The following is a 57,671-nucleotide window of genomic DNA, read 5'->3' on the forward strand; positions in this document are numbered from 1 at the left end:
GGGTGGCGCTGGAGAGCTGGCCGGCCAGGCCCTTGGCCCAGGTGTACGGGGTGGCCGGGTCGCGGGTGGTGCCGACGACGACGATCGGGTCGGCGCCCTTGGCCGCGATGCGGTGGACCATACCGGAGGGCTTGACCGGCCAGTAGGCGCAGTTCAGGGCGGACCAGGCGAAGTTGTCACCGAAGACCGGGGACGCCTTGCGGAAGGCGGGCAGGGCGGCGCGGACCTGGTCGGGGCCGGCGAAGGCACCGGGGAGGTCGAGGCAGTTGACGGCCGGGTTGGCGTACATCTGGTTGGCGTAGTGGCCCGAGGCGTCGCGCTCGTAGTAGCTGTCGGACAGGGCGAGCAGTGCGCGGCCGTTGCCGTCCTCGGCCTGGGTGATGGCCGCGCGCAGCATGGGCCAGGCTCCCTGGTCGTACATCGCGGCGATCACGCCCGTGGTGGCGAGGGACTCGGTGAGCTTGCGCTCCTGGCCGGTGTCCAGCGGGTGCGCGTCCAGCTTCTTGAAGAGCGCGGAGAGCCGCCGGCCGGCGTCCTGGGCGTTCTCGGTGCCGAGCGGGCAGTCCTTCTGCTTCACGCAGTCCTCGGCGAACGCCGTGAAGGCGGTGTTGAAACCGGCGGTCTGGTTGATGTTGGTGGTGCGGGAGTCCAGCGACGGGTTCATCGCGCCGTCGAGGACCAGGCGGCCGGAGCGGGTCGGGAAGAGACCGGCGTAGGTCGCGCCGAGGAAGGTTCCGTAGGAGGCGCCCACGTACGTCAGCTTCTTGTCGCCCAGGACGGCGCGCAGGACGTCCATGTCGCGGGCCGACTCGATGGTGGAGACGTGCGGGAGCAGCTTGCCGGAGTGGGCCTCGCAGCCCTTGGCGAAGTTGCGGTAGGCGGCGACGAGGGCGTTGACCTCGGCGGGGGTGTCGGGGGTGGTGTCGGTCTGGGTGAAGCGGTCCATCTGGCGGTCGGTGAGGCATTCGATCGGTTCGCTGCGGGCCACGCCGCGCGGGTCCATGGCGACCATGTCGTACCGCGCCCGGACCGCGGCGGGCTGCGGCGCGTACTGCTGGAGGTAGTCGATCGCCGAGCCGCCGGGGCCGCCCGGATTGACCAGGAGGGAACCGAGCCGCTGCCCCGGGCCGGTGGACGTCCTGCGGGCCACCGCGAGCTTCAGGTCGGTGTCCGGGTTGGGCTTGGCGTAGTCCAGGGGCGCCTTCATCGTCGCGCACTGGAAGCCCGCCACGCCGCAGTCGTGCCAGCTCAGCTTCTGGTCGTAGTACGGACGGAGGTTGGCCGGGATGGCCGTCGGGAGCGGTGCGAGCGGGGTGACGGCGGACGCCGGAGGGTCGGCGCCGGCCTCCGCCGAACGGCTCTCGGAACCGGCGCCACCGGGGGACGACGGCCCTGACGAGCAGCCGGAGATCAGCAGGACGAGGGCCGCGGCAGCGGCGGCCGCGGCGGTGGTGGTGGAGCGGAACAGGCGGCTGGGCTGCATGGCGGTCCCTTGGTGTCGGTCCCCGGTGGGGTCGTTCCCGGTGGTGGCCTGCGTGGCGTTCCTGGTGGCGGCGACTCCCTCGGCGGTGCGGTGGGCTCCTCGGCGGCGGTGCGGCTCCTGGCTCCTGCCTTCCCGATTCCGGGCCGCCTACGGAGCGTATCCGTAGATGAACGATGTGTGCGCGATGATCGAGTGGACGGTGGCGGGCGGTGCTCGGTCAGCCCGCCCGGAGCGCGACGGTCATGGCCTCGACGGCGAGCAGGGGGGCGACATTGCGCTCCAGGGCCTCCCGGCAGGCGATCACCGCCTCTATGCGGCGCAGGGTGCGCTCGGGGGTGGATGCGGTGGCGATGCGGCGGACGCTGTCGCCGACCTCGTCGTTGGCGAGCGGGACGGAGGCACCCATCTGGACGGCGAGGACGTCGCGGTAGAAGCCGGTGAGGTCGACCAGGGCGAGGTCGAGGCTGTCGCGCTGGGTGCGGGTCGAGCGGCGCTTCTGCCTGTCCTGGAGCTCCTTCATGGCGCCGGCGGTGCCCCGGGGCAGCCGTCCGCCGGTGCCGGCCGCGGCCCCCAGGGCGGCGCGCAGTTCCTCGGTCTCCTTGACGTCGACCTCCTCGGCGACCTGCTTGGCGTCCTCCCCGGCGGCGTCGATCAGCTCCTGGGCGGCCTTGAGGCAGCCGCCGATGTCGTCGACGCGGAGGGGGAGCTTCAGCACGGCCGCCCGGCGGGCCCGGGCCCGTTCGTCGGTGGCGAGCCGGCGGGCCCGGTCGATGTGGCCCTGGGTGGCGCGGGCGGCGCGGTCGGCGGCCTCCGGGTCGATGCCGTCGCGCCGGACGAGGATCTCGGCGACCGCGCTGATCGGCGGCGTACGCAGCGAGAGGTGGCGGCAGCGCGAGCGGATCGTGGGGAGGACGTCCTCGATGGAGGGCGCGCACAGCAGCCAGACCGTGCGGGGAGCGGGCTCCTCGACGGCCTTGAGGAGGACGTTGCCGGCGCCCTCGGTGAGGCGGTCGGCGTCCTCCAGGACGATCACCTGCCAGCGGCCGCCGGCCGGCGAGAGCGACGCCCGGCGGACCAGTTCACGGGTCTCCTTGACGCCGATGGAGAGCAGGTCCGTCCGGACGATCTCGACGTCGGCGTGGGTGCCGACCAGGGTGGTGTGGCAGCCGTCGCAGAACCCGCAGCCGGGGGCGCCGCCCCCGTGGGTGGAGGAGGCGAGCGCGGCGCGGTCCGGGCTGACGCACTGGAGGGCGGCCGCGAACGCCCGGGCGGCGGTGGCCCGGCCGGCCCCGGGCGGGCCGGTGAACAGCCAGGCGTGCGTCATCTGGGAGGCGCCGCTCCGCTCCGGTGCGGCCCCGGCCCCCGCTCCACGCGCCGCGCTCTCGGCGGCCACGATGGCGTCCGCATCGCATGCGGCCGCGGCGAGCTGCTCCGTCACCCGGTCCTGGCCGACCACGTCGTCCCATACCGCCATCGCTGCTGCCGTCCTGTCCGTTCCGCATGTGGTGCGCGGAGGGCGCTTCTGTGGTGCGCCCCTCGCGCGTGTGCTGCTCGTGTCGCCGCGCGGGCGGTGCCACGGCGGGGCCGGGCGGCACCGCCGCCACAGGCCCGTCGCCGCGCCGTACGCCCCTGGGCGCCCGCCCGGACGACCCGTGCGGTCCGGCCGCCGTGCCCCGGTCGCCCGGACACGTCCGTCACGACCCGCGCCCTACCCATTGTGGTGCAACCCACTGACAACCGGTCCCGCGCCCGAACGGCTCCCGCGCCCGGAACGGAATACGGCCGTGGCCGCAGCGTGCGTGCTGCGGCCACGGCCGTTCGTGCCGGAGGCTCCCGCCCCCGGTCGGGTCAGCTGCGCCGGCCCCGGCGGCGGCCGTTGTCGCCCGTGCCGCGGTCGGTGTCCCCGTCCGCGTGCGGGCCGAGGAGCTCGTCGGCGAGGGTCGGCAGATCGTCCAGCGGGGTCTCCTCGGCCCATTCGGGGCGGGGGCGGCTGCGCCCGGAGGACTCCGCGGGGCGGCCGGTCTCCGGGTCGACCTGCGGGAGTTCGCGGGTCCGCTCGACGCCTCCGCCGGCGTCCCCGGCGGTGCCGTTCTCCTGGGCGAACATCCACGGCGGCACGCGGTCCGCCGGGTCGCCCTCCCGGACGGGCGGCAGCACGGCGGTCTCCTCGGAGTCAGCGCCGCCTCCCTGGCGGGCGCCCCGGGCGTCGTCCCGTACGGGCAGGACCGCCGTCTCGTCCGCCGGACCGTGCGCGTCGCGCGGCTCGGGCCGCGGCAGTGCCGCCGTCCGCTCGCTGTCCCGGTCGGGACCGGAAGCGGAAGACCGGGATCCGGCGCCCGTCCCGGCGTCGCCCTCCTCGGCCATCCGCTTCCGCAGCTGCGTCACATCCGTCTCCGCGGTCGGCGCCTCGGCCGCCTCCGCCGCCTCCGCCCTGACCTTCGCCTTGGCCCGCGCCTCGGCCGCGGCCGCCGCCTCGGCCGCCGCGATCCGGGCCTGCTCGGCGCGCAGCAGCGCCTCCTCGGCCTTGCGCTGCTTCTCCAGGCGGCGCTCCTCGGCCTCCTGGCGCAGCCGCGCCTCCTCCTCGTGCTGCTTGCGCAGCCGCTCCTGCTCGGCGAGGCGGGCCTGCTCCTCCGCCTCGCGGCGGCGACGCTCCTCCTCCGCCGCCTGGCGGGCCTCCTCGGCGCGCTTACGGGCCTCCTCGGCCTGCCGCGCGGCCTCCCGGGCCTTGGCCTCCTCGGCCTCCCGCCGCTTGCGCTCCTCTTCCTCGGCGCGCAGCTTGGCGAGCTGCTCCTGGCGTTCCCGCTCCAGGCGCTCCTCCTCGGCCTTGCGCGCGGCCTCCTCCTCTGCCTTGCGGCGGGCCTCCTCCTCGGCCTTGCGGCGGGCCTCTTCCCGGGCCTCGATCTCGGCCTCGGACAGCGGGAGCACCTGGTCGAGCCGGTGCCGGAGAACGGTGGTGACGGCCTCCGGCTCCTGGGCGGCGTCGACGACCAGATAGCGCGCGGGGTCGGCGGCGGCCAGGGTGAGGAAGCCGGTCCGGACGCGTGCGTGGAACTCGGCGGGCTCGGACTCCATGCGGTCCGGCGCCTCGGTGAAGCGCTCGCGGGCCGCGTCCGGTGCGATGTCCAGCAGGACGGTCAGGTGCGGGACCAGGCCGCCCGTGGCCCAGCGGTTGATCCGGGCGATCTCTGTGGGTGCGAGGTTGCGGCCCGCGCCCTGGTAGGCCACCGACGAGTCGATGTAGCGGTCGGTGATCACCACCGCGCCGCGCTCCAGGGCGGGCCGGACGACGCTGTCGACGTGGTCGGCGCGGTCGGCCGCGAACATCAGCGCCTCGGCCCGGTCGGACAGCCCGGACGTGGACACGTCCAGGATGATCGACCGCAGCCGCTTGCCGATGGCGGTGGCGCCCGGCTCCCGGGTCACCACGACCTCGTGGCCCTTGCCGCGGATCCAGTCCGCCAGCGCCTCGACCTGGGTGGACTTGCCGGCCCCGTCGCCGCCCTCCAGGGCGATGAAGAAGCCGGTGGCCGCGGTGGCCTGCTCCGGGTCGCCGCCGCGCACCGCCTCCCGCAGGTCGTGCCGGAGCGGGACGCCCTGCCGGTCGTCGGTCTTGCCCAGCACCCAGGCGGCGACCGGCAGCAGCAGCGCGCCGACCAGCATCAGGGCGTACGCGGCACCGCCGTGCGCCAGGACGAAGGCGCCGCTGCCGACCTGGTGCGGGCCGATCAGCCCGGCCAGCAGGGGCGCGACGACGGCGGCCAGCCCGATCGAGAACCGGACGACGGCCTGCAGGTGCTCGGTGGTCCGGGCGGTGCGGGACTCCTCGGTCTCCTGGTCCAGCAGGACGTGTCCGGTGTTGGCGGCGATACCGGCGCTGAGCCCGGCCAGCAGCGCGAGCAGCAGCACCGTCGTGGTGTCCGGGACCAGCCCCATGGCCAGCAGCAGCAGACCGGTGGCGGCGATCGCCAGGGCGAGCAGCCGGCGCCGGGAGAACCCGGGCAGCACCTTGCGGGCGCCGCGGATGCCCAGGGCGGTACCGCCGGTCAGCGCGAGCACCAGCAGCGCGTAGGTGGCCGGTCCGGCGCCCAGGTCCACGGCGTGCAGGACCGAGAGCGCGGTGGCCGCGGCGATCGCGGCGGCCACCGCGGCGCAGGCCGGCACCAGCAGCGGGATGGCGCCGGTGCGGCCCTTGTCGGCGGCGCTGCCGTTCTTGGCCGTGGCCGAGGTGGTCTTCGGGCGGCGCAGGCCCTCCAGGGGGGAGCGCGGCCGCGGCGTCTGCCCACCGGGCAGCTCGATGAAGTAGAGGATCGAGATGGACGCGGCGAACAGTCCGGCCGCGACGTACGAGCCGAGCGCCGCCTGGTGGAGGTGGAACCACTCCACGCCGGTCCCCAGCAGCTTCCCGACCAGCGCGCAGACCATCAGCGCGGCGGCCGCGATCGGCAGCGCGACGAAGCCGGTCCGCAGCGACAGTCGCCGCAGCGCGTCCATGTTGTCGGGCAGCGGCCGGACGGCGGCGCCCTCCGGGGGCGGGGCGGGCAGCAGGGCCGGCGCCGCGCTCTCCCGGGCGACGGTCCAGAAACGCTCGGCGACGCCGGTGACGAAGACCGTCACCAGCAGCCAGGCCAGTGCGTTGGTGGGCGTCCAGTTGATCCACAGGGGGGCGACGACCAGCAGCGCGAGCCGCAGCCCGTCCGCGGCAATCATCGTCCAGCGCCGGTCCAGCGGCCCGTCGGCCGCCGTCAGCGCGGACAGCGGCCCCAGCAGGACGGCCCCGAAGAGCAGGGTGGCCAGCATCCGCACGCCGAAGACGGCGGTGACGGCGAGGGCGGCGCCCCGATAGCCACCGCCGAACACCGCCTGGCCCCCCAGTGGTACGTACAGCGCCGCCTGAAGGGCGAGGAGTACCAGGACAAGCAAGGACAGGGCATCGCCGATACCCCCGACGAACTGGGCGCTCCACAGCCGCTTCAGTGGGGGGAAGCGGAGCAGGGCGCGCACGGCGCGCTCGCGGGAATCGGCTGCGAGGGCGTCTGCGGTGGGGGTCACGACCGTTGGCTGCTCGGCACGCGTCATCCCGCCAGCCTATCGGGACGGGACACTCCACCGGGCGCCCGCCCGAACAAACGGGCGGATGTGCGGGGGCGCGAAAGGGCGGGCCCGCGGAAGGAATCCGCCGACCCGCCCTCGTTCCGCGCCGGACCGCGCCGCCGGAACCGCTTCGGTCCCCGGCCCGGTCCCGGCTCAGTCCTCGCTTCAGTCCTCGGCCGACGCGGCGGTCTTCTTGGCCGCCGTCTTGGCCGCGGTCTTCTTGGCGGTGGTCTTCTTCACCGCCGTCTTCTTGGCTGCGGTCTTGGCCGCGGTCTTCTTGGCCGTCGTCTTCTTCGCCGCCGCCTTCTTGGCCGGCGCCTTCTTGGCGGTCTTCTTCGCCGGGCCCTTGGCGCGCTTCTCCGCCAGCAGCTCGTAGCCGCGCTCGGGCGTGATCGTCTCGACGTCGTCGTCCCGCCGCAGCGTCGCGTTGGTCTCGCCGTCGGTGACGTACGCGCCGAACCGGCCGTCCTTGACCACCACCGGCTTGCCGCTGACCGGGTCGGTGCCCAGCTCCTTCAGCGGCGGCTTGGCGGCGGCCCGGCCGCGCTGCTTGGGCTGCGCGTAGATCGCCAGCGCCTCGTCGAGGGTNGTGAAGAGCTGCTCCTCGTTCTCCAGGGAGCGCGAGTCGGTGCCCTTCTTGAGGTACGGGCCGTAGCGGCCGTTCTGCGCGGTGATCTCCACGCCCTCGGCGTCGGCGCCGACGACGCGCGGCAGCGACATCAGCTTCAGCGCGTCCGCCAGGGTCACGGTGTCCAGGGACATCGACTTGAAGAGCGAGGCGGTGCGCGGCTTGACCGCGTTCTTGCCGGTCTTCGGGGTGCCCTCGGGCAGCACCTCGGTGACGTAGGGGCCGTAGCGGCCGTCCTTCGCCACGATCTGGTGCCCGCTGACCGGGTCCATGCCCAGCTCGTAGTCGCCGCTCGGCTTGGCCAGCAGCTCCTCGGCGTAACTCACGGTCAGCTCGTCGGGCGCCAGGTCTTCGGGGACGTCGGCCCGCTGGTGGCCCTCCTCGTCCTTCTCGCCGCGCTCGACGTACGGGCCGTAGCGGCCGACCCGCAGCGTGATGCCGCTACCCACCGGGAACGACGAGATCTCCCGGGCGTCGATCGCGCCCAGGTCCGTGACCAGTTCCTTCAGGCCGCCGAGGTGGTCGCCGTCGCCGTTCCCGGCGTCCGCCGCGCCGCCCTCGCCGGAGCCTGAGCCCTCGCCGAAGTAGAAGCGCCGCAGCCACGGCACGGCCTGCGCCTCACCGCGGGCGATGCGGTCGAGGTCGTCCTCCATCTTGGCGGTGAAGTCGTAGTCGACGAGCCGGCCGAAGTGCTTCTCCAGGAGGTTGACCACGGCGAAGGAGAGGAACGACGGGACGAGCGCGGTGCCCTTCTTGAAGACGTAGCCGCGGTCCAGGATCGTGCCGATGATCGACGCGTACGTCGACGGGCGGCCGATCTCCCGCTCCTCCAGCTCCTTGACCAGGGTGGCCTCGGTGTAGCGGGCGGGCGGCTTGGTGGCGTGGCCGTCGGCGGTGATCTCCTCGGCCGCCAGCGCGTCGCCCTCGGCGACCTGCGGCAGCCGCCGCTCGCGGTCGTCCAGCTCGGCGTTCGGGTCGTCGGCACCCTCGACGTAGGCCTTGAGGAAGCCGTGGAAGGTGATGGTCTTGCCGGACGCGCTGAACTCGGCGTTCCGGCCGTCCGCGGCCTGCCCGCCGATCTTGACGGTGACGGAGTTGCCGGTCGCGTCCTTCATCTGGGAGGCGACGGTCCGCTTCCAGATCAGCTCGTAGAGCCGGAACTGGTCACCGGTCAGCCCGGTCTCGGCGGGCGTGCGGAAGCGGTCCCCGGAGGGGCGGATCGCCTCGTGCGCCTCCTGCGCGTTCTTGACCTTGCCGGCGTACGTCCGCGGCTTGTCGGGCAGGTACCCGGCGCCGTACAGCTGCGTCACCTGCGCCCGGGCCGCGGTGACCGCGGTGTCCGAGAGCGTGGTGGAGTCCGTACGCATATAGGTGATGAAGCCGTTCTCGTACAGCTTCTGCGCAACCTGCATGGTGGCCTTGGCGCCGAAGCCGAGCTTGCGGCTGGCCTCCTGCTGGAGGGTGGTCGTCCGGAACGGCGCGTACGGCGAGCGGCGGTACGGCTTGGACTCGACCGAGCGCACCGAGAACGCGGTGTCCGCCAGGGCGGCGGACAGCGCCCGGGCGTTCGCCTCGTCCAGATGGAGCACATCGGCGTTCTTCAGCTGCCCGTTGGAGCCGAAGTCGCGGCCCTGCGCGACCCGGCGGCCGTCGACGGTGGTCAGCCGCGCGGTCAGGGACGACGGGTCGCTCTTGTCACCGGCCCGGCCGGTGGAGAAGGTGCCGGTCAGGTCCCAGTACTCGGCGGAGCGGAACGCGATCCGCTCGCGCTCCCGCTCGACCACGAGCCGGGTCGCCACCGACTGCACCCGGCCGGCGGACAGCCGGGGCATGACCTTCTTCCACAGCACCGGGGAGACCTCGTAGCCGTAGAGGCGGTCGAGGATCCGGCGGGTCTCCTGGGCGTCGACCAGCTTCTTGTTGAGGTCGCGGGGGTTGGCGACGGCCTCGCGGATGGCGTCCTTGGTGATCTCGTGGAAGACCATCCGGTGGACCGGGACCTTCGGCTTGAGGATCTCCTGGAGGTGCCACGCGATGGCCTCGCCCTCGCGGTCCTCATCGGTGGCGAGGAAGAGTTCGTCGGACTCGGCCAGCAGCGCCTTGAGCTTCTTGACCTGGTCCTTCTTATCCGTGTTGACCACGTAGATCGGCTGGAAGTCCGCGTCGACGTTCACGCCGAGCCGGGCCCAGGACTCGCCCTTGTACTTCGCCGGGACCTCGGCCGCGCCGTTGGGGAGGTCGCGGATGTGCCCGACGCTGGCCTCGACCACGTAGCCAGGGCCGAGGTAGCCCTTGATCGTCTTCGCCTTGGCAGGCGACTCGACGATGACGAGTCGACGGCCGCCGCCCTCTGCGGTCTCGCTGGTCGGGGACAACTTCGCTCTTCTCTCCGGTCGACGCTGGGGATGCTCCTGGGCCGGACGCCCGGGGCGCACTGCGGTGACGCTTGACGCTGCGGAGTGTGACGGTACCTCCCGCCCCCGTGTCAAACGGAAAAACCCCGCAACGCCACTCGAACGGTAACCCGACTACATGCCTTCGTGCCGCCCCGACCGCTCCGGCCGCCCCCTCACGGCCCTCCGGCGACCGCCCGTGGATCACCGGCCGTCCGGCGGCGCCCGCGGCCCGTCAGCGGCCGCCCACCGCCTCCGGCCTGCTGTCGATCCCGGAGCGTGACCGTCCGGTACCCGCCGCCGGAATCCGCAGCTGCAAACGACTGTCACAAGGCGGCTCCGGTTGCCGTCATCACCTTGCTACGGCGGGTGAACGGGCTGGCAGGATGGACGCGGCACGGCCCATGGGCGGGCCGGCAGCCGCCGTCATCACGACTCTCGGGGGGAACCACACCCATGGCGCAGCAGTACCCCGGACCGCCGCCGGAACAGCCGCCCGGCCAGCCCGGCCAGAATCCGTACGCGACCCCGCAGGGCGGCCGGCCCGCCGAGGCCGGCTACGGCTACCCGCAGGGCGGCCGCCCCGGCGAGCCCGGTTACGGCTACCCGCAGGCCGCCCCGCCGCCCGCGCCCGGTTTCCCGCCGCCGCCCGGCGGCTTCCCGGGCCAGCAGCCGCAGGCCGGCGGCATGGCGCTGTCGCTCGGCGACATCGCGGTCAGCGGCGACACGATCATGACGCCGGCCGGTCCGATGCCGCTGCGGGGCGCGGTCTGGACGGCCACCGACATGTCGCGCACGGAGGAGAAGATCCCCACGCACGCGGTCGTCCTCGCCATCGTCTTTTTCTTCTTCTGCCTTCTCGGGCTGCTCTTCCTCCTGATGAAGGAGCGCACCACGACCGGCTTCGTCCAGGTCACGGTGAACAGCCAGGGCCGGCACCACTCCACGATGATCCCCGTGCAGTCGCGCGAGCAGGTCATGTTCGTCCTGAACCAGGTCAACTACGCCAGGTCGCTGAGCGTGTGAGCCCCGAGGAGCCCCTGGAGCCCACCGGCCCGACCCCTCCCGGCGGCCCCGTGCCGCCGGGCGGACCCGCGTCGCCCACCGGGCCCGGGGGCCCGACCGCGGAGCCCGCCACCGACCCCGCGGCCGTCCGCCGGAACACCCTGCGCCGGGCCTCCCTCGCGCTCGGCACCGCCGCGCTGGGCGCCGTCTACCTCTGGCACACCGACCCGCACCAGCCCGGCCAGCTGCTGCTGCCCTGCCCCTTCCGCCTGATGACCGGACTGCTCTGCCCGTTCTGCGGCGCGACGCGGATGGCGTACGACCTGATGCACGGGGGCGTCCCGGCGGCCTTCCACGACAATGCCGCCCTGCTCGTCCTCGGCGTTCCCGCCCTCGGCTACGTCCTGGCGCGCTGGCTGGCCGCCGGGCTGCGCGGGCGGCGCTACCCGCTGAAGCTGACGGCCCGCGGCAATGCCGTGGTCCTCGGCACCGCCGCGGTGTGGATGGTCGCCCGCAACCTCATCGGCTGACGACCGGGCCCTGCCGCGTCAGCGGACGGTGACCTTCACGACCGGGGAGAGCGTCTTCCCCGACTCGATCCGCAGCTCGTTGACGCCCTTGATGCCGAGCTTGACGCGGACCGCGTAGCTCCCGCTGGTGTTGACCGGCGCCTGGGCCGGCAGCGAGACCCACTTCTTGCCCTGCTTCTGCTGCACCGTCACCTTGGTGCCCGCCTTGATGCCCTTGGCGGTGCCGGTGATCCGGAACTCCTGCCAGGCCTTGACCGTCGTCACGCTGGCCTTGGCGGTCAGCGCCGCCGTCGCGGGAGCGGTGGCCACGACCGGGGCGGGCGTGTGGACGACCTCCTGCGCGGCGAAGGCGACGGCCGAACCGCCGGCGAGCAGGGCGACGGTGGTCACGGCGACACCGGCGTAGCGAAGTGCACGGTTCATGTCGTATTCCTCACTGATGGGCCAATGAGCTGGCTGTTGACCTTCTTTGAGGAATACGGGCCCCGGCGTACGGAGGTTCCCCTTCCGCTGCCCGACCTGCCGAATTCTCCGAAACTGGCCGGAACTGAACGTCCGCCCCCGTAAGGGAAGTTGTCCCCTCAGAACGCACCCAGCAGCCGGCACCCCAACGCCAGGAACACCACCCCGGCCAGCAGCGCCGTCACCGTCCCGGCCACCCGGCCGTACCCCACCGCCACCGGCTGCCCGCTCCGTACGCAGACACCCGCCCACAGCAGCAACCCGCTGCCGAACAGCGCGAACGCCGCGCCCGCGAATGCCTCCGGCCCACTGTCCATACGGGCAGCCTGCCAGCCCCGTACGGCAGCGGGAAGAACGCCGTGTGAACGGCGCCCGCCGCCACCGGTGGGACGGGGCCCCGCCGCCGCTCCGCCCGGCTCAGTCGAGCGGCTCCAGGAAGCCCTGCTCGATCAGCATCCGGATCGAGGCCGGCGTACGGTCCCGGAGCAGCACCGGGTCCTCGCCGACGAGCTGGGCGATGGCGTCCAGGATCCGCCCGGCGGGCAGCGTCCCGTCGCAGACGCCCGCGAACCCGGCGCCGACCGTGTCCACCTTCGTGGCCCGCCGCATACCGCGGTTCTGACGGAGCACCACATGCTCCGGGTCCTCCGCGCCGGGCAGCCCGACCTGCTCCTGCACCACCTCGTCGGCCAGCCGGAAGCGCCCGGCCAGCAGCGCCGCGTCGTCGGTGGCCCGCAGGTAGTCCTGCCGGTCGAAGTGGCTCAGCACCGCCTCGCCCAGGGGCTGTTCGACCGGATGCGGCCATTCCTCGACCGTGACGGACGGGTCCGCGGCACCGGACTTGCGCAGCGTGATCCAGCCGAAGCCGACCGCCTTGGTCTTGCGCGCCTCGAACTCGTCGAGCCAGGCGTCGTACCGTGCCGCGTACTCCTCCGGGCCGGCGCGGTGGTCACCGCCGTCGCGCAGCCACAGCTCGGCGTACTGGGTGATGTCCTGCACCTCGCGCTGCACGATCCAGGCGTCGCAGCCGCGCGGCACCCACGCGCGCACCCGGTCCTGCCACTCCTCGCCGGCCACGTGCTGCCAGTTGGCCAGCAGTTGGCAGTACCCGCCGTCGTTGAGGTGCGCGGCGGCCTGCTGGACGAGGGTGCGGCACAGGTCGTCACCGCCCATGCCGCCGTCCCGGTACGTGAGCCGCGCGCCCGGCGAGATCACGAACGGCGGGTTGGAGACGATCAGGTCGTACGTCTCCTCGCCCACCGGCTCGAAGAGCGACCCCTGCCGCAGGTCCGCCGGGCCGGCCCCGGAGAGCGCCAGCGTCAGCGCGGCGATCCGCAGCGCGCGGGGGTTGAGGTCGGTGGCGGTCACCTCGGTGGCGTGCTGCGCCGCGTGCAGCGCCTGGATGCCGGAGCCCGTACCGAGGTCGAGCGCCCTGCCGACCGGGCGGCGCGCGGTGATCCCGGCGAGCGTGGTGGACGCGCCGCCGACACCGAGCACCAGCTCGGCGCGGTCCACCCCCGCGGCGCCCCGGATGCCGCCCGCGCCGCCGACCGCGCAGCCCAGGTCGGAGACGACCCACCAGTCCTGCCCGTCGGGGCCGCCGTACGGCCGCACGTCCACCGTGGCGCGCAGGACGTCGCCGTCCCGCACCAGCCAGCCGTCGGTGAGGCAGTCCGCCACCGGCAGCACCGCGGCCGCCTGCGCCTCCGGCACCGCACATTGCAGCAGGAACAGCCGCACCAGGGTTTCCAACGGCCCGTCACCCCGGGTCGCGCGCAGCGCGGGGACGGTCTCGCTGCGGGCCAGCGCGGCGTACGCGGGCGCGCCGAGCAGGTCCAGCAGACCGTCGGCGGTGAAGGCGGCGGCCAGCAGCGCCTCGCGCAGCCGGCTGGTGCGGGCGCTGCTCTCGGGGTCCTGGGCATCTGCGGTGGGGAGGTGCGTTGTCACCCCTCCATTGTCGGTCCTGCCACCGACAATCGGCGACGGCCCGGCGCCACGCCCGCTCTCGGGCGCGTCGCCGGGCCGTCCCCGCGACCGTGACGGCGCCGCGGGATCCCGCGGCGCGGCTGCCCCGCCGGGGGCTGCCCGGTGGGGCTAGGCGCTCTTGGACGGCGCCGCGGACGGCCCGCCGGAGGCGTTCTGGTTCTGGCAGCCCTTCTGCCGCGCCATCGCCTTGCCCACGTCGCCGGCCTCCAGCTTCTTGAAGGCCTGCTCGCTCTTGGCGTTGAGCTTGTTGATCCCGTCGGAGAGGCTGCGCAGCCCGTCCGCGAACTTCAACTTGTCCCCGGTGTCCAGGCCGTCCACCTGCTTCTTGAGGTCCCGGTAGCCCGCGGAGAGGGAGTTGAGTTCCTTGACGGCGTTCTGCTGGGCCTGCTCGCCGCCCTCGCTCGGCGGCGCCCCCGCCTTGTCGAGGGACTTGGCCAGCTGGCCGTACGCGTCGGAGATCTTCTGGAAGGCCGCCGAATCGGTCTGCTGGACCTTCTTGGAGTCCGTGTTGCCGCTGTCGGCCGTCTGCATGGCCGCGTTGGCGTCCTGGATCTGCTTGAACGGAGCCTGCGCTGGGTCGCAGAACGACTTCGCCCAGGTGTCGAGCTTCTCAGTGTTGTCGCTGCTGCAACCGGTCAGCGCGAGCAGGAGCGCGGCACCGCCGGACAGGGCAGCCACAAGCTTCTTGTTCACCGGATTGGTCCCTTCCATGGCTCTCGGCCCCGGAACATACACGTCCAAACGGCCTGGTCCATGGGTCGGGCATCCGCCCCGGCCCGCATTGCAGCCATTTGCACCAAGGACCGCGACCCCGGCCGGGCACGCCGCGGGCGGGTGTCCGGCGCGGGCAAAAAGCGCCGTACACCCGCCCGTTGAGCGGTCCGCGGGCCGGTCGGGCGGCCCCTCCCGTCAGGACGCCACGGCGGTCTCGGCCGACTTGGCGACGCTTTCGGGATCCTCGGAGTTGTTGTCTTCGTCACCCACGGCGATCCCCCGCCGCTTGGAGACGTAGACCGCGCCGACGATGACGGCGAGCGCCAGCAACGCGACCACGACGCGTACGCCGAGGCTCTTGTCGTGGCCGTACGAGAACTTCACCACGGCCGGTGCGATCAGCAGCGCGACCAGGTTCATCACCTTCAGCAGCGGGTTGATCGCCGGGCCGGCGGTGTCCTTGAACGGGTCGCCGACGGTGTCGCCGATGACCGTCGCGGCATGCGCCTCGCTGCCCTTGCCGCCGTGGTGGCCGTCCTCGACCAGCTTCTTGGCGTTGTCCCACGCGCCACCGGAGTTGGCGAGGAAGACCGCCATCAGCGTGCCGGTGCCGATCGCGCCGGCCAGGAACGAGCCGAGCGCCCCGACACCGAGCGAGAAGCCGACCGCGATGGGCGTCAGCACCGCCAGCAGCCCCGGCGTGGCCAGTTCGCGCAGCGCGTCCTTGGTGCAGATGTCGACCACCCGCCCGTACTCGGGCTTCTCGGTGTAGTCCATGATCCCCGGCCGTTCGCGGAACTGCCGGCGCACCTCGAACACCACCGCTCCGGCCGACCGCGACACCGCGTTGATCGCCAGCCCGGAGAACAGGAAGACGACCGAGGCCCCGAGGATCAGCCCCACCAGGTTGTTGGGCTGCGAGATGTCCAGACTCAGGCTCATTCCGCCGGCCGCCCGGCCGATGTCCCGTACGGCGTTGGCGATCGCGTCCCGGTACGAGCCGAACAGCGCGGAGGCCGCGAGCACCGCGGTCGCGATGGCGATCCCCTTGGTGATGGCCTTGGTGGTGTTGCCCACCGCGTCCAGGTCGGTCAGCACCTTCGCGCCGTCCCCGGTGACGTCGCCGGACATCTCGGCGATGCCCTGCGCGTTGTCGGAGACCGGACCGAAGGTGTCCATCGCCACGATCACCCCGACGGTGGTCAGGAGGCCGGTCCCGGCCAGCGCGACCGCGAACAGCGCCAGCGTGATCGAGGCACCGCCCAGCAGGAACGCCCCGTAGACCGCCAGCCCGATCAGTACCGCCGAGTAGACCGCCGACTCCAGGCCGACCGAGATGCCGGAGAGCACGACGGTGGCCGGGCCGGTCAGCGAGGTCTTGCCGATGTCCCGGACGGGCCGCCGGCTGGTCTCGGTGAAGTAGCCGGTCAGCTGCTGGATCAGGGCGGCCAGCACGATGCCGACGGCGACCGCGATCAGCGCCAGCATCCGCGGGTCGCCGCGGTGGCCCAGGATCTCCGGGTCGCTGACGCCGCTCAGGTCCTTGTAGCTGGACGGCAGGTAGGTGAAGACCGCGGCCGCCACCAGGACCAGCGAGATGCCCGCGGAGATGAAGAAACCGCGGTTGATGGCGGTCATCCCGCTGCGGTCCCGACGCCGCGGCGCCACGACGAAGATGCCGACCATCGCGGTCAGCACGCCGATCGCCGGCACCAGCAGCGGGAAGGCCAGCCCGGCGTCGCCGAAGGCCGCGGTGCCCAGGATGAGCGCGGCGACCAGCGTCACCGCGTACGACTCGAAGAGGTCGGCTGCCATACCGGCGCAGTCGCCCACGTTGTCGCCGACGTTGTCCGCGATGGTGGCGGCGTTGCGCGGGTCGTCCTCCGGGATGCCCTGCTCGACCTTGCCGACGAGGTCGGCGCCGACGTCCGCGGCCTTGGTGAAGATGCCGCCGCCGACCCTCATGAACATCGCGATCAGCGCGGCGCCGAGTCCGAAGCCCTCCAGCACCTTGGGCGCGTCCACCGCGTACACGAGCACCACGCAGGACGCCCCGAGCAGGCCGAGCCCCACGGTGAACATGCCGACGACGCCACCGGTACGGAAAGCGATCTTCATCGCTTTGTGCGCGACCGCCGTAAGATCCTTTTGCTGTGCCGCGCCTTCTTCCGGAGTGGCTTCCCGGGCCGCCGCCGCCACTCGCACATTGCTGCGCACCGCGAGCCACATGCCGATATAGCCGGTGGCCGCCGAGAATGCCGCGCCGATCAAGAAGAAGGCGCTGCGCCCGGCCCGCTGCGTCCAATTGTCCGCGGGCAGCAACATGAGCAGGAAGAACACGACGACGGCGAATACGCCGAGGGTCCGCAACTGCCGTGCCAGGTAGGCGTTTGCGCCTTCCTGCACCGCCGCCGCGATCTTCTTCATACTGTCGGTCCCCTCACCGGCCGCGAGCACCTGGCGGACCAGCACCGCCGCGACCGCCAGGGCGGCGAGCGCGACGACGGCGATCCCCAGCACGATCCCGCGGTTGCCCGCGGTGAGCGAGGGTGCGGCCACAAAAGTGGGGGTGTCCATCAACTGAGGGGTGTAAGGCCCCGCCATTCGTCCTCCTTGACGTTATGGCACATGGGCGCGCGGAAGCACGCTCAGGCGTCCTGAGCAAGATGTGGACGGATTGTAGGGAGCCACGGTTGATCAAAACAGGGCGCCTCAAAGGGAATTCGCCTGATCCCGGCGAAGATCAAAAGGCCGAGGGTTCAACAAATTCGCCCGGACGGAGGAAACCCAGGAATTCACTGACTCCCGACCGATGATCTCTCTTTACTATTGATCCGCCCGCTGATCCCGCTGCTCAAAGACCTTGCACGGCAGCCCGATCCGCCTGCGAACGCTGTGAAACCGGAGGGAATTGAGCCGACCACCGGCCCCCCGAAGCCGCCACGCGACCCCCTCCGGCCCCTCCCGCGGCCCCTGGCAACCCCGTGACGCCCCATCAGATCCCGACCGGATCACATCGCCCGCAACGGGGCGGAAGGCCCTGGACGAGCCACCCGGCCACGCGACACCAGTACCACCTGGGCATCGGGGGCGCACGGCGGTGGGCGCCACGGCCCCACCACGGATCACGCGCAGCCGGGCCCGGCAACAGCAACGCGGGAGCGGCGGGGCGGGCCTACGGGGCCACCGCACCGCAGGGCGCGGGCCCACAGGACGCCAAGACGCAGAAAGGCATCAGAAGCCCGACACACGGCCGCGGAGCCACTCAGGAACTCAGCAACCCAAGGACTCAAGAACTCAGAAACTCGGTACGCGCGAACGCAGCGCCCCGGATGGACACCGGACCTCGGGCTGAAACCGACGCCCCCGGGCCCGCCCGCAGGCCGAGCCGCATGCGCAACTACGGGTGTCCCACCCGCTACGGACGAGGACCGGCCGGCCGTCGTCCCACCCTCCGCTCGACGGTCCCTACGGCAGGACCGGAGCCGGGTGTGCGGGCCAGCTCATCCGGATCCGCCCGCCGTCCTCACCCGAGCTCACCTCGACGTCGTCGACGAGCCCGCTGATGACCGCGAGGCCCATCTCGTCCTCGCCCTCGGCGTCGTTCTCCCCGACGCCCTCGGCCTCGGCACCGCCCGCGGCGGCCCCACCGGAGCCGGGGACCTCGTCGCCCACCTCGATCGAGAACTTCTTCTCGTCCTCGACCAGCACCACCCGCACCGGCGCCGTGATGCCATGGCTCTCGTGCAGCCCCACGGCTCGGCTGCACGCCTCGCCCACGGCGAGCCGCACCTCGTCCAGCACGGCCTCGTCCACCCCCGCACGCCGTGCCACGGCAGCCGCGACCAGACGCGCGGTCCGGACGTGCTCGGGAAGGGCGCTGAAGCGAAGTTCGACGGTGGCCATGCCATCCCCCTCGTGATGCGGGCGTTGCAACGTAGGGGGCCGGACGGGTGCGTCCGGTACCCCCCACTCCTTCCACCCCCCGCGCCCGGGGCGCGGGGGACCGGCGAACCGTCAGTCAGTGGCTGCGACGGCTTCGTCGACCGAGGTGTGGATCGGGAACACCTTGGTCAGTCCGGTGATTCGGAAGATCTTGAGAATGCGCTCCTGGTTGCAGACCAGGCGCAGCGAGCCCTCATGGGCACGCACCCGCTTGAGCCCACCAACCAGCACGCCGAGCCCTGTGGAGTCCAGGAAGTCGACACGTTCCATGTCCACCACGAGGTGGTAGCTTCCGTCGTTCACAAGCTCGACCAGCTGCTCGCGCAGCTTGGGCGCGGTGTATACATCAATCTCGCCACCGACCTCGACGACCGTACGGTCGCCAACGGTCCGGGTCGACAGGGACAGGTCCACGGATCCTCCAGCACCTTGCTATCGAGCGGTCGCCCCCCTGGGGCCTCCCCACCGAGGTAGGGGCGGATCGGCAGCCGCCATGGCATTCAATCACTTACCAGCAGGCGTGCACGACGCCTTGTGAGCATTGTCCGTCACACCGGTGACACACTCGGTGCCGATGGCCTCCAATCGACTCCCGCCGGATCCTGGCGCGCGCACTTCCCCAGGCATGATTCTCGACCGTCTGGCCCGGGGCGCGACCCGCGCTGCGCGCATCACTCATACGGAGCACTTGCCCCCGCGCATCGGCACCCATGCCGACTGGCCGGCACGGATCCGGCCGGAAGTGGTCGATGCCATCCGTTCGGCCGGAATCGAGCGCCCCTGGGCCCACCAGGCACGGACATCCGAACACGCGCTGCGCGGCGAATCGGTCGTGGTCGCCACCGGCACCGCCTCCGGCAAGTCACTGGCCTACCTGGCGCCGGTGCTCTCCACCCTCCTGGACGGCTCCGAGGCGCCCAACGGTCGGGGGGCCACGGCCCTGTACCTGGCGCCCACCAAGGCCCTGGCGGCCGACCAGCGGCGCGCCGTGCGCGAACTGGCCGCCCCGCTCGGCACGGCCGTCCGGCCCGCCGTCTACGACGGTGACACCCCGGTCGAGGAACGCGAGTGGGTCCGCCAGTACGCCAACTACGTGCTGACCAACCCGGACATGCTGCACCGCGGCATCCTCCCGGCCCACCCCCGGTGGTCCTCCTTCCTGCGCGCACTGCGCTACGTCGTCATCGACGAATGCCACACCTACCGCGGCGTCTTCGGCTCCCACGTCGCGCAGGTGATCCGCCGGCTGCGCCGGATCTGCGCCCGCTACGGCGCCGAGCCGGTCTTCCTGCTGGCCTCCGCCACCGCCGCGGAGCCGGCCCAGGCCGCGTCCCGGCTCACCGGGCTGCCCGTGGCCGAGATCACCCAGGACACCTCCCCGCGCGGCGAGTTGGTCTTCGCGCTGTGGGAGCCGCCGCTGACCGAGCTCCACGGCGAGCAGGGCGCGCCGGTCCGCCGCACCGCGACCGCCGAGACCGCCGATCTGCTCACCGACCTCGCCGTCCAGGGCGTGCGGACGGTCGCCTTCGTCCGCTCCCGGCGCGGTGCCGAACTGATCGCCCTGATCGCGCAGGAGCGGCTCGCGGAGGTGGACCGCTCGCTGCCCGCGCGGATCGCCGCGTACCGGGGCGGCTATCTGCCCGAGGAGCGCCGGGCCCTCGAACGCGCCCTGCACAGCGGCGAGCTTCTCGGGCTGGCCGCCACCACCGCCCTGGAACTGGGCGTGGACGTCTCCGGCCTCGACGCCGTGGTCATCGCGGGCTATCCCGGCACCCGCGCCTCCCTGTGGCAGCAGGCCGGCCGGGCGGGCCGCGCCGGGCAGGGCGCGCTGGCCGTCCTGGTGGCCCGCGACGACCCGCTGGACACCTATCTCGTCCACCACCCCGAGGCGCTGTTCGACCAGCCCGTCGAGTCGACCGTGCTCGACCCGGACAACCCGTACGTGCTCGCCCCGCACCTCTGCGCGGCCGCCTCCGAACTGCCGCTCACCGAGGCCGACTTCCCGCTCTTCGGCCCGGAGACCGCCGGGCTGCTGCCCCAGCTGGAGGCCGCGAACCTGCTCCGGCGGCGGACCGCCGCCTGGTACTGGACGCGCCGCGAGCGGGCCGCCGACCTCACCGACATCCGCGGCCAGGGCGGCTCGCCCGTTCAGGTCGTCGAGGCCGGCACCGGGCGGCTGCTGGGCACCGTCGACGCCGCGGCGGCGCACACCACCGTCCACGACGGGGCGGTCCACCTCCATCAGGGCCGCAGCTACCTCGTCCGGCACCTGGACCTGGCGGATGACGTCGCCCTCGTGGAGGAGGCCGATCCGCCGTATTCGACGACCGCCCGCGACACCACCGCGATCTCCATCCTGGAGACCGACACCGAGGTCCCCTGGGGCGACGCCCGGCTGTGCTTCGGCTCCGTGGAGGTCACCAATCAGGTCGTCTCCTTCCTGCGCCGCAAACTGATCACCGGGGAGGTCCTGGGCGAGACCAAGCTCGACCTGCCGCCCCGTACGCTGCGCACCCGCGCAGTGTGGTGGACGGTCACCGAGGACCAGCTCGACGCCGCCCGGGTCAATCCCGAGCAGCTGGGCGGCGCCCTGCACGCCGCCGAGCACGCCTCCATCGGGATGCTGCCGCTCTTCGCCACCTGCGACCGCTGGGACATCGGCGGCGTCTCCGTCCCCCTGCACCCGGACACCCTGCTGCCGGCGGTCTTCGTCTACGACGGCCACCCCGGCGGCGCGGGCTTCGCCGAACGCGCCTTCCACACGGCCGCGGAATGGCTCGCCGCCACCCGCAGCGCCATCGCCGCCTGCGAGTGCGAGGCCGGCTGCCCGTCCTGCATCCAGTCCCCCAAGTGCGGCAACGGCAACGACCCGCTCCACAAACGGGGCGCCATCCGACTCCTGGGGGAACTGCTCCGCGGGGCGCCGGAAAACCAGGGCCGCATACCGGACACGGTCTAGGGCCGGTGGCCGAACTCCCGGCGCCTGCCCGCGGGCCGGTCCGGGTGCCTTCCCGCCGCCGGCCCGGGGCGGGAGTGCGCCCGCCATCCCTTGAGGGTGTGCCCTCGGGGGCGTGCTCCTGATGTGCCGGGCGCCGGCGCCCGTACGGGGTGGTCCGCCACCACCGCGCGGTGCGGCGAGCGTGCGTGCGGGGGAGGGACGACACGCAGGCGGGGGCTTGCCGACCGCGCCTCGCGGTCGTGCCGGGCCGGGGGCTCCGGGCAGCGCCCGACGAGCGCGCGGCGGTCCGGCCCGGACCGCCGGCGCGGGCCCGGCAACCACGCCCGATACGGGCTCGGCGCCCACGGCCCGGCCCGTCCCCCGCACCGCTCCGGCGCCCGCGACCGCCCCCGTTCCCCCTGCCGGACCGCGCACCCCTGCCGGGCCGCCGTCCACCACCGCCCCGGTGTCCGGCGCGCCCGCGGTGGGCCCCGCCCGGGACCGTACCCGCGAGGTGAACGGACCGCCGCCGGCCTCGACCGTGACGTCGGCGATCAGCTCGGCCACCGCACAGCGCACCACGCGGGTGTGCTGCCCGGCGGCCACCCGGCGCGCCGTGGCACAGGCCGCCGCCGGGCCCCGGAGGGCCTCGTCCGCGGCCGCCAGCGCCGCCAGGTCCGCCGCCGCACCCGCCCGGTGCCGGGCGGCGACCGCCTGCCCGACGGCCATCAGCCCGGCGAAGACCGCGCACAGGGCCGCCGCCGCGAAGATCGTCCACACCGTGGCGGAACCCGCGTCACCGCACCGTTTCCTCCGCAAGGGCCACCGCCTCTCCCCTGACCCGCAGCGGCAGCCGGCCCGCCCCTGGCAACGCGGCCTCGACCCGTACGCGCACCAGGTCGCCCTCGCGCGAGAGCTCGATTCGCGCGCCCCTGGGAGCCGCCCCGCGGGCGGCGACGAGGACCTGTGCCGGCGGCTCCTGCCGGGCGGCCGCGCGGGCGGCGGCCCGTGCGGCGTCCACACAGGCGATCCGGGCGCAGGCGGCCAGCAGCCCCCAGACCAGCGCCGCGGCGACCGCCACCAGCACCGGCAGCACCACCGCCGCCTCCGCCGTCACGAACCCGGCGTCCCACGGCGCGCGTCCGCCGGGCGGGCCCGCACCGGCCGGCGCGGCGCGGGCCCGTCCGCGGCCCTCAGAACGGCACATCGAGCGCCCTTTGGAGCACGGACCGCAGCGCCGCGGCCACCGGCCCACTCGTCACGAGCTTGTAGAGCACCGCCGCGAACGCACACGCCGCCAACGTCCCCACCGCGTACTCCGCGGTTATCACTGCTTAGTCGTCGTGTCTCAAACAGGCTGGTTCACCATCGAGAGTCCATCGAAGTCTCTTGCACTTATCGGCGTCTCATAACTACGTTCGGTACATGCACTTGATCTTCTACAGCCCCAGCGAGTGGGACACATGGGGCTTGAGCCGACGCCCCTTGATCCCCGAGGGCATGCCCGTACTCATCGACGAGGACCTAGTCCTGGAGGAGAGCGGCAGGCCGCGACCGGCGGCGGTGGCCAACGTGTGGTTCCGGGAGCTACCGGTCAGCGGCGCCCCGGCACGGAGGACCTGGAAGACGTACGCCCAGGCCGTCCGGGCCTGGCTGGAGTTCCTCGCCGACCGGGGCGTTGATCCGTTTGGGGAACGAAACGAGGTGCGGGCCGCGCTGAGCGCATTCTCGGAGTACCGGTTCGCCGGCCCCTTGAAGGCCAGATGGGAGGCGGGCACCTGGAACCTGAACATCAACGCGGTGGCTCGGTTTTACGATTGGGCCGTTGACCAGGGCCATTGCGCCGCTCAGCCCTTCACATACACGATCGTGCGGCGGTACACCGATGCCGGGGCTCAGAAGGCTCGCCGCAACACGGCGTCGGTCCGGGTGGCGAAGCCACATGCGCGGGTGAAGTACCTGGAATCGGATTTCCGCCAGATGTTCGTGCGGGCATTGGCGGGGCTGCGTCCCGACGGTGAGCCGGACGGCTTCCGGGGGCGTCATCTGGGCCGCAACGCGGCGATGGCGACGCTGGTGTTCTCCAGCGGGAAGCGTGCGCAGGAATTCACTCATCTGCTGTCGTACGAGTTGCCTTCTCTTCCGGCACGGCGGAGCGATGTCCCCATCCGGTTTCCACTGGCCGCGCAGATCACCAAGGGCAAGAAGGCCCGGGAGACGTGGACCGATTACGACGCGCTGCTAGAGATGCACCAGTACATGGACCTGGACCGGGCCACTGTCCTGATGGGCCGCACGTACGCACCGAATGCACGGCTGGGTGCCCCTTTGCCGGTCACGAACCCGGACTGGGAGGGCGGCACGGTCGGCGGCCGGCGCATGTCGTGGCGGAAGCTGACGCTGAACGAGCGACTGCGGATGGTGACGCCGGAGGGCAATCCGGCGATCATCGCGGTTCAGTCAGACGGGTCCCCGTTCGTCGACTGGGCAACGACATTCCGGCGCACGTCAGAGCGGATCCGGCGGGACTTCGAGCCGCGATTCCCCACCGTGACGCCTCACATGCTGCGGCATTCCTTCGCAATGGCGACGCTGGAGAAGCTGGTCAAGGGCCACTACGCACGGGCTGCGGCGCTAGTGACTGACGCCGATGAAGACGCCGCGTTGGCTCTGTATCTGACGAAGCAAGATCCGTTGATGGTGCTGCGGGACCTGCTGGGACACAGCAGCGTGACCACGACGGAGATGTACCTCGCTCGCCTGGACGTGCAGCGGATCTACCGCGATGTCTACCGCGAGGCAGGTCAGCACAGCGGCGCTGCCATGGCCGAAGCCGCGGCTGAGTTCGGCGACGAAGATGAGGGGGACGAGCCGTGGTAACCCGGGTCGAGCTGGATCCGCTGCGGGTGGAGTGCACCTTTCCGAACGGCACCGCGTGGACTGCGCACTTGGACACGACACCCAACCCCCGACTGGCGCGGGACCTGGCCCACGGGCTGGTGGAGCTGATCCACCCGTTGGGCGATATCAAGACCAGGATCGGCGCGGTGCAGTTCGCGTCCACCATCCGTCGCATGGTGGACGAGCTGCACCAGGCCGGGTTCAGTGGCGGGGTCGAAGACCTGACCAAGCCGATCATGCTGAAGTACTGGATGGCGGTAACCGGTGTCCGCGTTCAGCGCACGAGAGGGCTGTTGCAGGGCTGCGGCACGAGGGTTGATCCCGCCCTGCGGGAGTACCTGGACGGGCGGGCGGTGAAGATGCCGCCCGTCGGTAAGCCACTTGAGCCGTATACCGAAGGTGAGTGGCAGCGGATCGAATCCGCGCTCCAGGGCGCCGTACGGCAGATATTCGTCGATCACGGCGAGGTACTGGCGCTGGCCAAACTAGGTCCGGACGGACACGATGACCGGCAAGTCTTTGCCTGGCTGCTGCTGAATCGAGGTCCGCTGAAACTCGCGGACGCGGCACGCGAGATGGGCGTTTCGGTCGACGCGTTCCGTAACGGCGTGGGCGCCCAGTACGTCGCTATGCGGGCGGCCCTGTTCCCGGATGTCGCTGCCGTCTACCGGTTGCGGATCCTGCTCGGCGTCTACTGCGGTGTGGTCGCCGACGGCATCCGCGACTTGGGGCTGGAGGACTTCACCTGGGCCGGGGACCGGACCCTGCTCATGGACTACATCAAGAACCGTCGAGGGCCGGAGGGGGTGAACCTGTCCTCACGGGCAGTCCGCCTGCTGGAGCGGTGGCTTGAGCTGTCTGCACCGCTTCGCCGATTCGCTCCGCCGGAGTCCGCCGATCACTTGTGGATCTTCCGGGCCCAACAACACGTGCCCGGCCAGCCACGAGGTCGCCTAGGTGTGCTCTCCCCGATCACGGCCCACGCCAGCGGGCACAAGGCCCGCCAACGCATTCCGAGCGAGCTCGGGCTGATGACGGATGCTGGTGAGCCTCTCCAGCTGCACGCCGGACGGATCCGCACGACGTACCACAACATGCTGGCTCGACGGGGCTGGACTGGACGAACGAAGATCGACCCAAACCACACCACGGGCGTGGAAGGCAGCCACTACGTCTCGACGACCACACCCGCCCAGGCCGAAGCGGTGGAAACGATCATCGAGGATGCCCAGAGCGACATCTTGCGTCGGGCTCGGCCCGCAACGGTGCTGACGGAGACTGAAGCAGCGGAGTTCGCCGCCTCACGACCCGAGGAGCTACCCCGTCTGGGCCTTGACGAGGGAGCCATGGCCGAATTGCTGGGCGGCGAGATGGACGTCTTCACCGCGGCGTGCGCGAACCAGCTGGCAGGGCTGCACGGGCCGAAGGGCAAGCCCTGCCCGGCCCGGCCGTGGGTGTGCCTGCTGTGCCCGCTGTCGGTGTTCATGCCCAGGCATGCGCCGAACCTGCTACGGCTGAAAGCGTATTTCTCGCGGCAATCACGGCGGATGACCGTGGACCAGTTCCTCGCGGTCTTCGGCCCGTACGCGGACCGTCTCGATCACGAGATCCTGCCCCGCTTCGCACCGGCGGTGCTTGAAGCAGCTTCGCTGGAGGTTGCCGACGACGATCAGGAGCTCCCCCTCCGTCCCGAGGAGGCAACCGCATGACCGCCCCTATTGTGGTGACGATTCCCAGCGGGCCGATCCCGGCTCACTGGGCGGCGGCCTCCCCGTTCGCCGGTTTGGACGTGTGTAAGGCGGCCGGCTGGGAGGTGGTTCCCGGCGGGCCGCGACCTGGGTTTGACGAGGACTTCTGGGACCTGTCGGGCCTGAGGGACATGCCCAAGAGCGTGCGGACAAACGCCAGGCGCCTGGACTTCCGGTCGATCATCGATCCTGCGTTCCGGCTGACCGCGAAGGAGTTCATGTTCGCGCAGGCTGTGCCGGAACACGAGCGGGTCCATGCCCTGCCGGAGGCGTTCCGCTCACCGAACAAACCGAGCACTTGCTTCAACTACACCGTGCAGCTGGTCCGGTGGCTGAACTTTCTGACGGGGCAGGGGATCTCGGATCTCGGTGGGGTGATGCAGGAGCACTGCGACGTCTACCGGGATCTGCGCTCGCAGCGCAAGCGGACGACGCGGGGCTCGGGGCCGATTGCGGCCGGGACCATGGTGACGATCCTGCATCCCGTGCGGGACTTGGCTTTCTACTCCGGCCTGTTCACCGCTGCCGCCTACCGGCCGGGATTCGTGCCCTGGAAGGGGCATGCGATCAATCAGGTCGCTGGCTGGAAGAGCCATGGCGAGAACTCGGTGCCTCCGGTGGTGGAGGAGGTGTTCCAGCCGACCGTGGCGGCAGCGCTGTACCTGGTGGAGAAGCTAGGACCGCTGGTCGCGGACGAGTTCGACCGGCTGCATCGGCAGCGGTTGAATCAGAACTCCTCCACGTTGCGGACTGTGTCCGCCGCTACCCGACGAACTCTGTCGCGAGTTGTGGCTTCATATGTCCGTCGTGGTCAGCCACTGCCCGAGACCGATGAAGGCGCCGTGACCAAGCGGCTCCGGCGTGGCTGGGATGTCTCCGATCCGCTTTTGCGGGTTCATCTGAACCGGCTGATCAACGAACGCACAAACTACAGCGCCTTTCCTGACCGGCTGGTGAACGATGTCAGGCCCATGCTGGAGGACGCGGTGGCGAAGGTCGGTGTTGCGGGCGTGTTCGGGCGCGATGCCGCCCTGATCGCCCGTGACGACGATGAGCAGACTCTCGTGCCGTGGACCCTGCCGCTGACCGTGGACCAGCTGCGGGGCCTAGCGTTCGTGGTCCTGGCAGCCTGCCGAATCCTAGTTGCCGCGATCAGTGGAATGCGAGCCAGCGAGCTGGATGAGCTGACCGTGGATTCACCCCAGTCCCCGATTACCGTGCCCGGGGGTACCCAGCGCTTCAAGGTCTCCGGGAAACTGATCAAGGGCCATAAGCTCGGCGGCATCCGTGAGGAATGGGTGGTCCTGGAGCCCGCCTACCGTGCGGTGCAGTTGGCGGCTCGCCTCACCCAAGCGGAAGGCGATGACTGGGCCTTCCCCCGCTCAGCCACGAGCTTCTTGCACGGCCGGCTTCGCGAGTGGGTCAACGGGCCCGATGGGGAGCGTCTCGGTCTGGCTCCGATCCCACCGGGCCCGGTCAACGGCCGCATGCTCCGGCGCACGCTCTCTCTCGCCCTTGCCTACCGGCCAGGCGGTCTGCTGGCTGCAAAGATCCATCTCAAGCACGTTTCTGTGGTCACCACAGAGGGCTATGCCCACCGTCCCGGTGGGTCACAGGGAGCCCTGCTGGCGGACGTCGAGCAGGCCCAGGAACAGCATCACCTGGAACTGACCAAGCAGGCGTTCACCGACTACCGAGCGGGCAAATTGCCCGCCGGCCCCGGAGCCCGCGAACTGGTCAAAGCCTTCGAGCACATCGACGACATCCTCAAAGAGCATGACCCTGGCACGGCGGCGGTGTTGGACAACGAACGCCGACTGGAAATGCTGCTGCGGCAGCAGGCCAAGAGCCTGCATCTGCAGACAGCGAACTACTGCTGGTTTCGGGACCCGTCCAAAGCGCTGTGCCTGAAGCTCGCCGGAACCCCGAACGCGACGAAACCGCTTGCCGGGATGTGTGATTCGGCCCGCTGCCCGCAGGCCACCCACCACCCCTGCCACCTGCCGGTATGGAAGAGCAAGGCGGCCACTACGAAAGTCTTCCTTGACAACCCACGCTTCCCCAAGGGCGAAAAGGTCCGGCTACAGCCCGAACTGGAAAGGGCTCAGCAGATCGTCGACGAGATCATGACCACCAGCAGTGGATACGGACAGGACTGAAGATGCCCCGCATCAGCGAAGACGCCAAGACCCGCAATGAGGCGGTGATCAGGGCGGCCATGGACAGGATGCTGGCCGGCCAGCTGCCGCCCGGCGGCAAGTGTGATCTGAAAACCCTGGCCGCCGAAGCCGGGGTGACCCGGACCGGGTTCTACCCAAAGACGAACCGTGACGGGTCCACCCGGCCCGGCCCCTACCAGCACCTCGCCGAGGAGTTCGAGCGCAGGCTCCGCGCGGCCCAGGAGGCCGGTGAAGTCGTCGACCCGCGGGCCGCGCAGATCGAACGGCTGAAGGTGGAGAACGCCGAGTTGAAGAAGCGGATCGCCGACCGGGATGAGGAGCTGGCGAAGCTGATCGCGTTCAAGACGCTGGCGATCTCCCGGCTGGCCGCCCAGCATGACGAGATCGAGCGTCTGCGTAAGCAGGCCGCCCAGGACAGCAACGTCCGTCAGCTTCCGGCGGCTAGAGGCGGCTCGGCACCGTTCGGGTCGTGCAGCTGAGGCCAGATGCTTGGTGGTGCCCGCCCTGGGCGGGCACCACCGGGTCGGAGTGGACCAACGACGGTCAGCCAGCCGGTACTGGCAAGCAGCGCCTACCAGCGTAATGCCCCCTACAACCGCGGTCCTCACAGCAGTACCGTGGCTTGCTCACGCGGTGGGACACGGACCTCGGGGGCTCCCAGTGGCGGGGAACGCACTGACGCTCGGGAAATTGATCGCCAAGGCCCGCAGGCGCAAGGGATGGCCGCAGCGGGACTTGGCCGCGATGATCGACAAGTCGGAGAGCTGGGTGTCCCAGGTCGAGCGGGACGTGATCCCGGTCAACAGCCTGGAAACCCTGCGTAACATCTCCGATGTCCTAGACATCCGGCTGCCCGAACTCCTCGCTGCCGCGCCGCCGCCAGGGCGACCTCCGCTATCAGCTCGTCGAGCATCTGCCTCCGCTAGTGTGGTCCGCAATCTTGGTCCGGAGGAAGGTGACGACCCCGTGCGACGCCGTGAACTTCTGGCCGCTGCGGCGGTGGTCTTCGCTTCTCCCCTGACCAGCGCCACACCAGCCGAGGCCAGCACGCTGGCGCCACTCGAAGACCTCCTCCTGTACGGCACCACCACTGTGCCCGAGGACAGCGACGTGTCACCGGCCGGCGTCGCCGCCGCGGTCAAGGAATCCCGTGCACACTTCCGAGCCGCCCGCTACGACACCCTGGCACGGGCCCTGCCCGGCCAGATCGCACGCGCTCAGACCCTCCAGCCTGCGGAGGCGGCGGCCACGGCGGTCGCCGACCTCTACAACATCACCGCTCGCCTGTGCATCAAGCTCGGCGAAGACGGACTCGTGGCGATCACCGCGGACCGCGCATTGACCTCCGCACGGACCGGCGGAGACGCGCTCACGATCGCTGAAGCCCACCGGATGGTCTCCAGCGCTTGGCGGCGCCAGGGACACCTCGCGCGGGCCACCGACATCGCCGTCCGGGCCGCGCAGGATGTACGGGCCGACCGCGGCTCCGCGGAACCAGTGCGGCTGGCCGCGGGCACTTCGCTGTTGGCGACCGCCGCGTACACGGCGGCGAAGATGGGCGACCGGCAGACCGCACACGCACTGATCGGGGAAGCGGCCGAGACCGCCAAAGCCGGCCGGACGGCCCCCGATGCCCGTACCGACGCCGGGATCCAGCAGGTGCTGCTGCATCAGCTGTCGGTCCACTACCTGCTCGGGGATGCCGGGCAGGCGATCGACCTGGCCAAGACCATCGACCCAACCGCCCTGCCCACCGCTGAGCGGCAGGGGCGGTTCTTCATCGACGTGGCCCGCTGCTTCGACCAGTGGGGCAAGCCCGAGCAGTGCTACCGGGCCCTGCTGGCCGCCGAGCGGGCCGCACCGCAGGAAATCCGCCGCGGTGCGGTCAAGGGACTAGCCGGCGGCCTGCTCCACCATGACCGGAGCCTTCCTGGCGTCCGCGCCTTCGCCGACCGCGCCGGGTTCCCCCTCAACTGACCTGACTCGCAAGGCGTTTGCTACCTCGCAAACCGTTTGCGGATCTGCCTCTCCTCACGGCGGTTGACTCTCCTCAAGCCGCCAGGGGCCGCGCAAGGCCGGCCTCTCCTCGCCCCAGGCGGCGGTGATGACCACCCCCGTCTTCGAGGAGTCGCACCATGGAAACCACTCGCGCCGCCCCGCCTCCGCCTTCTGTGGGCGCCGGCAGTGACCAGATCCAGGCGGACATCGCCGCCGCTCTGCGTTCCAGGACCACCCTCCCGCCGTATGACGAAGTCCTCCGGCTGATCGACACCCTCAAGGGGCATCTCGCCCCGCTGGTCGACCACGCCCAAGAGCACGTCAACGAGCACCGGCCGCAAGACGGCGCCTGGCGCCAGGCCATGGCCGGGGCCGAGTACCAGCTCCGGGCTGGACCCGGCAACGGGCTGGTCTCGGCAACGCACCGCCTCCAGAGCCTCGCCCGGTGCCTGCTGCATTTCCACCGGCACCTGCACCACGACGCGGCGGGCGACAGCCAATGAGGGGCCGCCACCGCAGCGGGGAACCCCGGCTGGACGTGTGGCTGGAGCGGCTGTGGCTGCTGGGCAGCACAGCCGGCCTGACCCTCCTGGCGGCGTTGGCCGTCCAGCACGACGGCAACCACGCCATGGCCGCCCCGGTCTCCGCCCCCGACACCGAACCGGCGCCGTAGGCGCCCACACAGCTTCCCGCCGAAACCTCGGCGGGAGAACCGAAGAGAGAAGGGAGAACGAGATGGACAACCTGATCGTCTCGAAGCGCACGGTGAAGGCCGCCCGTACCCAGGACCGCCTGAGCGACGGCGGTGGCACCGGCAAGGGCGACGGCAACGACTGATCGGAGCCCGTAGATGACCGCCATCACTGCGGCGGTCCGGAGCCTCGGCGGGGACTTTCCCGCCGAGGCGTTCGGCCGCACCTACCGCCTCTGGCCCGAAGTCGCAGACTTCTCCGACCTGTTCACCTGGGACGACCTCAACGACATCATCGCCCGCCACCGTCTCGAACCCCCGCGGCTGCGGCTGTTCAACGACGGCACCCAGGTCCCCCAGTACGCCTACAGCCACCCCGTGGTCTCCAAGCGCCACACCGTCTGGCACCGCATCGAACCTGGCAACCTCCACCGCCAGCTGGGCGAGGGCGCCTCGCTCGTCCTGGACGCCGTCGACGCCCTGCACCACGGGGTGGAGCGCTTCGCCGAAGCCCTCGAACGGCACCTTCGTACCGATGTGCAGGTCAACCTCTACGCCTCGTGGACCTCGAAGGAGGGATTTGGTCTCCACTTCGACGACCACGATGTGGTGGTCGTCCAGCTCGAAGGCGCCAAGCGGTGGAGAATCTACGAACCCACCCGCATCGACCCGCTGCGGATCGACGTCGAAGCACCCGAACCGCCCGATGGCGAACCGGCCGCCGAGATCGTGCTCCACGCCGGCGACATGCTCTATCTACCCCGTGGCTGGTGGCATGCCGTCGCCGCCGCCGAAGGCCGCTCCTTGCACCTGACCTGCGGTCTGAAACCCACCACTGGTGCCGCCCTGTTCTCGTGGCTGGCGGACCAGCTGCGGGCCTCGGCAACCGTCCGCGCGAACCTGCCCTACCTCGCCTCCGCGCAAGACCAGGCCGCCCATCTGGAAGCACTCCGGAAGGAGTTCACCGCAGCCCTGCACGACAACGTGATCGAGGAGTTCCTCCTCGCGCAGGGAACGATGGACCCGGGTCGGCCGATGCCCTCCCTACCGTTCGTGGGCAGCATCCCCGCCGACGAAAGCCTCTACGTCCGCCTCACGGTTTCGGGCGCGTGGTACGAGGTGGACGGCGAGGGCCGCGTGGTGATGAGCGCCGGCGGCCAGCAGTGGACCTTCGTCGCCCCGGCCCTAGTCCTGGTCAAGCGCCTCGCAGAGGGACGGACCGCGTCCCTGGGGGAGTTGGCGGTAAGCTCCTCGCTCCCCGTCGGCCAAGTCGCCGCTCTGGTCACCGAGCTGGTCGCGGCCGACGTCGCCGCCGTCAGCCGCAGAAGGTAGCCGATGTTCACTGCCCCTGAGCCAGCTGTCAGGGACCGCATGCTCTCCGCCCGCGACCACGCCTGCACCCTCCTGGGCCTGGCCGACGGCGCGGGCGGAGAGGTGTGGGGATACGCCGGCCGGACACTGTCCGGCGCCGTCACCGCCCCGGCCGGCCCCGCCTGGCTGCGGCTGGTCAGCGAGCCGGAAGGCAAAGGGGCCGGGAAGCTATGGGAGGGACCCGAAAAAGCGGAACGAGCCATGCCGGCGGCAGTGCCCCGACCGCGGCTGACCAGGCTACGGGACTGGACCGCCGACGGCCGGGAATACCGGGCCGAGCTGTACGAGATCGTCAACACGCCCCCGATGTCCCGCAGCCCGCTCCTCTCCCACACCGTGGACCTGCCGGATACCTGGTGGAGCGACCTCCACCAAGCACTGGACCACATCGCAAACGTCCCCACCGACCGCCAAGCGGTTCGCGAGCAGTACATCCACCGCCGCGTACCCGAGTTCACTGGCATCACACCGGGCGAGATCACCTGGACCACCGCCCACGGCGATCTCCACTGGGCCAATCTCACCGGCCCGCAGTTGACCCTTCTCGACTGGGAGGGGTGGGGCACAGCGCCCGTCGGCTACGACGCCGCGAACCTGTACCTACACTCCCTTCCCATCCCCGACCTCTCAGAGCGCACCCGCAAGGAATTCGCCCACGTCCTGGACACCCCCGCCGGCCGGGTCGGCGAACTGACCGCCTGCACCGAAATCCTGCAAGCCGCTACCCGAGTGCCGTTCTACGCCGACCTGGCCAACGGCGTACAGCAGCACCTTGACCACTTGAAAGTCATCGATTCGGGCGCCTGATCCGGTCGTGAGGGGTTGCCTGGACGGCACCCCGCCACCCACTCGGTAGGGCCGCCGCGCTTCCTGCACAGACCCCGCGACGGCACGGGACGGTGACTGCGCCGGTTACGGGTACGCGCCAGTGATGTTGATCCACTTGCCGGTGTCCGCACTGCGCTTCAGAGCCACTTGGACGGCCTCTTCCACCGCGGCCGTGCCCTCTTTTGCTGGACTGGGTGCCCAGGGTGTCGCCCGCGCGAGCAACCCCAAGGGCACCACGGCATAGCTATCCGCGACCATCTCGTTGGTCGTCCGCCGCACCCACCGGTGCCGCAGACGTTTGTCCGTCCATTCCCGCGACGATGGGAGGCTCGTGTGAGTGCCAGGCACTCACACCACCGTTTGCACGCTTCATGCCAGTACGAAAGAATCACCCTAGATAGATACAAGGTAGTGAAGGGGGCATGGTGACTCTTCAAAGCCTGCTCAATACACTTGGCGCACAGTTACGGCTCACTGGCAGCGGAGGCAGCAGCCCAGGGTCGCTCATATCGGTAGGACTTAGTCCCGATCCATTGCAGACGGGTCTCACGGATGAAATACCTGGGGTCTCCCGCACGACCGTGCTGCTGAAGATGCTTCGTTTCAAGGACGCCAGCGTTCCCGATCCCGGGACCTCGATCGCTGACTTCATTGCCGCCGCAGGCCAGGTAGTCGGAGGCCAGGCTATGCCTGGTGTGTCCGTTAATCTCCCCGGTCCTCCTCTCCCTGTCAACACGCCGTCGCTTGGTAAGGACCCCAACGCCCCTTCCGCAGACGATGTCCTCTCCGGGGTGCCCGGTATCGTCGGTGTGATCGAGTCAGGCCACCTCCCGCCGACACCGCTCGCAGTCCAACTGGACTGGAACTTCTCCGTTGACGGCGTACCCGGCACCCCCAAACCAAACCTGTCTGCCTCGGTCATCAGCGTTGTGCCACCGATAGCGTTCAACGATCTCGGCACCCGCCCGCTTCACACGATGACGATCTCTGTGTCGGGATCGGTCTACGTTCCCAATCCCGAACCAGCCATGCCGAATCTCGCCACCTACACGATCGATCCGCCGCTATCTGTCGATGTGGACTTCCCTGGCATACCGATCCCTCGGCTGCTCGGTCTGTTCACGTGGCCCAAGTACGGCACCGAGCCGACCTCAGGTGACACCGACCCTGACGACAGCTCACTCCTGGTCATGCTGCCCGCCGACTCGCCGCTCGCGGGTCTTGACGGGGTCAGCTCCGCCTTGAAAACCGTGCAAGAGACAGCGGTGCCGATCATCTCGCTGTTGAGTGGCCCGCTTGGCGCCACCACCTTCGCCCCCTTCGTGCCACCGGCGGGGATTGTTCAACAGTTGTCCGCACTCATCGCGGGCGTGGAGAAGATGACCACACGCATGAGCGTCGCCAGTCACGGCGACTACAAGGCAGCCATGCTCATACCGGCGAGCGCTAACCTCAACAGTCCCACTAGAGGTGGCATCGACGATCTGAACGGCATCTGGTGGGATAAGGAAACAGGCGGACTCGACCACGACTACTACCACGATCACGCCAAGTCCCTGCTTTGGATAGCGCCGCCAAAGGCAAACGTGGTTATCTACCGAGACTCTCACTTCGAGTGGGATAAAGGCGACGTTGACCAGCATGGGCGCCTGACCATGACGACCGGTGATACCTGCCTTGTCGGCATCCCCGAGTTCAGACCGAACCCCGCCGACTTGGACCCCGTCCTGTCGCCGAGCATTCCCGGACTGCGACCAGCGAATACTCATCTGGACGGTTATTTCACCAACGAGCATCCGCCCACCAGCAACGACGACAAGGCTTGGACGGACTCCGTCGAGTTCTTGTAGCGGATACGGAAGAACGCCGCACCGGCGTTTCACTCATCGGGCCGACCGAGGACAGACCTCATCCCTCAGCAAGGCGCCGCCGCCTGCGCGAGTCGAAAGCGTGCCGCTCCGCCATACAGGGGCCGTACGCGCCTGGTCATGCCAACCGAATCGGAAAGCTCAAGATCCCGACAGCGTCACGCACTGAGACCGGCGCGTTCACGTAGTTGCCGCAGCCGGTGCCCGCCCTGAACCGGCGGGCACCGAACCAGATCAGCGCAGACCTCGCTCCGTCAGGTAGTCGCAGCCATCTGGACACCCCCGCTGGCCGGGTCGGCGAGCTGACCGCCTGTACCGAAATCCTGCAAGCAGCCTGAGCAGATGCCCCGGCTTGAGACGATCCACGCCAACCTGTTTGGCCGGCTCCAGGACGAAGCGCAAGGCCATCTGGGAGACTGATCAACGTGGCACGTTCCACGCGTCAATCCCCAGGGCGGGCGTACCACCACCTTCACGGCGCGTGATGTGCATCACGCGATAGATCGTCGAAAGAGACACGATGGCCAACACCGGCACGTGGCGCACCACCGGGCTAGGCCCCGCGTAAAGCGACACAGCCTGTGTGGGACACAGCAAGTGCAACGACTCGGTCAGTGCTCATCCCGCGGTCCACTCCGGCCGCGCGCACCCGCGCCCACCATCGACGGAACATCTCCTGCCTCCTTGGAATCCCCTGAATTCGCCTGTGCGTCCGTGAACTTGTGAAGCCTGTGGCACCCCGCGCGGCCCTGCGCGGCCCGGCGCCGGGGTCGGGCTCCGGCCCCGGCCGATCCGGTTGTCGTGCGCCGCGCCGATCGGGTCGGCGCGCCGCCGCGTCACCCCCCTCCGCCACCCCCCAGCAGTCCGCCCGCCAGCCCGATCAGCACCGGTGCCACCCCGAGCGCCAGGAAGGCCGGCAGGAAGCACCCCGACAGCGGGAGGGTGACCAGCACCCCTGCCCGCCGGGCCCGCGCGGCCGCGGCCCGGCCCCACTCGGCGCGCAGCTCGGCCGCGATCCGGGAGGCCGGCTCGACGGCCGGCGCTCCTGATATCCCCGCGCGCTCCATGCAGCGCGCCAGCGCCTCGGCGCCGGGGAGCTCCGCCAGCCGCGGCCATACGGCGGCCGGTTCACCGCCCAGGCGCAGTTCCGCCGCGATGTGCCGCAACCGCTCGGCGACGGTCCCTTCCAACGACCGGCCCACCGCCTCGGCCGCCTCCCGCGGCCCGGCCCCGGCCGCCAGACAGGCGGCCAGCAGGTCTCCGGCCGGGGCCAGTTCGGCGGCCACCCGCGCCGTCGCGGTCCGGGCGGCCGCCGCGGCCCGCTGCCACCTCAGCCAGCGGTACGCGCCCCAGCCGACGGCGAACCCGACCAGCACCCCGGTGACGCCGCCCAGGAGGACGGCCACGCATCCGGCCGCCCCCAGGGGCCCGACCCACTCCCGCAGCCGACCGTCCCGCCGAACGCCCTCACGGGCCGCTCCGCGCCTCCGCCGCCTCCCCCGGACCACCCACCACGGCCGCGCGCACCCGCCCTCCTGGCTGCCGTACAGGCCGCTTGTCGCCCCCTCCAGCACGCCCGGCACCCGCCGCCGTACGGCACGCTTCGCACGTACCAGCCGCACCACCTCCCCCGCGCACAGCACGCCCATGACGACCGGCGCCACCATCCCCACCCTGTGGAAAACTTCCGGGCTCACCACGCCCACCTCCCCCTCACTTCCGCACCGCCGCCGCATCGGCGACGATCCGCGCCGTCCAGACCACCCCGCCCCACTCCAGAACCCCGCCGACGGCCAAACAGCCCCAGCCGGCCGGGGTGTGCAGCAGCACCCCGAGCGGATCGGCGCCGAGCGCACCACCCATCAGGAGCCCACCCACCGGCAGCAGCGCGAGCACCGAGGCGGTGGCCCGCGGCCCGGCCAACTGGGCCCGCAGCTCCTCCCGTTGCTCCCGTTGGGCGACGAGCCCGGCCGCGATCCGCTCCAGCCCGCGGGCGAGCCCCGCGCCGCCCTCCACCGCCACCTGCCAGCACGCCGCCGCCCCGGCCAGACCCTCGGCACCGGGCTGCCGCGCCGCCGCCCGCAGCGCCCCGGGAACGTCCCCGCCGTACCGCGCGGCCGCCAGCACCGCGGGCCCCGCCTCCGCCAGCCCCGGCACCCCCGCCGCGACCAGCGCCCGGTCCGGCTGCCGGCCGGCCCGCAGCTCCCCCGCCACCGCCCCGCAGAACCCGGCCACCGCCGCCGCCCGCCGATCCGCCGCCCGCCGCCGTGCCCGCCCGGCCAGCCACCGCCGCACGACGACCAGGGCCACCACCGAGGCCACCGCCGGCAGCATCGACCGCCCCAGTGCCCCCAGCGCGATCCCGGCCGGCAGGCACCAGACCTCCGCACCGACGTCGCACCGGCGTCCCAGCCGCCACCGCCGGCCCTCCGCGCCACCGCCCGCCCGCCCGGCGCACCACTCCCGCAGCACCGCGCCACGCCCCCGAACCGGCCGCCCCGCCGCGGCGGAGTCCCCCAGGACCGCGGCCATCCGCCGCCGCAGGGCACGGCCGCGCCGCAGCCGCCGCACCAGCACCACCACGCACGCCACCGCGATCACGAGCGCAACCGGCCCCGCCCCGTCCCTCAGCACCCCTCGCCACCCCTTTCGCACAGCCGCGCCAACCGCCCCCAGCCGCGCGCCTCCTGGAATCCCCGCGGACTCCACACAGCCGCCGGAACGGTCACCACGAAGCCGTCGCGGTCCCGCTCCAGGACGTGGATCTCGGCAATCCGCCGCCGCCCGGCCCGGTCACGCACGAGGTGCAGCACGACGGACAGCGCGGCCGCCAACTGGCTGTGCAGGGCCGCCCGATCCAGCCCGGCGGTGCACCCCAATGCCTCCAGGCGGGCCGGCACATCGCACGCGGCATTGGCATGGACCGTGCCCGAGCCCCCTTCGTGGCCCGTATTGAGCGCCGCCAGCAGGTCCGTGACCTCCGCGCCGCGCACCTCGCCGACCACCAGCCGGTCCGGCCGCATCCGCAGCGCCTGCCGCACGAGGTCCCGCAGGGTCACCCGACCGGCGCCCTCCTGGTTGGCGGGCCGGGTCTCCAACCGCACCACATGGGGGTGGTCCGGCCGCAGCTCCGCCGAGTCCTCGGCCAGCACGATCCGCTCGGCCGGACCGACCAGCCCGAGCAACGTGCTGAGCAACGTGGTCTTGCCCGAGCCCGTACCGCCGCTGACCAGGAACGACAGCCGCGCGGCCAGCAGCGCCCGGAGCAGCCCGTCACCGCCCGGCGGAACCGTCCCCGCCGCCACCAGCTCCGAGAGCGCGAAGGCCCGGGGCCGCAGCACCCGTAAGGACAGGCACGTCCCGGCGACCGCCACCGGCGGCAGCACGGCGTGCAGCCGTGTGCCGTCCGGAAGCCGGGCGTCCACCCACGGCCGGGCGTCGTCCAGTCTCCGTCCGGCGACCGCCGCCAACCGCTGGGCCAGTCTGCGCACCTCGGCCGCGTCCCGGAAGCGGACGTCGGTGCGCTCCAGTCCGCCACCCCGGTCCACCCACACCGCGTCCGGCGCGGTCACCAGCACATCCGTCACGTCGGGCGCGGCCAGCAGCGGCTCCAGCGGCCCGCTGCCGACCATTTCCGAACGCAACGCGCCCACCACGCCCAGCACTTCGGCGTCCCCGAGGAGCCGTCCCTCCTCGCGCAGCGCCACCGCCACCCGGGCCGGCGTCGGGTCCGCCCCGGCCTCGGCGAGCCGCCGGCGCACCACGTCCAGCAGTTCCCGGCTCATCCGGCACCACCGCCCCCGGCGGCCGCACCGACCCACACGCCCCCCACGGGGCCGCCGCCACCGCGGCTCCTACGGGACCACCACCCCGCCCCGCACAGCAGCCCGCCCCGCCACCAGTCACCGAACCGCGGCCCGCACCGACCCGCGGCCGCACCGCCCCCCGCTCCGGCCACCCGCCCCCGGCACCACGGCGCTCCCCTCAGCCGCCGCCTCATTCCGACGCACCCCCCGGCTCCCCCGCGCCCCCGGCTTCCACCGCACCGGCCCCACCGGCCCGGGCCCGTTCCCAGAACCCCGTGCAGAACCGCGCCAACGGCCCCCGCGCCCGCGCGCCGGGCACCCGCCCCCGGGCCAGGTCTTCCGGCAGCCCCGCCTCCCATGGGAGTTCACCCGCCAACGGCAGCCCCACCAAGCGCGCGACCTCCTCCGCCGTCGGCCCTCCGCCGCACCCCGGGCCGGGATGTCCACAGGCCACCGCCCGGAGGTCACGCAGCTCCGCCCGCACCCCGTCGGCCACCCGGCGCGCCGCCGCCACCGCCCGCAGCTCCGCCGGGACGAGCAGCAGCCCGACGTCCACCTGTGCCAGGGCCTCGGCCACCGTCCCGTCGACCCGGCGCGGCAGGTCCACGACCACCACGCCGCCGCGCCGCCGCGCCGCGGCCAGGACCGCCCGCATGGCCGGTGGCGGGATGGCCACCTCCGCTCCCCGGTCCCAGCTCAGCACCCGTAAGGAGTGCAGCCGGGGCAGCGACTCGGCGAGCGCGCCACCCGCCACCCGGCCGCGCGACTCGGCGAAGGCCGGCCACCGCAGCCCCTTCTCCTGCTCACCGCCGAGCAGGACGTCGAGCCCACCGCCCAGGGGATCACCGTCCACGAGCAAGGTGCGCTCCCCCACGCGGGCGGCGGTGACGGCCAACGCGGCCGCGAGCGTGCTCGCCCCGGATCCGCCGCGCCCGCCGATCACGCCGACCGTCAGGGCCGGCGGCCCCGCCCCCTCGACCGCGTCGGCGATCCGGTCCACCAGCCAGCGCTCGCCGTCGGGAAGGGCCAGCACCCGCTCCGCCCCGACCGCCACGGCCTGGCGCAACACGGCGACATCGTCCGCGTCCCGGCCGACGATGACGACGCCCGCACGGCGCCCGGTACCGGACAGCCGACCGGCGCAGTCCGCGCCGACGACCACCAGCGGCGCCGATTCCCAGTCCTGCGCGCGAAGGGGCGGGCGGTGCGCCACTTCGGGCAGCGCGCCGGCCGCCGCGCACAGCCGCAGGAGGTCGTCGAGGAGCTCTTCGTCCTCGGTGACCAGCAGCGGCCCGTCCCGCTCTTCACCGCTTCGCACCAGCTGGTCTGAAGTAGATGATCCGGACACGTTCTGTCCCCCTATCGCTACGCAACTCGCGCTTCCGCGAACTTCGCGGACTTTTACGGTGCAGCGATCGGGAAATCTCTGTGGATCTTGACCCAAAACTGTGGACAACTCCGCGGTTGTGAATATCCCCGTCACCTATTCCAGCGACGAACGGGCACTTCTGGGGCGCATGAGAAGCCTCCGCAGAGCAGCCCGACGACTACCCAGCGTGATGGCATATGCATGACAGAAGCGCGCGCCAACGGCACGCGGAATCCAGGCGAATCAAGGGTTCACGGCAGAAAAAGCGTCCGGACATGCGACGACCCCCGCCGGGGGGGAGAGCGGGGGTCGTCCCCACGGCCGACTCGGGGGGGGAGGAGTCGGACCGGGTTAGCACGGTCGCGAACGATCCGTGACTTCCATGGTGTACCCGAGAGCCTTCTCAGGCAAACCCACGCGCCACACCTTACGCCGAATGGTGGGCGCCTATGCTCGCCCCGTGGAAAACCACTCCGTGCCTCACTCGACTCCCCGTACTGCCGCGTTCTTCGACTTGGACAAGACCGTCATTGCAAAGTCGAGCACGCTGACCTTCAGCAAGTCCTTCTACCAAGGCGGCCTGATCAATCGGCGGGCCGTACTGCGCACCGCGTACGCCCAGTTCGTGTTCCTCGCGGGCGGCGCCGATCACGACCAGATGGAGCGGATGCGCGAATACCTCTCGTCGCTGTGCCGCGGCTGGGACGTGGCCCAGGTGCGGGAGCTCGTCGCCGAAACGCTGCACGATCTCATCGACCCGATCATTTACGACGAAGCCGCCTCGCTCATCGAGGAACACCACGCGGCCGGGCGGGACGTCGTCATCGTCTCCACCTCCGGCGCCGAGGTCGTCGAACCGATCGGCGAACTCCTGGGCGCAGACCGGGTGGTGGCCACCAGAATGGTGGTCGGCGACGACGGCCGCTTCACCGGAGAGGTGGAGTACTACGCCTACGGACCCACCAAAGCGGAGGCCGTCCGGGAACTCGCCGCGTCCGAGGGATACGACCTCCAGCGCTGCTACGCCTACAGCGATTCGATCACCGACGTGCCGATGCTGGAAACCGTCGGCAACCCCTGCGCGGTCAATCCGGACCGGGCGCTGCGGCGCGAGGCGACCGCCCGCGGCTGGCCGGTGGTCACCTTCAGCCGACCGGTCCCGCTCAAGAAGCGGCTGCCCGCGCTGGCGATGCCCTCCCGACCGGTGATCACCGCCGTCGCCGCGATCGGCGCGGCCGCCGCCACCGCGACCCTGGTCTGGTACGCGAGCCGCCGCAATACCGGAAAGAAACGACTTGCCGTATTGCCCGCATTTGCTGCGAAACGTAAAGATCTGGGAGCTGGGGTTCCGCTCACCCGCCACGAGTAGTACAAAGGACTTAACGGCCCGCGAGACCAAGGACATCCGAGAGGAACGCCTTTAACGCATCAAGAGGCCCACGGACCGACGCATGAATGCCGAGCACCCACGCGACGCCGACCCGTCGATTACGGGCCAGCCGCACCAGGTAAGCGGACAACGAATCCGACCTGATGGGCAGAAAACCGAGCACGCATGGTAACTGGGCGGACGTGCCAGCGGCGGTACCGAAGGGTTGGTACCGCCGCAACCCGTGTCAGGGACCGGGCACCGCGCCGTTACGCCGCACCGCGCTGCAGCGCCTCGCAGACCGCCGTGCTCTCCCGTACACCCAGCACGACCGCGCGCCCGCAGTGGGCGATCCACTCCGCCACGCCCTCCGGAGTGCCCGAGGCGTAGCCCTGGAGAGCCGCCACGTAGGCCGCGCTCCCCTGTTCCGCGTGGCCGACCTCGGCCGGACAGATCGACTTCGGGTCCAGACCGCTGCCGACCAGCACGATCCGCTCCGCCGCCCGCGCCACCAGCCCGTTGTACGAGCCGAAGGGCCGCAGCGCCAGCAGTTCCCCGTGCACCACCGCGGCCACCACCGGGGCGGGCGCCGCGGTGCCCGCCAGCAGGAGCCGCGACAGCCCGTCCAGTCGTCCGGCCACCTCGTCGGCGTCCGGCAGCGGCAGCTCGACCAGCGGCTCGTCCACCGGCTCGGCGCCCAGCCGCGGCCGGCCCACGGTGTCGTCGGCCGCGCCGCCGCCGGCCGCGACCAGGTGGAGTCGGGCCAGCACCCGCAGCGGCGACTGCCGCCAGACGCTCAGCAGTTGGCCCGCCTCGGCGGTCAGCCGCAGCGCCGCACCCACCGTGCGCGGCTCACCGCCGTCACCGAAGTCGGTGCGCCGCCGGATCTCTTCGAGGGCCCAGTCGGCCCCGGAGAGCGCCGCGGAGCCACGGGCTCCGCGCAGCGCCGCCTCGGCGGTGATCTCGATGCTGCGGCGCCGCATGATCCGGTGCCCGTAGACCCGGTCGACGGCCTTGCGGACGGAGTCCACGGAGTCCGCGACCCCCGGGAGCGACGCCAGGGCCGCGAGCGGGTCGTTGCTCACCTGGGGAGGTTCGGGGGACGTCCCCCGGGAGATTCCAGCCATGAGGACGACCCTACGCACCACCAGGCCGGACCCCTCGAAGGAGTGGTCTTCTTCACGTAAACCACTATCCGAGAGGTTGGCCACATCTACGCTTGCTGAATATGAAGATCGCTTTCGTAGGCAAGGGCGGCAGTGGCAAGACCACGCTGTCCTCCCTGTTCATCCGGCACCTCGCCGCGGCCCGGGTCCCCGTCATCGCGGTGGACGCCGACATCAACCAGCACCTGGGCGTCGCGCTCGGCATGGACGAGGCGGTGGCCGCCGCACTGCCCGCGATGGGCGCTCATCTCCCGTTGATCAAGGACTACTTGCGCGGCGGCAACCCCCGGATCCCGTCCAGCGAGACCATGATCAAGACGACCCCGCCCGGTGAGGGGTCGAGGCTGCTGCGGATCTGCGAGGACAACCCGGTCTACGACGCCTGCGCCCGGACCGCGCCCCTCGACGACGGGGCGGTGCGGCTGATGGCCACCGGCCCGTTCACCGAGGCCGACCTCGGCGTGGCCTGCTACCACTCCAAGGTCGGCGCGGTCGAGCTGTGCCTGAACCACCTCGTCGACGGCCGCGGGGAGTACGTCGTCGTCGACATGACCGCCGGGTCGGACTCCTTCGCCTCCGGGATGTTCACCCGCTTCGACATGACCTTCCTGGTCGCCGAGCCGACCCGTAAGGGCATCGCGGTCTACCGCCAGTACAAGGAGTACGCGCAGGACTTCGGCGTCCCGTTGAAGGTCGTCGGCAACAAGGTCCAGGGCGCGGACGACCTGGCGTTCCTGCGCGCCGAGGTGGGCGAGGACCTGCTGGTGTGCGTCGGCCAGTCCGACTGGGTGCGGGCCGTGGAGAAGGGCCGCCCGGCCCCCTTCGCCCTCCTGGAGGAGGCCAACCGCCGCGCCCTGGAGACGCTGCACGACACCGCCGACGCCTCCTACGAGCGCCGCGACTGGGAGCGCTACACGCGCCAGATGGTGCACTTCCACCTGAAGAACGCGGAGAGCTGGGGCAACGCCAAGACGGGGGCCGACCTGGCTGCCCAGGTCGACCCCGCGTTCGTGCTCTTCGAGGGGACCGCTACCCCGCAACCGGCATGATCCGGGCCGCCGGCGCCGGATCGGACGCTTCCGGGGTACCGGTGAGGTACGCCGCCCAGCCGTCCACCGGCGCCCGGCCCACCGGCAGGTCCTGGAGCCTGGCCAGCACCTCCGGGTCCTGCGCGTCCAGCCAGTCGCTCAACTGCTTGAAGCTGACGCAGCGCACGCCCTGACGGGGGCAGATCTCCTTGATCGCCTCCTCGACGGCCTTCATGTACGTGCCGCCGTTCCAGGACTCGAAGTGGTCGCCGACGAAGAGTGGCGCGCGGTTGCCCCGGTAGGCGCGCTCGAAGGCCTCCAGGAGGCCGTCGCGCATCTGAATGCCCCAGACGGCGTGCATCGCGCGGTTGCCGTGGGTGGTGCCGGACTGGTTGGCCAGGAAGTTGTAGTCCATCGACAGGGCCTCGAAGGCCCGGCCGGGGAACGGTATCGCCTGGAGCGGGAAGTCCCAGATGCCGTCGATCTTCTGCGGCCAGGTCTGCCTTCCGCCCGCCGAGCTGGCGTCGTAGCGGAAGCCCATCTCCTTGGCCGCGGGTATCAGGTTGCGCTGCCCCTCCAGACAGGGCGCGCGGCCGCCGACCAGCTCCTTGGCGTAGTCGAACGGGAGCGGTGGCTCGTTCCTGAGGCCGGAGTTGGTCTTCCAGTTCCGGACGAACGACACGGCCTGTTCGATCTCGCTGCGCCACTCCTCCGGCGTCCATCTGGCGACGCCGTTGCGGCCGCAGAAGTGGCCGTTGAAGTGGGTGCCTATCTCGTTGCCGTCCTCCCAGGCGCCGCGCATCTGGGCCACGGTGTCCTTGATCCCCTGGACGTCGTTGAAGCCGATCGCGGAGGAGCCGACCTCGTGGCCGGGCGGTGCGTAGAGCTCCGCCTTGTCGCTGGGGAGCATGTAGACGCCGCTGAGGAAGTACGTCATCGTCGCGCCGTACTTCTTGCCGACGGCGCGGAAGTGGGAGAACAGCTTCTGGCCGTCCTCGCCGGCGCCGTCCCAGGAGAACACCACGAACTGCGGTGGCCTCCTGCCCGGCGCGAGACGGGCGGGCCGGGGTTGGTGGGGCTGTGCCCCGGTGTACGCGGTGGAGCCGTCGCCTATGAGGCGGAGCAGGCGGACGGCCGGGGTCTTGCCGGGCGCCGCGCGCCCCTTGGTGGTGCTCGACGGGGGCCCATCCTGGGTCGCCGCGGCGCAGCCGGCTATCGCCGCCAGCGCCACCGCCGCCGCGATGTGCACCGTCGTCTTCGATATGACTGCCATCAGCCACCTCATTCCTGGCGCACAAGGCACCATGCCGATTAACCAGGACAAACCTGTCGATTCGCCTATATCCATTGACAGGCGAACAAAAAGGCACGGCGAAAGTCTTCTTATTCACTCGATAGTTGGAATGACTGCGCCATATGCCCGAAAAGCCTTCTCACGGTCTTTACGCATCATTACGATTCATTTACCGATGCTTGAGAGTCACCGGACCGTCGCCCACCGCGACGTCCGCCGGTCGGCTCGCTCCCGCCGCAGCACACCGCCGCCCCGCGGTCGCGCCCGAGGCCGACCGCGCCGCCCCGGAGGAGACGGGAATGACGCAGATCCAGAAGTCGCCGCAGCCGGCACCGGCCGAGCCGGCGCCCGGCCCCCCGACGCCCTCCGGGGCGGCACCCCACGAAAAGGAGACCGGCGCGGCATGGCGGCGGGACCTCTCGGCCTCGGTCGTGGTCTTCCTCCTGGCCGTACCGCTGTCACTGGGCATCGCCCTGGCCACCGGCGCCCCGCTCCAGGCCGGCCTGGTCGCCGCGGCGGTCGGCGGGATCGTCGCCGGACTCCTGGGCGGCGCCCCGCTCCAGGTGACCGGCGCCGCCACCGGCCTCCTGGTGGTCACCGCCGACCTCGTCCAGCGCTACGGCTGGCGCGCCACCTGCGCGATCACCGTCCTCGCCGGGCTGGCCCAACTCGCCCTCGGGGCACTGCGGGTGGCCCGCGCGGCGCTCGCCGTCAGCCCGGCGATCGTGCACGGCATGCTCGCCGGCATCGGTGTCACCATCGCCGTCGGGCAGCTCCATGTGGTGCTCGGCGGCAGCCCCGACAGCTCGGCCGTCGACAACGCCGTCGCGCTGCCCGGCCAGCTGGCGCATCCGCACACCGCCGCGCTGCTGATCGGGGCCGTCACGGTCGCCGTACTGGCCGGGTGGCCGCGGCTGCCGGGCCGGGCCGGGAAGTGGGCGCGGCTGGTGCCGGCGCCGCTGGCCGCGGTGCTCGCCGCGACGGCGGTCGGGATGGGGACGACCGTGCCGCGCGTCGAGCTGCCGTCCTGGCGGCTGCCCCAGCCGCCCGTACTCCCCGACGCCTCGCTCACCGCCGTCCTCACGGCCGTGCTGACGGTCACCCTCGTCGCCAGCATGGAGTCGCTGCTGTCCGCGGTGGCCGTGGACCGGCTCGCCGCCGAGCGGCCGGGGACTCCCCCCGGACGGCCGCGGCTCAACCGCGAACTGGCCGGTCAGGGGCTGGCCAACGTCGTCTCCGGCCTCCTGGGCGGCCTGCCCGTCTCCGGCGGCGCGATCCGCGGCTCGGCCAATGTGCGGGCCGGCGCGGCGACCCGCCGGGCGACCGTGCTGCACGGCGTCTGGGTGCTGCTCTGCGCGGGCCTGCTGGCCGGGGTGCTGGAGCTGATCCCGCTGGCCGCACTGGCCGCCCTGGTGATGGTCGTCGGCGTGCGGATGGTCAGCTTCGCGCACCTCAGGCATGTGCAGCGGCACCGCGAATTCCCGGTGTACGCGGCCACGTTGGGCGCGGTGGTGCTCTTCGGCGTACTGCTGGGCGTCCTGACCGGCATCACGGTCGGGATCTTCCTGGCACTGCGGCGGCTGACCCACACCCGGGTCGCGGTGACCGAGGAGTCCGGCCGCCACCGGGTGCGCGTCAGCGGCCAGTTGACCTTCCTGGCGGTGCCCCGGGTGACCCGGGCGCTGGCGCAGGTGCCGGCGGGCGCCGAGGCCGTCGTCGAGCTGTGCGGGTCGTTCATGGACCACGCCGCCTACGAGGCCCTGCAGTCCTGGGCGGCCACCCACCGGGCGACCGGGGGATCGGTGGCCCTCGGGGGCCGCTCGGGCCGCCCGATCGCCGAGCCGACCAGTACGCACGCCTGCCGGCCGTGGACGCCCTGGCGCAACCACCACTGCACCCGCCCCGCACCGGCCCGCACGGCGGACCACCGGAGCGGCGGCCAACTGCTGGGCGGCGTCAGCGCGTTCCAGCGGCACACCGCCCCCCTGGTGCGCGAGGAGCTGGCCCGGCTGGCGCGGGAGGGCCAGCGCCCCACCCAGCTCTTCCTGACCTGCGCCGACTCCCGACTGGTGACGAGCATGATCACGTCGAGCGGACCGGGTGACCTGTTCACCGTGCGCAACGTCGGCAATCTGATGCCGCCGCCCGGCTCGGACGCCTCCTGCGACTCCGTGGCCGCCGCGGTCGAGTACGCGGTCGAGGTGCTGCGGGTCGAGTCGATCACGGTCTGCGGGCACTCGGGCTGCGGCGCCATGGCGGCGCTGCTCGACGCGGCCGGTTCCCCACCATCGTCCGAAGGGGCCACCCCGCTCACCCGCTGGCTGCGGCACGGCCACCCGAGCCTGGCCCGTATGGCGCGGATCGGGCGGCTGGGCAGGGGCGAAGTCGCCCTCGCCGGGCGGCCGGTGGCCGACGACCAGGAGCGGCTGGCGCTGGTCAACGTCCGGCAGCAGCTCGATCACCTGCGCGCACACCCGTGCGTCGCCCGCCGGATGGCCGAGGGCACCCTCACCCTGCACGGCATGTACTTCCACGTCGCCGAGGCCCAGGCGTACCTGCTGGACGAGTCCGGCGGGCGGTTCCGGGCGGTGCGCGCCGACGTCCCGGCGATCGGGGTCTGACCTGCGCGGGGACACCCGAACGGCCCTATGAGGGGCCGAATTCAGACAGGTCTACACCAATAGTTGTCCACAGCCCTTGTCAGGGTCGGTCGCGGGCTGATGAGCTATGGCCCGGGACACATCGCACGCCCTGGGAATGGGAGATGTCGTGAGCAACGAAAGCCTGGCCAACCTCTTGAAGGAGGAGCGGCGGTTCGCACCGCCCGCCGAGCTGGCCGCGGACGCCAACGTCACGGCCGCCGCGTACGAAGAGGCCGCGGCGGACCGGCTGGGCTTCTGGGCCGAGCAGGCCAAACGCCTGACCTGGGAGACCGAGCCCACCGAGACCCTCGACTGGTCCAATCCGCCGTTCGCGAAGTGGTTCGCCGACGGCAAGCTGAACGTCGCCTACAACTGCGTGGACCGCCACGTGGAGAACGGCCTCGGCGACCGGGTCGCGATCCACTTCGAGGGCGAGCCGGGCGACAGCCGGGCGATCACCTACGCCGAACTCCAGCGCGAGGTCTCCAAGGCCGCCAACGCCCTGGTCGAGCTGGGCGTTCAGACCGGCGACCGGGTCGCCATCTACATGCCGATGATCCCGGAAACGGTGATCTCCATGCTGGCCTGCGCCCGGCTGGGCGCACCGCACTCCGTCGTCTTCGGCGGATTCTCCGCGGACGCGCTGGCGACGCGGATCGACGACGCGGACGCCCGGGTGGTGATCACCTCCGACGGCGGCTACCGCCGCGGCAAGCCGTCCGCCCTCAAGCCGGCCGTGGACGAGGCGCTGACCAAGCCCGGTACGGACCACGTCCGCAGCGTGCTGGTGGTCCGCCGCACCGGCCAGGACGTCGACTGGACCGAGGGCCGGGACGTGTGGTGGCACGATCTGGTCGAGCGCCAGAGCGAGCAGCACACCCCCGAGGCGTTCGACGCCGAGCACCCGCTGTTCATCCTCTACACCTCCGGGACGACGGGTAAGCCCAAGGGCATCCTGCACACCACCGGCGGCTACCTCACCCAGGTCTCGTACACCCACCACGCGGTCTTCGACCTGAAGCCGGAGACCGACGTCTTCTGGTGCACCGCCGACGTCGGCTGGGTCACGGGCCACTCGTACATCACCTACGGCCCGCTCTCCAACGGCGCCACCGAGGTGCTCTACGAAGGCACCCCGGACACCCCGCACCAGGGCCGCTGGTGGGAGATCGTCCAGAAGTACGGCGTGACGATCCTGTACACCGCGCCGACCGCGATCCGCGCCTGCATGAAGTGGGGCGACGACATCCCGGCGAAGTTCGACCTGTCGTCGCTGCGCCTCCTGGGGTCGGTGGGCGAGCCGATCAACCCCGAGGCGTGGATCTGGTACCGCAAGCACATCGGCGCGGACCGGACGCCGATCGTCGACACCTGGTGGCAGACCGAGACCGGCGCGATGATGCTCAGCCCGCTGCCGGGCGTGACGGAGACCAAGCCCGGTTCGGCGCAGGTGCCGCTGCCCGGTATCGCCGCCACGGTGGTCGACGACGACGCGCACGAGGTGCCCGACGGCGCCGGCGGCTATCTCGTGCTCACCGAGCCCTGGCCGTCGATGCTGCGCACCATCTGGGGCGACGACCAGCGCTACCTGGACACCTACTGGTCCCGCTTCCAGGGCATGTACTTCGCCGGCGACGGCGCCAAGAAGGACGAGGACGGCGACATCTGGCTGCTGGGCCGGGTGGACGACGTGATGCTGGTGTCCGGCCACAACATCTCCACCACCGAGGTGGAGTCCGCGCTGGTCTCGCACCCGAAGGTGGCCGAGGCCGCGGTGGTCGGCGCCACCGACCCGCAGACGACCCAGGCCATCTGCGCCTTCGTCATCCTGCGCGGCGGTGCGGCCGAGGACGAGGGGCTCGTCGACGAGCTCCGCGCCCACGTCGGCCAGCAGCTCGGCCCGATCGCCAAGCCCAAGCGGATCATGCCGGTCGCGGAGCTGCCCAAGACCCGCTCCGGCAAGATCATGCGGCGGCTGCTGCGCGACGTCGCCGAGAACCGCGCCCTCGGCGATGTCACCACGCTCACCGACTCCTCCGTCATGGACCTGATCCAGGCGAAGCTGCCGAGCGCGGCCAGCGAGGACTGACGCGCCGGGCGTCGGCCGGCGCCGCGACCCCGCGGCGCAGCACGCAGGCGTGCAGGCGTGCAGGCATGCAGGCATGCAGCGCGCCGACGCGCGCACGGAGGGGCACCGGGCCATCGCGTCCGGTGCCCCTCCGGCGTTCCCTCCCGGGCGGGCCGGGCCCTGCCTTCCCGGCGGCCGGGAGCCCGAAATGCCCGTAAAGTTAAGCCCACGCATTAACCCCTTGCACCCACCCGGTAGGGTTAGGGAGGCGTCAACGAGACGCTAAGAAACTCTGGGTGCGCCGGGAAGTCTGGTCGGCAACTGCTAAAGCCGTTCTCAGCTGCCGGAGGTCATCGCGTGACTGCGCCCAGCAACCGCCGTTCCATATTCCTCGGCAGAATGCCGCTACCGGAGCGGAACTTCATCGCCGAGGCACTGCGCGCCGAAACCGTCGGCGGTGTCCTCCTCCTCGCCGCCGCCATCGCCGCCCTGATCTGGGCCAACACGCTCGGCGGCAGCTATGAGGCGGTCCGCGGCCTGCACCTCGGCCCGGCCTCGCTCGGCCTGGACCTCTCCCTCCAGCACTGGGCCGCCAACGGCCTGCTCGCGATCTTCTTCTTCGTGGCCGGTATCGAGCTCAAGCGCGAACTGGTCGCCGGCGAACTCCGCGACCGCAAGGCCGCCGCCCTCCCCGTGATCGCCGCGATCTGCGGCATGGCGACCCCGGCCCTCGTCTACTTCGCCGTCAACGCCGCCGACGGCGGCTCCCTCAAGGGCTGGGCGGTCCCCACCGCCACCGACATCGCCTTCGCGCTCGCCGTCCTCGCGGTCATCGGCACCTCCCTGCCGTCCGCGCTGCGCGCCTTCCTGCTCACCCTCGCCGTCGTCGACGACCTCTTCGCGATCCTGATCATCGCGATCTTCTTCACCTCGAAGCTCAACTTCCTCGCCCTCGGCCTGTCCGTCGCCGGCCTGGCGCTCTTCTACCTCCTGCTGCGCAAGGGGGTCCGCGGTTGGTACGTGTACGTACCGCTCGGCGTGGTGATCTGGGCCCTGATGGAGAACAGCGGCGTGCACGCCACCATCGCCGGCGTCGCCATGGGCCTGATGCTGCGCTGCCACCGCCGCGACGGCGAGGACCAGTCCCCCGGCGAGCACATCGAGCACCTGGTCCGCCCGCTGTCGGCGGGGCTGGCGGTGCCGCTGTTCGCGCTCTTCTCCGCGGGGGTGTCCATATCCGGCGGCGCGGTCCACGACGTCTTCACCCGACCGGAGACGCTGGGTGTGGTCCTCGGCCTGATAGTGGGCAAGGCGGTGGGGATATTCGGCGGCACCTGGTGCACCGCCCGCTTCACCCGGGCCGAGCTCAACCCCGACCTGAAGTGGCCGGACGTCTTCGGCGTCGCCGCCTTGGCCGGCATCGGCTTCACCGTCTCCCTGCTCATCGGCGAACTCGCCTTCGCGGGCGACTCCGTCCTGACCGACGAGATCAAGGCGTCGGTGCTGATCGGCTCGCTGCTCGCGGCCGTCTTCGCGGGCATCCTCCTCAAGATCCGCAACAACAAGTACCGGCGCCTGTGCGACGAGGAGGAGCGGGACGAGGACCAGGACGGCATCCCCGACGTCTACGAACTGGGGCAGCCCGCGTACCACTTGCGAATGGCCGCGATCCACGAGGCGAAGGCCGCGGAACACCGCCGGCTTGCCGAAATGGCTGCCGGCGGCCGCTCCGGGGACGATGGTCCGGCATGATCTGAGAGGCTTTGCATCCAGGAGAAGAGAAGAGGGAGACCGCGATGAGCGCAGCCGACGACGGTGCGGACCGCAGCCTCGGGCAGCTGGTGGCCACGGCGACCGCGGAGATGTCCGCGCTGGTGCACGACGAGATCGCACTGGCCAAGGCGGAACTCCGGCAGGACGCCAAGCGGGCGGGCATCGGCAGTGCCGCGTTCGTCGTGGCGGGCGCGCTGGCGCTGTTCGCGCTGCCGGTGCTGAGTTTCGCGGCGGCCTACGGCATCCACAACCTCGGCCTCGGCCTCGCCTGGTCCTTCCTGATCGTGGGCGGCGCCTTCCTGGTCATCGCCGCGCTGCTGATCCTGATCGCGATGGCCAAGATCAAGAAGATCAAGAAGCCGGAGAAGTCGATCGCCTCCGCCAAGGAGACCGCGGCCGTACTGCAGAAGGCCCGGCCGCACCCGCGTCCGGCGGACTCGGACCACCCGGTCCTGGAGTCTGTGACACGCTCGTCGGTATGACAGCCCCTGACAGCACCGCCTCGGTCGTGCGGCTCGACCTCCCGGACGGGACCGAGGTGACACACCGGGACGTCGCGGCCAACGGCGCCCGCTTCCACATCGCCGAGATGGGCGACGGGCCCCTCGTGCTGCTGCTGCACGGCTTCCCGCAGTTCTGGTGGACCTGGCGCCACCAGCTGCCCGCACTGGCCGACGCGGGCTTCCGCGCGGTCGCCATGGACCTGCGGGGCGTCGGCGGCAGCGACCGCACCCCGCGCGGCTACGACCCGGCGAACCTCGCCCTCGACATCACCGGCGTCATCCGCTCCCTGGGTGAGCCGGACGCCGCGCTGGTCGGGCACGATCTGGGCGGCTACCTCGCCTGGACGGCCGCGGTGATGCGGCCCAAGCTGGTCCGCCGGCTCGCGGTGTCCTCGATGCCGCACCCGCGGCGCTGGCGGGCCGCGATGCTCGCCGACGTCCGCCGCAGCTCGCACATCTGGAGCTTCCAGCGGCCCTGGCTGCCCGAGCGCGCGCTGACCGCGGACGACGGGGCCCTGGTGGGCCGGATGATCCGCGACTGGTCCGGGCCGCAGCTCCCCGAGGACGAGACCGTCGAGGTCTACCAGCGGGCGATGGCCATCCCCTCGACGGCGCACTGCTCGATCGAGCCGTACCGCTGGATGGTGCGCTCGATGGCCCGCCCCGACGGCCTCCAGTTCAACCGCCGGATGAAGCTGCCCGTACGGGTCCCCACCCTGCATCTGCACGGCTCCCTGGACCCCGTGATGCGCACCCGCAGCGCCGCCGGCTCCGGCGAGTACGTCGAAGCCCCCTACCGCTGGCGGCTCTTCGACGGCCTGGGCCACTGGCCGCACGAGGAGGACCCGGCGGCCTTCTCCACCGAACTGATCAACTGGCTGAAGGACCCCGAACCGGACCGCTGAGGGCCCCGCGGACCCACGCCCGTCCCCCGTCCCCCCACCGGCACCGCACGGCGACCGGCCCGCTCCACCACGTCATACGAACGCTCGTCTGACGAACAGCCAATTGCCTCCCGCATAGGCCGATTGGCCCTCTCCGAGGCGGTTACGGACCTTGGGCCACGGGCAGAGTCGAGGGTATGGGCTGGACGCACGACTACCGTGACGTGGCACGCAACCGCCGCAGCAGTGCCGCTGCAGTGGGCACGCAGGACAGGGGTACCCCGGATCTCGGATCCGACGGGTCCCCCGATCCGGCGCACCCGATGGGCATCCCCCGCATCCTGCGCCGCAGAGCGCGGTGGATGAGCGCACGGTTGCGCCATCCCCGAGGCTGACCCGAGGCGCTCCCCCTTGCGCGGCCTCCGGGCCGCGTCCCGTCCGCAGCGGATCGGTTCGCGGCTCGCGCCCGGACTCAGATGGCGCAGCCCTGGGTGTCGACCGGCCGGCTCGCGGTCCGTCCCCGGACGGCGTCCTGCCGGACCTCGTCGGCCGTCAGCGCGTAGCCGGTGTGGGCGTCGTCCCTCGACTTGGCGAAGACCACGCCGTAGACGTCACCCTGGGGCGTGAGCAGCGGACCGCCGGAGTTGCCCTCCCGGACCGTGGCGTAGAGCGAGTAGACGTCGCGGCCGACCGTGCCCCGGTGGTAGATGTCGGCGCCGTCGGCCTTGATACGGCCGCGGATCCGGGCCGGGCGGACGTCGTAGCCGCCGTTCTCCGGGAAGCCCGCGACGATGGCGCTCTTGCCGCTGGCGGCGTCCTTGTCGGCGAACTTCAGCACCGGGGCGCGGAGCTGCGGGACGTCCAGCACGGCGATGTCGCGCTCCCAGTCGTAGAGCACGACCTTGGCGTTCACCGGGATCCCCTCGCCGCCGACCTGGACCGTCGGGTCGCTGACGCCGCCGACGACGTGCGCGTTGGTCATCACGCGGTGCGGGGCGAAGACGAAGCCGGTGCCTTCGAGGATCTTGCCGCAGCTGGGCGCGCGTCCGACGATCTTGACGATGCTGTGCCGGGCGTCCGCCGCCACGGGGCCGTTGGCCAGGCCCGGGTCCGGCGGGCGGACCGGCCGGATCGGCTCGTTGGAGAACGGCGTGAAGACCTGCGGGAAGCCGTTCTGCGCCAGCGCCGAGGAGAAGTCCGCGAACCAGGTGCTGGCCTGCGGCGGCATGACCTGGGACACCCCGAGCAGCACCTTGGAGTTGCGGACCTCCTTGCTGAGCGTCGGCAGCGACGTGCCGGCCAGCGCCGAGCCGATCAGCCAGGCGACCAGCAGCATCGCCAGGACGTTGACCAGCGCCCCGCCGGTGGCGTCCAGCGCCCGCGCCGGGGTCCAGGTGATGTGGCGGCGGAGTTTGTTGCCGAGGTGGGTGGTGAGTGCTTGGCCCACCGAGGCGCAGACGATCACGATGGCGACCGCCGCGATCACCGCGAAGGTGCCTGGTTTGGCGTCGTCGGTGACCCCGTTCCAGATCACCGGCAGCACGTAGACCGCGATCAGACCTCCCCCGAGGAAGCCGATCACGGACAGGATGCCGACAAGGAAGCCTTGCCGGTAACCGACGATCGCGAACCACACGGCCGCGATCAGCAGCAGGATGTCCAGGACGTTCACGCCGGACACCGTCTCACGAGCGCCAGTCGAGCGGGACCTGCTTGCCGCGGTCCCATGCGACTTCCCAGCCCGCGTAGTGCAGGATCCGGTCGATCACCCCGGCGGTGAAACCCCAGACCAGCGCATCCTCGACGAGGAAGGCGGGGCCGACGTGGCCGCTGGGGTGACGGGTGGTGACCCGGTGTGCCGGGTCCGTGAGATCCGCCACGGGAACCGTGAAGACCCGCGCGGTCTCCCCCCGGTCCACCACGCCCACCGGACTCGGCACCCGCCACCACCCCAGCACGGGCGTCACGACGAAACCGCTGACGGGGATGTAGAGCCGCGGCAGCACCCCGAAGACCTGGACCCCGGACGGGTCGAGCCCGGTCTCCTCCTCGGCCTCCCGCAGCGCCGCGCGGACCGGACCCGGCCCGTCCGGGTCGCCGTCCTGCGGATCGAGGGACCCACCGGGGAACGAGGGCTGCCCGGCGTGCGAGCGCAGGGTGCCGGCGCGCTCCATCAGGAGCAGTTCGGGCCCGCGGGCGCCGTGCCCGAAGAGGATCAGGACGGCGGACTGCCGGCCGCCGTCCTTCGGCGGCAGGAAGCTGCTGAGCTGGCGCGGCTCTATCGTCGCGGCCGCACGGGCCACCGGAGCCAGCCACCCGGGCAGGCCCTCGGACGTGACCGCGACCTCCCGCTCGGCCGCCGTCCGGCGGGGAACCGTCGTCTCGTCGTACTGCTCCCGTGCACTCGTCATCCGCGCCCCCTTGAGGCTTACGTCGATGGGTCGGTCCCCCTGTGGGGTCGTGCTCGCTGCCGCCGCCCTATGAGGCCGCCAGCGGGCGCGCGGGCTGCCCCGGGTAGTCGGTGGGCGGCTTCAGGCGCTGCCCGGGCTGACCGCCGAGCTCGTACTTGAGCAGCTTCTTCGCCTTCTCCGGGTCGGTCTCGCCCTCGCCGTACGAGGGGCACAGCGGGGCGATGGGGCAGGCCCCGCAGGCGGGCTTGCGGGAGTGGCAGACCCGGCGGCCGTGGAAGACCACCCGGTGCGAGAGCATCGTCCACTCGCTCTTGGGGAAGATCTCGGCGACGTCGGCCTCGACCTTCTCGGCGTCCTGCGCGGTCGTCCAGCCGAAGCGGCGGGCCAGCCGGCCGAAGTGCGTGTCCACGGTGATGCCGGGGACGCCGAAGGCGTTGCCGAGCACCACGTTGGCGGTCTTGCGGCCGACACCGGGGAGCGTGACGAGGTCCTCCAGGCGGCCGGGCACCTCGCCGCCGAAACGGTCGCGCAGCGCGGTGGAGAGCCCGATCAGGGACTTCGCCTTGGCCCGGAAGAAGCCGGTGGGGCGGATCAGCTCCTCCAGCTGCTCCGGCGGGATCGCGGCCATGTCCTCGGGCGTGGGGCAGGCCGCGAAGAGCCGGGGGGTGGTCTGGTTGACCCGCAGGTCGGTGGTCTGGGCGGACAGGACCGTCGCGACCAGCAGCTCGAAGGGGTTGGTGAAGTCCAGCTCCGGGTGGGCGTACGGATACAGCTCGGCCAGCTCGCGGTTGATCCGGCGGGCCCGGCGCACCATGGCGACCCGGGACTCGGGCTTGCGGGCGGGGGCCGCCTCCTTGGCGGGGGCCGCGCTCTTGGCGGCCGCCTTCTCGGCCACGGCCGTCTTCTTCGCGGTGGTGGTCTTCGCGGCGGTGGTCGTCTTCGTCGCGGCCTTCTTGGCGACCGTCTTCTTCGCCGCGGTCTTCGTCGTCGCGGTCTTCGTCGTCGCGGGCTTCGTCGTCGCGGGCTTCTTCACCGCGGTCTTCTTCACCGCGGTCTTCTTCGCCGCCGGCTTCGCGGGGGTCTCGTTCACGGCCGCCTCCTCCGCCTCGGAACGCGACGCGCCGGTCGCGGGCGCCGTCGGCTTCCGCGCGGCCGTCACCCCGGAAGGCGATTTGATACTTTTGTCGGTAATCGAGGCGCCTGCGGGCAGCTGTTCGCCCACAGCGGAATCGCGCCCTGCGCTCACTCTGTCGGCCCCCAGTCCTCTGCTCTCACCGGCGTATTGGACACTCGGCCAGACTAAGGCCACCCACTGACATCCGACTCGGTCACCAGGATTCGTGACCCCAATCGGCCCCCTGCCGTATGGCTCGGAGCGAGGGTCCGGCAAACTTGTGATTGATCGCACTGTTTTGCATTCCGGCATGATGGGGACCACAGTCCTCCGGAGCATGTCGACAAGGAGAGAACTCGTGGACGACGTTCTGCGGCGCGCCCCGCTCTTCGCGGCGCTCGACGACGAGCAGGCGGCCGAGCTTCGCGCCTCGATGGGAGAGGTCACGCTCGCTCGCGGCGACGCCCTGTTCCACGAAGGGGACCCGGGCGACCGCCTGTACGTGGTCACCGAGGGCAAGGTGAAGCTCCACCGCACCTCACCCGACGGCCGCGAGAACATGCTGGCCGTCCTCGGACCCGGCGAGCTCATCGGGGAGCTGTCCCTGTTCGACCCGGGACCGCGCACGGCCACCGCCACCGCGCTCACCGAGGTCAAGCTGCTCGGCCTGGGCCACGGCGACCTCCAGCCCTGGCTGAACGCCCGCCCGGAGGTGGCCACCGCCCTGCTGCGCGCGGTCGCCCGCCGGCTGCGCAAGACCAACGACCAGATGTCCGACCTGGTCTTCTCGGACGTGCCGGGCCGTGTGGCGCGTGCCCTCCTGGACCTGTCGCGCCGTTTCGGCGTGCAGTCCGAGGAAGGCATCCACGTCGTGCACGACCTCACGCAGGAGGAGCTGGCCCAGCTGGTCGGCGCCTCCCGGGAGACCGTCAACAAGGCGCTCGCGGACTTCGCGGGCCGCGGCTGGCTGCGCCTGGAGGCGCGCGCCGTGATCCTGCTGGACGTCGAGCGGCTGGCCAAGCGCTCGCGCTGACGCCCCGCGTCCACGGCGACCACCCCAAGGGCCCCGCTCCGGCGGGGCCCTTGCCGTGTCCGGGCCGCGGCGGGCGGCCGCCGGGTAATCCGCTCGCGGCCCGCCGTTCCGCCGCCCCATAGTGGGCGCCATGACCACCAGTGGGGATTCCCGGGGCAAGGGCCTCGACCAGGACGGCTTCTTCGTGCGGGAGGGCTCCCTGGAGCGGGTGCCCGCACCGTTCGCGCCCGTCGTGGCGGAGCTGACCGCCCGGCTGGCCACCCGCTTCGCACCCGACCGGCTGGTGAGCAGCTACCTCTACGGCAGCATCCCGCGCGGTACCGCCGTCCCCGGGGTGTCCGACCTCGACGCGCTGCTCGTGCTGCGCACCGGCCCCGGCGACGCCGACCGGGCCGCCGCCCGGGCCGTCGAGGCGGAGCTGGACGCGGCCTTCCCGCAGATCGACGGCGCC

Annotated in this window: 45 protein-coding genes and 2 pseudogenes (2 of these 47 cut by a window edge); 24 read left to right on the forward strand and 23 right to left on the reverse strand. The window is 71.6% G+C overall.

Annotation, left to right across the window (positions count from 1 at the left end):
* The 4 genes from CG747_RS29120 to topA form a co-directional block, all read right to left on the reverse strand.
* Positions 1–1,483: the 5' portion of an alpha/beta hydrolase gene (locus CG747_RS29120; RefSeq protein ID WP_100604823.1), read on the reverse strand. 122 nt of this gene lie to the left of the window's left edge; only the first 1,483 of its 1,605 coding nucleotides appear in the window; it begins with the start codon at positions 1,481–1,483; its stop codon lies off the left edge, out of view.
* A gap of 217 nt (positions 1,484–1,700) precedes the next feature.
* Positions 1,701–2,957 (reverse strand): DNA polymerase III subunit delta', encoded by a 1,257-nt coding sequence (locus CG747_RS29125; RefSeq protein ID WP_100604824.1) that lies wholly within the window; start codon positions 2,955–2,957, stop codon positions 1,701–1,703.
* Positions 2,958–3,331: 374 nt separating this feature from the next.
* Entirely contained in the window at positions 3,332–6,559 is a 3,228-nt protein-coding gene (gene tmk / locus CG747_RS29130) for a dTMP kinase (protein ID WP_100604825.1), read from the reverse strand.
* Between the two features lie 180 nt (positions 6,560–6,739).
* Entirely contained in the window at positions 6,740–9,577 is a 2,838-nt protein-coding gene (gene topA / locus CG747_RS29135) for a type I DNA topoisomerase (RefSeq protein ID WP_100604826.1), read from the reverse strand.
* 474 nt (positions 9,578–10,051) lie between these two features.
* On the opposite strand from topA, the gene CG747_RS29140 reads away from it, so the two are divergent.
* Both CG747_RS29140 and CG747_RS29145 read left to right on the forward strand, forming a co-directional pair.
* Positions 10,052–10,621, forward strand: coding sequence for a hypothetical protein (locus tag CG747_RS29140; RefSeq protein ID WP_100604926.1), 570 nt, complete (start codon positions 10,052–10,054; stop codon positions 10,619–10,621).
* Positions 10,618–11,130, forward strand: coding sequence for a DUF2752 domain-containing protein (locus CG747_RS29145; protein WP_100604827.1), 513 nt, complete (start codon positions 10,618–10,620; stop codon positions 11,128–11,130). Before CG747_RS29140 ends, CG747_RS29145 begins: the two co-directional genes overlap by 4 nt.
* An 18-nt stretch (positions 11,131–11,148) precedes the next feature.
* On the opposite strand, the gene CG747_RS29150 is transcribed toward CG747_RS29145, so the two are convergent.
* From CG747_RS29150 to bldG, 7 genes are all read right to left on the reverse strand, one after another.
* On the reverse strand, positions 11,149–11,553 hold the full coding sequence (locus tag CG747_RS29150; RefSeq protein ID WP_100604828.1) for a hypothetical protein: 405 nt from the start codon (positions 11,551–11,553) through the stop codon (positions 11,149–11,151).
* Positions 11,554–11,711: 158 nt separating this feature from the next.
* Positions 11,712–11,909 carry a hypothetical protein gene (locus CG747_RS29155; RefSeq protein ID WP_100604829.1) on the reverse strand — a complete coding sequence of 66 codons (198 nt, stop codon included), beginning with the start codon at positions 11,907–11,909 and terminating at the stop codon, positions 11,712–11,714.
* 100 nt (positions 11,910–12,009) lie between these two features.
* Positions 12,010–13,539 carry a class I SAM-dependent methyltransferase gene (locus tag CG747_RS29160; protein ID WP_100604830.1) on the reverse strand — a complete coding sequence of 510 codons (1,530 nt, stop codon included), beginning with the start codon at positions 13,537–13,539 and terminating at the stop codon, positions 12,010–12,012.
* Between the two features lie 147 nt (positions 13,540–13,686).
* A complete protein-coding gene (locus tag CG747_RS29165) occupies positions 13,687–14,271 on the reverse strand; it encodes a small secreted protein (RefSeq protein ID WP_100604831.1) in 585 nt (194 codons plus the stop codon).
* A 216-nt stretch (positions 14,272–14,487) separates the two neighbouring features.
* On the reverse strand, positions 14,488–16,896 hold the full coding sequence (locus CG747_RS29170) for a sodium-translocating pyrophosphatase (protein ID WP_100604832.1): 2,409 nt from the start codon (positions 16,894–16,896) through the stop codon (positions 14,488–14,490).
* An 864-nt stretch (positions 16,897–17,760) separates the two neighbouring features.
* The gene (locus tag CG747_RS29175; RefSeq protein WP_100604833.1) at positions 17,761–18,198 is read right to left on the reverse strand and encodes an ATP-binding protein; all 438 of its coding nucleotides are present in this window, start codon (positions 18,196–18,198) and stop codon (positions 17,761–17,763) included.
* Between the two features lie 111 nt (positions 18,199–18,309).
* Positions 18,310–18,651 carry an anti-sigma factor antagonist BldG gene (bldG, locus tag CG747_RS29180; protein ID WP_004571875.1) on the reverse strand — a complete coding sequence of 114 codons (342 nt, stop codon included), beginning with the start codon at positions 18,649–18,651 and terminating at the stop codon, positions 18,310–18,312.
* Between the two features lie 160 nt (positions 18,652–18,811).
* Between bldG and CG747_RS29185 the strand changes: the two genes are divergently transcribed.
* The gene (locus CG747_RS29185; RefSeq protein WP_180985738.1) at positions 18,812–21,196 is read left to right on the forward strand and encodes a DEAD/DEAH box helicase; all 2,385 of its coding nucleotides are present in this window, start codon (positions 18,812–18,814) and stop codon (positions 21,194–21,196) included.
* Between the two features lie 525 nt (positions 21,197–21,721).
* Here the strand turns inward: CG747_RS29185 and CG747_RS29190 are convergent.
* The 3 genes and pseudogenes from CG747_RS29190 to CG747_RS29200 all read right to left on the reverse strand — a co-directional run.
* Positions 21,722–21,955, reverse strand: a pseudogene (locus CG747_RS29190) (Rv3654c family TadE-like protein); the annotation flags it as partial.
* 16 nt (positions 21,956–21,971) lie between these two features.
* A complete protein-coding gene (locus tag CG747_RS29195) occupies positions 21,972–22,382 on the reverse strand; it encodes a TadE family type IV pilus minor pilin (protein ID WP_257980820.1) in 411 nt (136 codons plus the stop codon).
* Complete coding sequence (locus CG747_RS29200; RefSeq protein ID WP_100604835.1) at positions 22,369–22,506, reverse strand: DUF4244 domain-containing protein; 138 nt, start codon at positions 22,504–22,506, stop codon at positions 22,369–22,371. Before CG747_RS29200 ends, CG747_RS29195 begins: the two co-directional genes overlap by 14 nt.
* Positions 22,507–22,600: 94 nt before the next feature.
* On the opposite strand from CG747_RS29200, the gene CG747_RS29205 reads away from it, so the two are divergent.
* The 11 genes and pseudogenes from CG747_RS29205 to CG747_RS47470 all read left to right on the forward strand — a co-directional run bounded on the left by CG747_RS29205 (position 22,601) and on the right by CG747_RS47470 (position 34,742).
* Positions 22,601–24,055: a site-specific integrase gene (locus CG747_RS29205; RefSeq protein ID WP_100604928.1), complete on the forward strand. Its 1,455-nt coding sequence runs from the start codon at positions 22,601–22,603 to the stop codon at positions 24,053–24,055.
* Positions 24,056–24,123: 68 nt separating this feature from the next.
* Positions 24,124–25,785 carry a hypothetical protein gene (locus CG747_RS29210; protein ID WP_219621539.1) on the forward strand — a complete coding sequence of 554 codons (1,662 nt, stop codon included), beginning with the start codon at positions 24,124–24,126 and terminating at the stop codon, positions 25,783–25,785.
* Positions 25,782–27,983: a hypothetical protein gene (locus CG747_RS29215; protein WP_100604837.1), complete on the forward strand. Its 2,202-nt coding sequence runs from the start codon at positions 25,782–25,784 to the stop codon at positions 27,981–27,983. Before CG747_RS29210 ends, CG747_RS29215 begins: the two co-directional genes overlap by 4 nt.
* Positions 27,984–27,985: 2 nt before the next feature.
* A complete protein-coding gene (locus CG747_RS29220) occupies positions 27,986–28,483 on the forward strand; it encodes a hypothetical protein (protein WP_100604838.1) in 498 nt (165 codons plus the stop codon).
* A gap of 103 nt (positions 28,484–28,586) precedes the next feature.
* A pseudogene (locus tag CG747_RS51070) lies at positions 28,587–28,853 on the forward strand (multiprotein-bridging factor 1 family protein); the annotation flags it as partial.
* A gap of 117 nt (positions 28,854–28,970) precedes the next feature.
* Positions 28,971–29,981, forward strand: coding sequence for an XRE family transcriptional regulator (locus CG747_RS29225; RefSeq protein ID WP_257980821.1), 1,011 nt, complete (start codon positions 28,971–28,973; stop codon positions 29,979–29,981).
* A 158-nt stretch (positions 29,982–30,139) separates the two neighbouring features.
* A complete protein-coding gene (locus tag CG747_RS29230; protein ID WP_146022168.1) occupies positions 30,140–30,505 on the forward strand; it encodes a DUF6415 family natural product biosynthesis protein in 366 nt (121 codons plus the stop codon).
* Positions 30,502–30,675 (forward strand): hypothetical protein, encoded by a 174-nt coding sequence (locus CG747_RS48260; protein ID WP_180985740.1) that lies wholly within the window; start codon positions 30,502–30,504, stop codon positions 30,673–30,675. Before CG747_RS29230 ends, CG747_RS48260 begins: the two co-directional genes overlap by 4 nt.
* Before the next feature lie 177 nt (positions 30,676–30,852).
* A complete protein-coding gene (locus tag CG747_RS29235; RefSeq protein WP_100604841.1) occupies positions 30,853–32,025 on the forward strand; it encodes a cupin domain-containing protein in 1,173 nt (390 codons plus the stop codon).
* A gap of 3 nt (positions 32,026–32,028) precedes the next feature.
* Positions 32,029–32,871 (forward strand): hypothetical protein, encoded by an 843-nt coding sequence (locus CG747_RS29240; protein WP_100604842.1) that lies wholly within the window; start codon positions 32,029–32,031, stop codon positions 32,869–32,871.
* A gap of 602 nt (positions 32,872–33,473) precedes the next feature.
* Positions 33,474–34,742, forward strand: coding sequence for a hypothetical protein (locus CG747_RS47470; protein ID WP_146022169.1), 1,269 nt, complete (start codon positions 33,474–33,476; stop codon positions 34,740–34,742).
* An 854-nt stretch (positions 34,743–35,596) separates the two neighbouring features.
* On the opposite strand, the gene CG747_RS49870 is transcribed toward CG747_RS47470, so the two are convergent.
* The 4 genes from CG747_RS49870 to ssd all read right to left on the reverse strand — a co-directional run bounded on the left by CG747_RS49870 (position 35,597) and on the right by ssd (position 39,914).
* A complete protein-coding gene (locus CG747_RS49870; protein ID WP_257980822.1) occupies positions 35,597–36,457 on the reverse strand; it encodes a type II secretion system F family protein in 861 nt (286 codons plus the stop codon).
* Between the two features lie 16 nt (positions 36,458–36,473).
* Positions 36,474–37,394, reverse strand: coding sequence for a type II secretion system F family protein (locus CG747_RS29255; RefSeq protein ID WP_257980823.1), 921 nt, complete (start codon positions 37,392–37,394; stop codon positions 36,474–36,476).
* Entirely contained in the window at positions 37,388–38,545 is a 1,158-nt protein-coding gene (locus tag CG747_RS29260; RefSeq protein WP_180985741.1) for a TadA family conjugal transfer-associated ATPase, read from the reverse strand. Before CG747_RS29260 ends, CG747_RS29255 begins: the two co-directional genes overlap by 7 nt.
* A gap of 211 nt (positions 38,546–38,756) precedes the next feature.
* Positions 38,757–39,914, reverse strand: a complete 1,158-nt coding sequence (ssd, locus tag CG747_RS29265; RefSeq protein WP_100604844.1) for a septum site-determining protein Ssd — start codon at positions 39,912–39,914, stop codon at positions 38,757–38,759.
* Positions 39,915–40,371: 457 nt separating this feature from the next.
* Between ssd and CG747_RS29270 the strand changes: the two genes are divergently transcribed.
* A complete protein-coding gene (locus CG747_RS29270) occupies positions 40,372–41,304 on the forward strand; it encodes an HAD family phosphatase (protein WP_100604845.1) in 933 nt (310 codons plus the stop codon).
* 269 nt (positions 41,305–41,573) lie between these two features.
* Here CG747_RS29270 and CG747_RS29275 read toward each other — a convergent pair whose 3' ends face one another.
* Positions 41,574–42,431: an oxidoreductase gene (locus CG747_RS29275; RefSeq protein WP_100604846.1), complete on the reverse strand. Its 858-nt coding sequence runs from the start codon at positions 42,429–42,431 to the stop codon at positions 41,574–41,576.
* A 101-nt stretch (positions 42,432–42,532) separates the two neighbouring features.
* On the opposite strand from CG747_RS29275, the gene CG747_RS29280 reads away from it, so the two are divergent.
* A complete protein-coding gene (locus tag CG747_RS29280; protein WP_100604847.1) occupies positions 42,533–43,519 on the forward strand; it encodes an ATP-binding protein in 987 nt (328 codons plus the stop codon).
* Here the strand turns inward: CG747_RS29280 and CG747_RS29285 are convergent.
* Positions 43,500–44,771 (reverse strand): hypothetical protein, encoded by a 1,272-nt coding sequence (locus CG747_RS29285; protein WP_100604848.1) that lies wholly within the window; start codon positions 44,769–44,771, stop codon positions 43,500–43,502. The two genes, CG747_RS29280 and CG747_RS29285, sit on opposite strands and share 20 nt — an antisense overlap.
* 320 nt (positions 44,772–45,091) lie before the next feature.
* Between CG747_RS29285 and CG747_RS29290 the strand changes: the two genes are divergently transcribed.
* The 6 genes from CG747_RS29290 (at position 45,092) to CG747_RS49875 (ending at position 53,057) form a co-directional block, all read left to right on the forward strand.
* Positions 45,092–47,413 carry a SulP family inorganic anion transporter gene (locus CG747_RS29290; RefSeq protein ID WP_100604849.1) on the forward strand — a complete coding sequence of 774 codons (2,322 nt, stop codon included), beginning with the start codon at positions 45,092–45,094 and terminating at the stop codon, positions 47,411–47,413.
* Between the two features lie 148 nt (positions 47,414–47,561).
* Entirely contained in the window at positions 47,562–49,523 is a 1,962-nt protein-coding gene (gene acs / locus CG747_RS29295; protein ID WP_100604932.1) for an acetate--CoA ligase, read from the forward strand.
* A gap of 336 nt (positions 49,524–49,859) precedes the next feature.
* Positions 49,860–51,254, forward strand: a complete 1,395-nt coding sequence (nhaA, locus tag CG747_RS29300; RefSeq protein ID WP_100604850.1) for a Na+/H+ antiporter NhaA — start codon at positions 49,860–49,862, stop codon at positions 51,252–51,254.
* A gap of 44 nt (positions 51,255–51,298) precedes the next feature.
* Positions 51,299–51,757, forward strand: a complete 459-nt coding sequence (locus tag CG747_RS29305; protein ID WP_100604851.1) for a phage holin family protein — start codon at positions 51,299–51,301, stop codon at positions 51,755–51,757.
* Positions 51,754–52,683, forward strand: a complete 930-nt coding sequence (locus CG747_RS29310) for an alpha/beta fold hydrolase (RefSeq protein WP_100604852.1) — start codon at positions 51,754–51,756, stop codon at positions 52,681–52,683. Before CG747_RS29305 ends, CG747_RS29310 begins: the two co-directional genes overlap by 4 nt.
* Before the next feature lie 176 nt (positions 52,684–52,859).
* Positions 52,860–53,057 (forward strand): hypothetical protein, encoded by a 198-nt coding sequence (locus tag CG747_RS49875; protein WP_100604853.1) that lies wholly within the window; start codon positions 52,860–52,862, stop codon positions 53,055–53,057.
* Between the two features lie 77 nt (positions 53,058–53,134).
* Here the strand turns inward: CG747_RS49875 and CG747_RS29320 are convergent, their stop codons facing one another.
* The 3 genes from CG747_RS29320 to nth form a co-directional block, all read right to left on the reverse strand.
* The gene (locus CG747_RS29320) at positions 53,135–54,334 is read right to left on the reverse strand and encodes a MarP family serine protease (protein WP_100604854.1); all 1,200 of its coding nucleotides are present in this window, start codon (positions 54,332–54,334) and stop codon (positions 53,135–53,137) included.
* Positions 54,335–54,347: 13 nt separating this feature from the next.
* The gene (locus tag CG747_RS29325; protein ID WP_100604855.1) at positions 54,348–55,073 is read right to left on the reverse strand and encodes a CoA pyrophosphatase; all 726 of its coding nucleotides are present in this window, start codon (positions 55,071–55,073) and stop codon (positions 54,348–54,350) included.
* A 67-nt stretch (positions 55,074–55,140) separates the two neighbouring features.
* Positions 55,141–56,163, reverse strand: coding sequence for an endonuclease III (gene nth, locus CG747_RS29330; protein ID WP_100604933.1), 1,023 nt, complete (start codon positions 56,161–56,163; stop codon positions 55,141–55,143).
* Between the two features lie 382 nt (positions 56,164–56,545).
* Here nth and CG747_RS29335 point away from each other — a divergent pair, with 382 nt between their 5' ends.
* Positions 56,546–57,220 (forward strand): Crp/Fnr family transcriptional regulator, encoded by a 675-nt coding sequence (locus tag CG747_RS29335; RefSeq protein ID WP_003981529.1) that lies wholly within the window; start codon positions 56,546–56,548, stop codon positions 57,218–57,220.
* A gap of 130 nt (positions 57,221–57,350) precedes the next feature.
* Positions 57,351–57,671: the 5' end (the start) of a nucleotidyltransferase gene (locus CG747_RS29340; protein ID WP_100604856.1), read on the forward strand. It continues 513 nt past the right edge of the window; 321 of the gene's 834 nt are visible here — the first part of the coding sequence; its start codon is at positions 57,351–57,353; its stop codon lies beyond the right edge, outside the window.

Source organism: Streptomyces sp. CB02959 (assembly GCF_002803155.1).
GTDB lineage: Bacteria > Actinomycetota > Actinomycetes > Streptomycetales > Streptomycetaceae > Streptomyces.

Excerpts from the sequence above, each read along its gene's own strand:
- CG747_RS29185 (WP_180985738.1), top strand. The coding sequence starts at position 18,812 with ATGGCCTCCAATCGACTCCCGCCGGATCCTGGCGCGCGCACTTCCCCA.
- CG747_RS29270 (WP_100604845.1), top strand. The coding sequence starts at position 40,372 with ATGGTGGGCGCCTATGCTCGCCCCGTGGAAAACCACTCCGTGCCTCAC.
- CG747_RS48260 (WP_180985740.1), top strand. The coding sequence starts at position 30,502 with ATGAGGGGCCGCCACCGCAGCGGGGAACCCCGGCTGGACGTGTGGCTG.
- CG747_RS29125 (WP_100604824.1), bottom strand. The coding sequence starts at position 2,957 with ATGGCGGTATGGGACGACGTGGTCGGCCAGGACCGGGTGACGGAGCAG.
- CG747_RS29325 (WP_100604855.1), bottom strand. The coding sequence starts at position 55,073 with ATGACGAGTGCACGGGAGCAGTACGACGAGACGACGGTTCCCCGCCGG.
- CG747_RS29285 (WP_100604848.1), bottom strand. The coding sequence starts at position 44,771 with ATGGCAGTCATATCGAAGACGACGGTGCACATCGCGGCGGCGGTGGCG.
- CG747_RS29260 (WP_180985741.1), bottom strand. The coding sequence starts at position 38,545 with ATGAGCCGGGAACTGCTGGACGTGGTGCGCCGGCGGCTCGCCGAGGCC.
- CG747_RS29310 (WP_100604852.1), top strand. The coding sequence starts at position 51,754 with ATGACAGCCCCTGACAGCACCGCCTCGGTCGTGCGGCTCGACCTCCCG.
- CG747_RS29230 (WP_146022168.1), top strand. The coding sequence starts at position 30,140 with ATGGAAACCACTCGCGCCGCCCCGCCTCCGCCTTCTGTGGGCGCCGGC.
- CG747_RS29275 (WP_100604846.1), bottom strand. The coding sequence starts at position 42,431 with ATGGCTGGAATCTCCCGGGGGACGTCCCCCGAACCTCCCCAGGTGAGC.
- CG747_RS29220 (WP_100604838.1), top strand. The coding sequence starts at position 27,986 with ATGCCCCGCATCAGCGAAGACGCCAAGACCCGCAATGAGGCGGTGATC.
- CG747_RS29235 (WP_100604841.1), top strand. The coding sequence starts at position 30,853 with ATGACCGCCATCACTGCGGCGGTCCGGAGCCTCGGCGGGGACTTTCCC.
- CG747_RS49875 (WP_100604853.1), top strand. The coding sequence starts at position 52,860 with ATGGGCTGGACGCACGACTACCGTGACGTGGCACGCAACCGCCGCAGC.
- CG747_RS29305 (WP_100604851.1), top strand. The coding sequence starts at position 51,299 with ATGAGCGCAGCCGACGACGGTGCGGACCGCAGCCTCGGGCAGCTGGTG.
- CG747_RS29170 (WP_100604832.1), bottom strand. The coding sequence starts at position 16,896 with ATGGCGGGGCCTTACACCCCTCAGTTGATGGACACCCCCACTTTTGTG.
- CG747_RS29215 (WP_100604837.1), top strand. The coding sequence starts at position 25,782 with ATGACCGCCCCTATTGTGGTGACGATTCCCAGCGGGCCGATCCCGGCT.
- CG747_RS29140 (WP_100604926.1), top strand. The coding sequence starts at position 10,052 with ATGGCGCAGCAGTACCCCGGACCGCCGCCGGAACAGCCGCCCGGCCAG.
- CG747_RS29240 (WP_100604842.1), top strand. The coding sequence starts at position 32,029 with ATGTTCACTGCCCCTGAGCCAGCTGTCAGGGACCGCATGCTCTCCGCC.
- CG747_RS29155 (WP_100604829.1), bottom strand. The coding sequence starts at position 11,909 with ATGGACAGTGGGCCGGAGGCATTCGCGGGCGCGGCGTTCGCGCTGTTC.
- CG747_RS29195 (WP_257980820.1), bottom strand. The coding sequence starts at position 22,382 with ATGTGCCGTTCTGAGGGCCGCGGACGGGCCCGCGCCGCGCCGGCCGGT.
- CG747_RS29150 (WP_100604828.1), bottom strand. The coding sequence starts at position 11,553 with ATGAACCGTGCACTTCGCTACGCCGGTGTCGCCGTGACCACCGTCGCC.
- tmk (WP_100604825.1), bottom strand. The coding sequence starts at position 6,559 with ATGACGCGTGCCGAGCAGCCAACGGTCGTGACCCCCACCGCAGACGCC.
- CG747_RS29290 (WP_100604849.1), top strand. The coding sequence starts at position 45,092 with ATGACGCAGATCCAGAAGTCGCCGCAGCCGGCACCGGCCGAGCCGGCG.
- CG747_RS29280 (WP_100604847.1), top strand. The coding sequence starts at position 42,533 with ATGAAGATCGCTTTCGTAGGCAAGGGCGGCAGTGGCAAGACCACGCTG.
- CG747_RS29205 (WP_100604928.1), top strand. The coding sequence starts at position 22,601 with ATGCACTTGATCTTCTACAGCCCCAGCGAGTGGGACACATGGGGCTTG.
- CG747_RS29175 (WP_100604833.1), bottom strand. The coding sequence starts at position 18,198 with ATGGCCACCGTCGAACTTCGCTTCAGCGCCCTTCCCGAGCACGTCCGG.